Consider the following 55337-nt stretch of genomic DNA (forward strand, 5'->3'; position numbering starts at 1 on the left):
GAGCACGACGGCGCCCAGGGCACCCTCGAACAGGCCGTCCCAAAGAAACCAGAAGCGCTCCTGGCCGGGCGTGCCGAACAGATAGAGCACCAGTTGGTCGTTCAGGCTGATCCGGCCGAAGTCCATCGCCACGGTGGTCTCGGTCTTGCGCTCCACCCCGGCGATGTCGTCCACGCCGACCCCGGCCTGGGTCATGGTCTCCTCGGTGGTCAGCGGCCGGATCTCGCTCACCGAGCCGACCATCGTCGTCTTGCCGACGCCGAACCCCCCGACGATCACCACCTTGACCGCCGCGCTCACCGAGGACGGCAGGGTGTCCTCGCTGCGCGGTCCGACGAGCGCTCCAGAGCCGGCGAGCGATTCACAGCCGGCGAACGCTTCAGAGCCGGCGAACGCTTCAGAGCTTCTGTAGTCCATGCATCACCGCTTGGAGGAGTTCGGGGTCGGGCAGCGCGGCGACGGGGACCGGCGCCCGGGTTTCCACCTGCTCGTCCCTGAGCAGATCCGTGAGCAGCAGGGTGACCGACGAGACGGGCAGGGCCAGATACGCGGAGATCTCGGCGACGGACAGCGGGAACTGACACATCCGCAGGACGGACGCGCACTCGGGGCGCATCCCCGGCTCCGGCTCGGCCCGCGCCACGACCAAGGTGACCAGTTCGACGTCCGACCGCCCGGACCGGTGCGGGCGGTCGTCGGCGAAGGAGTACAGCCGGTCGGGGACACCGTCGGCACGGCGCCCCCGAGGTTCGCTCATGCGCTCCGCCCGTCGACGCGTGGTGGGCTGCTGAGGTGTCCGCCGACCCGGGCCACCAGGTCTCGCATGCACTGGCCCATGAGCCCGGCGTCCACGGTGTCGTCGGCCAGCACCGCCAGATACGCCCCGGCGCCCGCCGCCATCAGATAGAAGAATCCGCAGTCGACCTCAATGGCGACCAGTTTCATCCGCCCGTCGCCCTCGGGGAGTTCGGCGGCGATCGCCCCCGAGAGGCTTTGCAGCCCCGCACAGGCGGCGGCCAGCCGTTCGGCGGTTTCCTCGTCGGCGCCCATCTTTGCCATGCACAGACCGTCCGAGGAGAGGAGCACCACGTAGTGGGTCTGCGGAACGCTCTTCGCCAGGTCCCGGAGCATCCAGTCCATGTTGTACCGCGGTTGCGTCACTTGCCTATTCACCCTTATCCGACTCATGCGAGATGTTCGACGATTGATCACCGTGCGGCGGACGGCCGGATTCGGTGTTGTCGGCCGCACCGGAAATGCCCTTGAAGAACGGGCCCAGCCACAATCCCGGCTCCACGGGCGGCTTTTCCTGCACCGGGGGAGCCGGGCGCGCGGGCTCGGCGCCGTTCCCGACCCGGACTGACCGGGTGACGTGGGGCATCCGACGGCGGCGCTGTGGCAGTCCGGCCGTGTTCTGCGGCGGCACTCCGCCCGCGTTCTGCGGCGGCATCCCGACCGCGTTGTGCGGCATGGTGGGCGGCGCCGCGACGCGGCCGAAGTCGGGCGGAGTGCCGGTGCGCGCCGACGTCGGGCTGGGCGTCCAGCCGGCGGGCGGGTTGGGCTTCGCCCGGGTCACGGGCTTGGGCGGGGGCAGCTTGGCGGCGCGGGCGATCAGGCCACCGGGCGCGGGGGTGGTGCAGATGATGCTCTGCGGTACGACCAGGACCGCGCGGACGCCGCCATACGCGGAGGGGCGCAGCGAGAACTGGAAGCGGTGCTTGTGGGCGAGTCTGCCGACTACCGAGAGCCCCAGGCGCGGCGTCTCGCCCAGATCGTTGAGGTCGAGTCCGGTCGAGGCCTGGGCCAGCGTCAGCTCGATGCGCTTGCGGGCTTCGTCCGTCAGGCCCACCCCGGCGTCCTCGATTTCGACGGCGACCCCGGACTGGACCTCGACCGCGGTCAGATGCACCCGGGTCTTCGGCGGTGAGTAGCGGGTGGCGTTGTCCAGCAGTTCGGCCATGGCGTGGATCAGCGGCTCGACGCCCGGGCCGACGATGCCGACGTCCGCCACCGAGTGCAGTTCGACCCGCGGGTACTCCAGGATCCGCGAGATGGCGCCGCGGCAGACGTTGTACAGCGGGATCGGGTCCCGCCACTGACGCCCCGCGTGGGAGTCGCCGAGTACGGAGATGCTGTCGGCCAACCTGCCGATCAGCGCGTTTCCATGATCGAGGTGGAGGAGATCGTGGTACATCTCGTAGTCGGCGCCGTGCTTGTCCTCCATCTCCCGCACGTCGTATGCCTGCTGGTGGGTGATGGCCTGGACGCGGCGGGCGATGTTGACGAAGGCCCGCTGTGCGGCGTCCCTCAAGTCCTCCTCGAACCGTACGGTCTGCAGCATCTCCCACAGGACCGCCCGGTGCGCGGACTCGAAGTCCGGGTCGAGGCAGGGCGCGTGGTCGATGTCCTTCATCACGTCGACGGGCTCCGCGCCGCGCCGCAGCCGGTCCACGGCCGCGGGGAGCACTTCCTTGGCCAGCCGTCTGGTCTCCACCTCCTGGTCGACCAGGCGCTGTCGCAGCACGGCCTCGCGCTCGGCGGCCTTCAGCCGCAGGGCCGCGATGGCGCGCCCGCGGCGCACCGCCTCCGCCGCCGCCACGGCCACCGCCAGCGTCGCCGCCAGGCCGCACCAGGCGACCGCCGCCCGCGCCCCGGTGGGGACCCAGGCCACGGCCAGTGCGGCGGCAAGGGCCGTCGCGGCGGGAGAGATCAGCCATACGAGCGCGGAGGCGGGCCGTCGGCCTCCGGGTGACGAGCCGGCAAAAACCATGGGCGTCCTTAAGAAAGGCGGAGACAACAGAGGAGAGAACGACGCGGGAAACCGCGGGCGAAGAGCTCGCTATGAGCCAAGGAGCATAGCGCTTTCGCCAGATGCCGAGACGAATATGCGTTTTTCTCGAAAATGCACTGAAGTATGAATTGAAATAGCTCAAGACTCGATCACGTTCTTTCATTTTCATTGCTTCATCGAACTCTTTCTGACCGGCGGCCGTTGCGCCCAGAGCGGATCAGCGCAGGGCGAACGGGCTGGGCAGGGCCGCCGGAGAGCTCGTAGCGTCCGCGTATGAGCAACGGAACCGCATTCGTGATCGGGGCGACGGGACAGATCGGTCGGGCGGCGGTGCGCGCGCTCGCCGCCGACGGCTGGCAGGTGCGGGCGGCCTCGCGGCACGGCGCCCGCGACGAGCGATGGCCCGAGGACGTACGGACCGTGACCGTGGACCGGGAGGACGACGCCGCGCTGGCCGCGGCCCTCGGAGACGGCTGCGATGTGCTGCTCGACTGTGTGGCCTACGGAGCGCGCCACGCCGGGCAGTTGCTCGGCCTCGCGGACCGGATCGGCTCGGCGGTGGTGATCTCCAGCTGCGCCGTCTACCGGGACGAGCGGGGCCGTAGCTTCGAAACCCAGGACGAGCCGGACGGCTTCCCGGAGTTTCCCGTGCCGATCCCCGAGTCGCACCCGACCGTCCCGCCGGGCGAGGACACCTACAGCACGGCCAAGGTCGCGCTGGAGCAAGAGCTGCTGGGCGCCGGGGACCGGCTGCCGGCCACGCTGCTGCGCGCCGGGGCGATCCACGGCCCGTACAGCCCCCTGCCCCGCGAGGCGTACTTCATCAAGCGGGTGCTCGACGGGCGGCCGGTGCGGATCCTCGCCCACGGGGGCGCGAGCCGGTTCCACCCGGTGCATGTGGACAACCTCGCCGAGCTGATCCGCCTGGCCGCCCGCAGGCCCGGGTCCCGGGCGCTCAACGCGGGCGACCCCCAGGCGCCGACGGTCGCCGAGATCGCGGCCGCGGTGGACGCGGCGATGGGGGCCACCAGCGAGCTGATCACGATCGACGGCGAGCCGCCGCGCCCGGGCCTGGGACAGACCCCCTGGAGCACGCCCCGGCCAGTGGTGCTGGACATGTCGGCGGCGGAGCGCGAGCTGGGCTATCGGGCGGCGACCGGGTATGTCGAATCGCTGCCGGAGACGGTGGAGTGGACGGCCCGTCAGCTGGCGGACGGCCGGGACTGGACCCTGGCGTTCCCGCTCATGGCCATCGCCTACGCGCCGCCGCGCGATCTCTTCGACTACGCCACGGAAGATGCGTGGCTGGCCGAGAGCGGGCGGGGCGGGCGGTAATTCCGTCGCGTCGCGATCACCGCGGCCGGTAGCCTCGGGCGCCCGATGGACAAAGATGACGCGGAGGTACGTGGATGAGCGGGCGGTTGCGCGCGATCGCCCGTGAGACGGAGCGGATCGTCGCCGAGGGCGGCTACACGGCACCGAGCGGACACGAAGTCCGGCTCGCCGAGCACATCGACCGTGCGATCGAGGGCACGCGTCTCTACGAGCCGGTGCACACGGTGGCGAGCCGGCGCGGCTCGGCCCTCGCCGAGGAGATCGCCCGCGTAGCCGACGAGGCGCTGGGACACGGTGAACAGCCGGACCGCGACACGCGGTTCGAGGTGACCGGGGAGAGCAGCCTGGAGGCCGCACGGAGGCTCGTAGCCGGGGTCGACGGCCCGGTCGCGGTGCTGAACTTCGCCTCCGCCCGCAACCCCGGCGGCGGCTATCTGAACGGCGCCCAGGCGCAGGAGGAGGCGCTGTGCCGGGCCTCGGCGCTGTACGCGTGCCTGCGCACCGCACCGGACTTCTACGCGGCGCACCGGGCCGACCCGAGCCCCTTCTACAGCGATCGGGTCATCCACTCCCCCGGTGTCCCGGTCTTCCGCGACGACCGGGGCGCGTTGCTCGACGCCTGGTACGCGGTCGGCTTCCTGACCTCGGCCGCGCCGAACGCCGGGGTCATCGCGCAACGGGGCATGGACACCTCGCGCCTCCCCGAGGCGCTGGCCTCGCGCGCCGAGCGGGTGCTGGAGGTGGCCGTCGCGCACGGATACCGCCATCTGGTGCTCGGCGCCTGGGGGTGCGGGGTGTTCCGGAACGACCCGGCGGCGGTGGCCGAGGCGTTCCGCGCCCATCTGGTGGCCCCCGGGCGCTTCGCCGGGCGGTTCGAGCGCGTCGTCTTCGCCGTGCTCGACCGCCGTACGGACTCGCCGACACGCGCCGCGTTCGACACGGCATTCGCGGCCTGACGGCGCCGGGCCCCGCCCCGCGGGTGCGTACGCACCCACAGAACGGGGCCCGGCCCCAGCTCGCTCCGGCTACTTGGCGGCGGCCGGGACGGGCGTGGCGTGCGGACCGCACGTCACGTCCGCGGCGTCCACCGTGCCGTTCAGCAGATAGGCGTCCACCCGGTCGTTGATGCAGGAGTTGACCAGGCCGGTGACCCCGTGCGAACCCGCGTCCTTCTCGGTGATCAGGCGCGAGCCCTTCAGTCGCTTGTGCAGCTCGACCGCGCCGTCGTAAGGGGTGGCGGCGTCGCGTGTGCTCTGCACGATGAGCGTCTTGGGCAGACCCTTGTCCGCGCCGACCTCGATCGGGTTCTGCTGCGGGGCGTCCCAGGTGGCACACGGCAGGTTCATCCAGGCGTTCGCCCAGGTCATGAACGGGTAGTCCGTGTGCAGCCGGGTGTTGTCCCGGTCCCAGGTGCGCCAGCTGGTCGGCCACTTGGCGTCCGCGCACTCCACCGCCGTGTAGACGGCGTTGCCGTTCTCCGAGGCGATGTTGCCCGCGGTGTCGGACAGATCCGGGCCCGCCGCCTCGACCAGCTGCTTCTCGTCACCGGCGAGATAGGCGCTCCACACCGCGGCGACCGGGGCCCACGAGGAGTCGTAGTACGGCGCGCTCTGGAAGAAGCCCACCAGCTCGGCCGGGCCGACGACGCCGCCGATCGGGTGCTTCTTGGCGGCCGCGCGCAGCGTCTCCCACTGCTTCTGGACCTTCTCCGGCGTGTCGCCGATGTGGTAGGTCGCGTCGTTCTTGGCGACCCACGCCGTCCAGTCCTTCCAGCGCGTCTCGAAGGCGACGTCCTGGTCCAGGTTGGCCTGGTACCAGATCTTCTCCCGCGACGGGTTGACCACACTGTCGACGATCATGCGGCGCACATGCGTCGGGAAGAGCGTCGCGTACACGCCGCCGATGTAGGTGCCGTAGGACACGCCGAGGTAGTTGAGCTTCTTCTCGCCGAGCGCCGCCCGGATGACGTCGATGTCACGAGCCGTGTTGGGCGTCGTCATGTACGGCAGCATCCAGCCGCTGCGCTCCGCGCAGCCCTGCGCGTACTCCTTGGCGAGCTTGCGCTGTGCGCGCTTGTCCGCCTCGCTGTCCGGCACCGGGTCCGCCTTCGGCGCCTTGACGTACTCCTGCGGGTCGACGCAGGAGATGGCGGCGGAGTGGCCGACCCCGCGCGGGTCGAAGCCGACGAAGTCGTACGCCTTCGAGGTCTTCGTCCACAGCGGGTTCTTGGTGGTGACCCGGCGCGGGAACTTCAAACCGGAGCCGCCGGGCCCGCCCGGGTTGTAGATCAGCGCACCCTGGCGCTCGGTGGCGCTCCCGGTGTTGCCGATCCGGTCCACGGCGAGCTTGATGGTGCGGCCGTACGGCTTGGCGTAGTCGAGCGGGACCGTCACATAGCCGCACTGTATGGGCTTCTCCAGAGCCCAGTCGGCCGGGCAGTCCTGCCAGTCGATGCCCGTCGCGGCGGCCCTGGCCGCGGCGATCCGCACGCCGCGCGCCTCCGCCGCTCCCCCCGGCGTACGCGCCTTTGCGCTGGCCATGGGCGTGGCCAGGGCGCCCGCTATCAGCGCCCCGGTGAGCACACCGCCGGCCGCACCGAGCATTGCTGTACGTCTCACCTGGTCTCCTTTTCAGGGCGAAAGACCGCCCACACGATCGGGTAAGGTATATGTCGTGCGTTGCAAGAGCCAAGCGCGCACGACGCGTTGAGCGAGAACCAAGCCAGCGCAACCCTACGCTCTCGGGCGACCGGGCAGGTTCCGTCCCGGCTGGTGTTGAGGGAGTAAGACCTTTCAGGTCGTTGACCTGCGGGGCTTTCTGAGCCAGGAATCCCCCTGCTTCAGCTGGGGGAGGGTTCAAAGAGTGTCAGGAGGATCCTCGCCTTGACATGCCGCCGTCGGCGGCGGGCTCTTCGGCGGCCCCGTGCCACCCGCCCGCCCCGGCGCCGGTTACCTGGTCCAACAGCCTCCGCAGCCGCAGCGCGTCCGGTGCCACCGCGGTGACCAGGGCGGCGGGGCCCGCGAGCGGGGTGAGCACCGCCGTCTCGCCGAGCTGCCGGACGGATACCGGCCGCTCCTCGAAGGCCGGGGCGACGAGGAGGAGTTGACCGGCGGCCCGATGCCCGGCGAGGACCGCTCCGCCGTCCCAGCCGAGCGTGCCCGGCCCGTAGCCGAGCTCCTGGTCCAGCAGGGCCCGCCCGGCCCGGTACACCGCCAGACGGGTCGTCAGCCGCCCCGGCGGCTCTCCGGCCCGGCCGAGGACCTGCTCCTCGCGGAGCAGCAGACGGGCGGTCGGGGCGAGCTCGACGCGGCAGGTCATCCGCAGGTCGCTGCCGCGCGCCGAGATGACCGGCTCGGGTCGCCAGCACAGCGTCGCGCCGTCGCCGACGGTGAGCCGTACGTCGTAGTGGGCGGGCTCGCCCGACCGCCCGGGCAGCGCGATGGTCGCCGCCGCCGACCCGACGGACAGCCGCGCCCCCGGCCCCACCACCACGTCGAGGCCGATCCGATCCCCGCCGAGCGGCGCGCTCATCGCCCCCACCACAGTCACCCGCGCCTCCGCCCCCACCCCTCGTGTCCGCCGCAACGCGAGCGGCCCGTCGCCGGCGAGCACGGGCAACGCGGTCCCGCCCCGCCCGTCCGCCTCCGCGACGATCCGGGCGGCGGCCCGGACGCCGCTCACGCGTGGGCCGCCGTCCAGGCGGCCAGCCGGTCGCGTACCCAGTCGACGACCGGCTTGACGCCGTTCTCGGTGACCAGCGAGGTGAAGGCGACGGGCAGATCGCCGCGCTGAGCGCGCGCGTCGTGGGCCATGCGGTCCAGGTCGGAACCCACGTACGGCGCGAGGTCGGTCTTGTTGACGACCAGGAGGTCGGCTGTGGTCACGCCGGGCCCTCCCTTGCGCGGGATGTCGTCGCCGCCCGCGACGTCGATGACGAAGATCTGGGCGTCGACCAGCCCCTTGGAGAAGGTCGCGGTGAGGTTGTCGCCGCCGGACTCGACGAAGACGAGGTCGAGGCCGCCCTGCGGGCCGACGGCGTCCTCAAGGTCCTCGATCGCCTCGAGGTTGGCGGAGATGTCGTCGCGGATCGCGGTGTGCGGGCAGGCGCCGGTCTCCACGGCCGTGATGCGCGTGGCCGGCAGGACGGCGTTGCGCAGCAGGAATTCGGCGTCCTCGCGGGTGTAGATGTCGTTGGTGACCACGGCGATCGACAGCTCGTCGCGCAGCGCGCGGCACAGCGCGGCGACGGTCGCGGTCTTCCCGGACCCGACCGGGCCGCCGAGGCCGATCCGCAGGGCGCGGCGGGTGCCGTCGGGGCGGCGCGGGTCGGCGGCGCTGCTGTAGGTGTGGCGCTGCGGGTAGATGTCGGTGTCCGCGTGGTCGAGATGCATGACGGCTCCGGGGGGCTGAGGCTGCTACGAGGCGAAGAGGCGTACGGGCCAGGCCGCATGCGCTTCGGCGGTGATGTCGAGCAGCGGCGCGGAGGCGGCGGGCAGCGCGTCCGGACCCTCGTCGAGGGCCCGTCGGGCCGCCTCGGCGGCCCGCGCCGCGACCTGGTCCAGCTCGGGGACGAGGCGGGCGAGCACGGCGGTGGCGTCAAAGGGGTTCAGGCTCAGCAGCCGTACGACGGCGGTCGCGGGCCCGCTGACCGACTCGTACGCGGCGATATGCGCGGCGTCCGTCGGGCTCGCTCCGGCGGCGCGTACGGCGAGGCCGAGGACGACGGGCTGGTGGGCGCCGCGCGGGCGGGCCGCGGCGAGGGCATCGAGCTCCGGTCCTGGCCAGGCGGCCCGTGCGGCGCGCATCATCTGCCGGCCGAGCCGCCGCGCGGTGGCGCGCAGGGCGGGGGCCGGGGTACGGGCGTCGGCGGCCTCGTCGAGGAGGAGCGGGTCGAGCCCGGCGGCGGCCGCGGCGGCGAGCCCCGCCGCGGTCAGCCCGGCGGTGTGCAGCCGGCCCCGGCAGAACTCCTCCAGCGACCCCGCGTCCCGGATCCGGCCCGCCTTGACGGCGGCCTCGGCGCCTCCGGAATGCGCATGGCCTCCGGCCGGGAACCGGCCGTCGGCGAGGACGAGCAGGGCCGCCCGGGCGGCGGCCGCGGACATGGGCACGGTCATGGTCGCCACGTCCGCTCAGAAGAGGAAGTAGCGCTGCGCCATGGGCAGTTCCGCGGCGGGGGCCGGTTCGACCGGCTCCCCGTCGATGGTCACCGTGAAGGTGTCGGGGTCGACCTCGACATGCGGGCGGGCGTCGTTCTCCCGCATATCGGCCTTGGTGACGCCGCGTGTGCTGCGGATCGGGGCGAACCGCTTGCCGAGGCGGAGCCGGTCCACCAGGCCGTCGTCGAGCGCGGTCCGGGTGACGAAGTTGAGCGAGTTCGCGGCGGGGGCGCGGCCGATCGCGCCGAACATGGGGCGCGGCAGGACCGGCTGCGGCGTGGGGATGGACGCGTTGGCGTCGCCCATCTGCGCGTACGCGATCTGCCCGCCCTTGATGACCAGCTGCGGCTTGACGCCGAAGAACGCCGGGTCCCACAGCACCAGATCGGCGAGCTTCCCGGTCTCCACGGAGCCGATCTCATGGTCCAGGCCCTGGGCGACGGCCGGATTGATGGTGTATTTGGCGACATAGCGACGCGCCCGGTGGTTGTCGGCGCGGCCGTCGCCAGGCAGGGCGCCGCGCCGGCGCTTCATGACATGCGCGGTCTGCCAGGTGCGCAGCACGACCTCGCCGACCCGCCCCATGGCCTGGGAGTCGGAGGAGATGATCGAGATGGCGCCGAGGTCGTGCAGGATGTCCTCGGCCGCGATCGTGCTGGGCCGGATGCGGGACTCGGCGAAGGCGAGGTCTTCGGGGACGGCCGGGTTGAGGTGGTGGCAGACCATCAGCATGTCGAGGTGTTCCTCGACGGTGTTGACGGTGTGCGGGCGGGTCGGGTTGGTGGAGCTGGGCAGCACGTTCGGCTGGGACACCACGGTGATGATGTCCGGCGCGTGCCCACCGCCCGCGCCCTCGGTGTGGTACGCGTGGATGGAACGCCCGGCGATGGCGGCGAGCGTGTCGCCGACGAAGCCCGCCTCGTTGAGGGTGTCCGTATGGATGGCGAGTTGGGCGCCGCTCTCCTCGCACACCCCCAGACACGCGTCGATGGCGGCGGGGGTGGCGCCCCAGTCCTCATGGATCTTGAACCCGAGGGCGCCGCCCCGCAGCTGGGAGTACATCGCCTCGCGCGAGACGGTGTTGCCCTTGCCGAGCAGCCCGATATTGACCGGGTAGCCCTCCAGCGCCTCGAACATCCGGGCCAGATGCCAGGGGCCCGGCGTGATGGTGGTCGCCTTGGTGCCCTCGGCGGGGCCGGTGCCGCCGCCGACCAGGGTGGTGATGCCCGCCGCCAGCGCCTCGTCGGCGATGGTCGGGGAGATGAAGTGGACGTGAGCGTCGATGGCCCCGGCGGTGAGGATCTTGCCGTTGCCCGCGATGACCTCCGTCTCCGGCCCGATGACGAGGTCGGGGTGGACGCCGTCCATGGTGTCCGGGTTCCCCGCCTTGCCGATGCCGGTGATCCGGCCGTCGCGCAGCCCGACATCGGCCTTGACGACGCCCCAGTGGTCCAGGATCACGGCGCCGGTGATCACGGTGTCGGGGGTCCCCTCGGCGCGCGTGGCACGCGACTGCCCCATGGACTCGCGGATCACCTTGCCACCGCCGAACACCGCTTCGTCCCCGGCCCGGCCGGGGCCGCCGGCGCGGTCCTCCTCGATCTCGATGAGGAGGTCGGTGTCGGCGAGCCGTATACGATCCCCGGCGGTCGGCCCGAAGAGATCCGCGTACACGGGGCGGCTGAGTTCAGTCATGCTGCGTCCCATCGTTCGCCCCGCCGCGGCAGCGGCTCATGTCACCGTCGCCCGCGAGGCGGCGGTGCGGCTCGTATTCTCGTCGCGGCCCGGCGGCCTCGCGTGCTCCCCCAGCTATCGCTGGGAGGTGCCCCCTGCTCACAAGGACCCTCCTGTCTCGCCACGCAGCCCGGGTACGACGCGCTCGCCCGCTATCGGGACCAGCTCGACCTCGACGGGGATGCCCGGCTCGAAGCGCACGGCGGTCCCCGCGGCGATGTGCAGGCGTTTGCCGTGGGCGGCGGCGCGGTCGAAGTCGAGGCCGGGGTTCGCCTCGGCGAAGTGGTAGTGGGAGCCGACCTGAACGGGCCGGTCGGCCGCGTTGAGCACGGTGAGGCGGGTGACGGGGCGGCCTTCGTTGAGGCGTACCGGCTCGTCCGCGTGCAGGATCTCTCCGGGAATCATGGGAGGCGCCCTCCGTCAGGCGATGGGCTGGTGGACGGTGACGAGCTTGGTGCCGTCGGGGAAGGTGGCCTCGACCTGGACGTCGTGGATCATCTCCGGAACGCCCTCCATGACCTCCTCGCGGGTCAGCACCTCGCGGCCGGAGGACATGAGCTCGGCGACCGTACGGCCGTCGCGGGCGCCCTCCAGGATGTGCGCGGTGATCAGCGCGACAGCCTCCGGGTGGTTGAGGATCACCCCGCGGGCCCGCCGCTTTTCGGCCACGTCGGCGGCCACATGGATGAGCAACCGTTCCTGCTCGTGCGGGGTCAACTGCACGCCTACCACCTCACGCTTGTCCCGTCGGGCGGGGTCGAATTGCCCGCTCACCTGCGGCCCGGTTCCCAGGGCGGCTCGCACCCGGTTTCGGAAGGCTAGTTCCGCGGCGTTTCCACGGCGTTAACTGCGGCGGTTGTGGTGGACGGGGGCGAGTCGGGCGGGGCGCACCGCTCGCCCGGCCCCGGGCAGCCGGGGCCACGTCAGCTGGGGGCCTCAGCCGGGGCCGCCCGACCGCCCCGCCTCAGCCGCGCCCGCGCCGCCGGTCCCCGACGTCCGGGCCGCGGTGCTCCGCGGCGATGCCGAACCGCCGCCGTTCGCCGGGAGCGGACGCCGCCGGGCGGACGGTCGAGACCGTGCTGATCACCTGTTCCTCCTCGGCGCCCGCCCGGCCTGCCTCATCCGACTCCATCTCCTCAAGTCGTCGCAGGTCATCGGCCGAGACCAGGGCCACGAGCGGCTTTCCGTGCCGCGTCACGACCACCCGCTCGCCGCCGTACACAACGCGGTTGATCAGCTCGGCGAGCTCTGCTCGGGCTTGCGTCACCGGAATCTCGTAGGCCATGCTCCCCATCATAACGAGATGTACGTCCTGTACATTTTTTACGGACGCCCGACTACCACCTGACACCGAGAGGTGACGCGATGGAACGCCCGACGGCGCGCTACGTCCTGCCCGAGTTCACCGAGCGCACGAGCAACGGGGTCCGCACCATGGACCCGTACTCCAAGCTCCTGTCCGAGCGCATCGTCTTCCTCGGCACCCAGGTCGACGACACCTCGGCCAACGACGTGATCGCGCAGCTCGTCCACCTCGAACACGCCGGCCCCGACCAGGACATCTCGCTGTACATCAACTCGCCCGGCGGCTCGTTCTCCGCCATGACGGCGATCTACGACACGATGCACTTCGTCACATGCGACGTGGAGACGATCTGTCTGGGCCAGGCCGCCTCCGCTGCCGCCGTACTGCTGGCCGCCGGCACCCCGGGCAAACGCTTCGCGCTGCCGGGCGCGCGGGTCCTCATCCACCAGCCGTCGTTCAGCGAACCCGTCCAGGGCACGACCTCCGACCTGGAACTCCAGGCCAAGGAGATGCTGCGCACCCGCGCCCTCCTGGAAGAGCTGCTGGTACGGCACACCGGGCAGACCGCCGAACGGATCCGCTCCGACATCGAGCGCGACAAGATCTTCAACGCCGAGGACGCGGTGGCATACGGACTCGTGGACCGACTCACCCAGAGCCGCAAGCACCCGCGGCCACTGCGCGACGCGAGGTGAGCGACCGTGCTACCACCTGAACTGCCCCCGCTGCCCGCGCTCACCCGCGCGGAGGGCGCGCTGGTGGACGGCTATCTGGACGTGGTCGATCTGCTCGCCCGAATCAACCCGTCCCGCGGCAGCGACACCTACGCGGGCCTGCGAGCCGCGCAGGCCCTGGTGGGGAAGGCCACCGCCCTCCGGGACGCGCTGGCCCTGATGCACGAGCGCGGCGAGAGCCGCCTCCACACCAGGACGCTGGAGCGCGCCCTCCGCGTACTGGACGGAGACCGCCGCACCGAACGCGTGACGCTGCCCCCGACGCCCACGCACTGACGCGGGGGAAGCGGCGCCGTTCACCCGGACGGCCCAACCCGGCCCCGGCGCCCCCGTCGGACCGGTTGCGGTGCCCCAGCGGTGCTCTTCGCTTCCCTGCCGGCCTCCCCGCCTCCGCCCTCAGCCTCGCATCCATGCCGGGCTGGGGGCACCATCCCAGGGACGACAGGACCCGCCGCGTCGGGCGCCTGGCCGGTCTGGCCGGGCAGGGGCCCGGCAGACGAAGGGGGTGCGCGATGAATGCGCACATACGAGTCCCTACAGCCGTATCCCGGGCCGGCGCCGTCTCGGCCCTGACCGTCGCCGCGGTCGGTGGCCCCGTAGCGGGGCCGGGGATTCCGCAGCAGGCCGAGGCGGCCTCCGCCGCCGCGAAGGCGCTGCAGGTCGCCGCGTCGAAGAAGGGAGCCCCGTACACATACGGGGCCGCCGGCCCCAACCGCTTCGACTGCTCGGGCCTGACCCAGTACGCGTACAAGCGGGCCGGAAAGCGGCTGCCGCGCACGGCCGCCGCGCAGTACAACCGCACCCGCCATATCAAGGCCGCCTCCCGCCACGGCGGCGACCTGGTGTTCTTCCATTCCGGGAGCAGCGTCTACCACGTGGGCCTGTACGCGGGGCGCGGCCGGATCTGGCATGCGCCCAAGCCGGGGACCGTGGTGCGGCTGGAGCGCATCTGGACCAAGAAGGTCTGGTACGGCAAGGTGCGCTGACCGACACAGAGGCCCCGCTGTCAGTAGCGGACCGACTGTCAGTGGGCGCCGGTACGTTGGCGGGGTCGGGGAAGTCCGTCCATCGTCGCGAGGGATCACATGTCCTATCTGAACCCGGTTCACAACATCACCTTCGACGCCCACGACCCGTACGCCCTGGCGCAGTTCTGGTCCGCCCTGACCGGTTACGCGCTCAAGGGCTCCGCGCCGGATGACGACGAGGTGCTGATCACTTCGAACCAGACCGGCGTCCCGGGCCTGCTGTTTCTCCGGGTGCCCGACGCCAAGCAGGGCAAGAACCGCGTCCACCTCGACATCCAGCCGCCCTCGGGCACGCGGGACGCCGAGGTGGAGCGGATGGTCTCGCTGGGCGCGTCGGTCATCGACGACCGGCGCACGGAGGACGGGCTCGGCTGGGTGGTGATGGCGGACCCGGAGGGAAATGAGTTCTGCGTCGAGCGCAGCGCGGTCGAGCGTGGCTTGGTGGAGCCGATGTGATGTCCGATGTCTTCGACACCGGTGCCAACGCGCGTAGCGTGGCCCGGTGTCGGCAGCAGGAGGGGGCTTGTGGTGACCGAGCAGTTCCAGGCGGACCGGACCTACGACCATGTGTATCTGGTCTTCATCGACACGGCCGGATATTCGACGATCGTCCTGTCGAACCCGAGAGACCGCGCCGCCCACGCCTTCGACCTGCTGCGCGAGCGGATGCGCACACGGCTCGCGCAGCTGGCGGCGGAGCGCCGCTGTGCCCGCAGCGGGGTGTGGAGCTGGCGGGGCGACGGCGGGTTCTTCGCCGTCCATGACGACAGCGAGAGCGTGGCCCGCGATGTCGCGCTGGAGGCGGCCAGGACCTTCCTCACCCTGGATCTGGTCCATCTGCGGGACGAGTTCGCGCGGGCGGGCGTGGGCGGCGAGCTGCACCTGCGGATGGCCGTGCACAAGGGGACGATCCAGCACACCGGCGAGGGGCGGACCGGCACCATCCACTCCCCCGACATCAATCTGGCCGCGCATCTGGAGAAGGCGACCCCTCAGGACTGCCTGGCGATCTCCGAGGACGTGTACCGCACCGCGGGCCCGTACGCGGAGCAGTTCACACCCGTGGGGAGCCATGAGGGCAAGCGCGTCTATCTGATGGCCGGGGACGGCGGCCCGCAGCAGGCGGCCAAGGCGTGGCTGGCGAGCCGCGGGCTGGACGGGGGCACCGCGGTGCACGCGTATCCCGAGCGGCCGAGCTCCGAGGAGAAGGCACGGCTGCTCGACGCGGCGTCCGAGGAAGTCCTCGACATGGGCACGGCGCTGCGCACCTCCTCCGGCCGGCTGGTCACCACCGAGCGCCCGGCCCGCTATCGCGACGCGGTGCTCGGCCTGCTGCGCCGGGGCGGGATCTACAGCTGCTTTCTGCTGGACCCGTCCTCGGACGCCGCGGCCACGCTGGCGCGGCAGTACCAGGAGGACATGACGAGGAAGATCAAGGATTCGCTGGAGCGGTTCGGCCGGTTCAAGGAGCGCTATGGCGCCGAGGCCGAGGGGCTGCGGGTGTACCAGACGGACGAGTTCCCCGGGTTCTCCGCGCTGGCCGTCGACGTGCGGCGGCCCGACGGGCTGATCCTCTACTCCTCGTATCTCATGGGCACCAGCCCGTACGGCGTGATCGAGCGCGGCGATATGCCGCACTATCTGATCAGCCCGACGGCCGGGCCGGTGTTCGGGCGCATACGGGAGCTGGCCGAGGCCCGCGGCACTACGGGGCACGTCAAGCGCGTCCTGTGAGCGCGGCGTGTGCATCGCGCTGTGAGGCCGCCTACGTCACCGTCAGACCGCGTACGTCGGGCCTTCGCGGTGACCCGAACGGGCCGCCGCTCAGCTCACGTCAGCCCACGTCAGCCCACGGGAACGGTCCAGGGCAGCGCGATCCAGACCGTCTTCCCGCCCTCCGGCGTCGGGATGACGGACACCTCGCCGCCCGACTCCGCGGCCAGCGACCGGATGATCAGCAGGCCCCGGCCGTTGTCCTGATGGGTGGCGGGCGGCAGGCGTTTGGGCCATCTGGGGTGGCTGTCGGTGACGCCGATGCTCAGCCGCTCTTCGCGTTCCAGCCGCAGATCCACGGTGAAGGTGGGCGATTGACCCATCGTGTGCTGGACGGCGTTGGTGGCGAGTTCGGAGACGACGAGCCGTACGATGCCGACGGTCTCCGCGTCCGTCGGCAGACCCCATTCGGCCAGCACGCTCGTCACATATCTTCGCGCCGCGGTCACCGAGACCGGCGCGCTCGGCAGAGTGACGGATGCTTCGTGGTGGTCAGCCATGGCGACCCTGTCCCTTCCAGCCGGGGCGCGGCTGCGGACGCGTGCGAGTGGTAATGCCAAGCCAGTGAAGTCGTGGGCAGCCCCGGCGGCTCTAGCGTCAGAGTGCCATCGATGGACCGCACAACGGGTGCGATCCACCGAGTTATGCATATATCTGTCGCTCGAAACGGTGAACTCTGCTACGGAAGACCGGATTTGAGCGGCACACTGGCGACCGGGAATTCGAGAGAATGCCGAAAGGGGATGTCATGCGGTACGGCCCTGCGGTACGCCGCCGCAAGCTCGGTGCGGAACTCCGCCGTCTGCGCGATCTCGCCGGACTCACCAGCGGCGAGGCCGCGCGCCGGGTGGGTTGGCACCAGTCGAAGGTAAGTCGGCTGGAGACCGGGCGCAGTGGAGCGAGACCGTCCGATGTGGTGCGGCTGCTGGATGTGTACGAGGTCGCGGACCCGGAGTTGCGCGCCCTGCTGGAAGCGTTGTGCGGTGGGGGCGCATCGGATCCCGAGGGGTCGCGGCGCGGCTGGTGGTACGCCTACCGCGATCTGCTGCCGCCCGCCTACCGGGATTTCATCAGCCTGGAGTCGGAGGCCTCGGCCGCGTCCACGCTGGAGACCACGGTGGTGCCGGGTCTGCTGCAGACCCCGGATTACGCGCGGGCGGTGACCCGCGCGGCGCTGCCGGATCTGCCCCGGCCGCAGGTGGACACGCTGGTGGAGGTGCGGATCGCGCGTCAGTCGGTGCTGCGCGGGGCGCGCCCGCTGCGGCTGCACGCGGTGCTCGACGAGGCGGCGCTGCGGCGCGAGGTCGGCGGGCCCGGGGTGATGGCGGCCCAGCTGCGGCATCTCGCGGAGGTCGCGGCGTTGCCTCAAGTGCGGCTGCAGGTACTGCCGTTCTCCGCCGGAATGCCCATTGGCATCACTGGTCCTTTCATTATTTTTTCCTTTTCGCACATTACTGATCTCGATGTTGTTGTTCTCGACCACTTGACGAGTAGCCTCTACTTGGAGCGGAAAGAAGACCTCCGGGCGTACAGCGCCGCGTTCGACACGCTGCGGACCAACGCCCTGACCGTCAAGGAATCGTTGACCTTCATCACCAAAATCGGGGGCGGCGCCTGAGGGGGCACCATGTCCACAATGTCCTGGTCCCTACCCTGCGATTCGGCATTGCGCGATGCGCAATGGCGGCGCAGCAGCTACAGCACCGGAATGAACAACTGCGTGGAGACGGCTTCGCTCCCGCCCGGCCTGCTGGCCGTGCGGGATTCGAAGAACACGTCCGGCCCCGCGCTGCTGTTCGTCCCGGACGTCTGGCTCACGTTCGTCGACGCGCTCCGCGGCGGCGCGCTCGACACCGGCGCGGCCACGCGCCAACGCGAGAGCTGAGCTGAGCTGTCAGGCGGTCGGCGCGGTCCGTACGATCGTGTCGGCCGCCTCCTCGATTTGCTGATCGGTCAGATCCGCCCGGGCCGTCAGCCGTAGCCGGGAAATCCCGTCCGTGACAGACGGCGGGCGGAAGCAGCCGACGGCCAGCCCGGCCGCGCGGCAGTCCGCGGCCCATTGCACCGCCTGCTCGGGCGACGGAGCCCGCACCGACACCACCGACGCATCGGGCCGCACCGCGCTCAGCCCGGCGGCGGTGAGCCGTTCGTACAGCCCGGTGGCCAATGCGCGGGCGCGGGCGGCGCGCTCCGGCTCGCGGCGCAGCAGACGCAGACTCGCCAGGGCCGCGCCCACGGCGGCCGGGTTGAGGCCGGTGTCGAAGATGAACGTGCGGGCGGAGTTGACCAGGTGTTCGATCACCCGGGCCGGTCCCAGAACGGCCCCGCCCTGGCTGCCCAGCGCCTTGGAGAGCGTGACGGTCACGACCACGTCGGGCGCGCCCGCGAGGCCCGCCCCCTGCGGCGCACCGCGCCCGCCGTCGCCGAGCACCCCGAAGCCATGCGCGTCATCGATGACCAGGGCCGCGCCGTGCGCGCGGCAGGCGGCGGCGAGGGCGGGCAGCGGGGCGGCGTTCCCGTCGACGGAGAAGACGGAGTCGGTGACGACGAGCGCGCGGCGGCGCGGGCGCGTCGCGCCGCGGGGCGGCTGCGCCGCCGCCTCCGCCGTCAGAGCCAGAGAGGCGGCTTCGAGGGCCTTGCGCACCGCCTCGGGGTCGGCGTGCGGGACGACGGCGACCTCGGCCCTGGACAGCCGACAGCCGTCGATGAGCGAGGCGTGATTGACCGCGTCGGACAGGACCAGGGCGTCACGACCGCTCAGCGCGGTGACGGCGGCGAGGTTCGCCGCGTAGCCGGACGAGAACACCAAGGCCGCCTCGAAGCCGCAGAAGGCGGCGAGCTCCGCCTCCAGCGTGGAGTGCAGCTCCGTATGCCCCGTGACCAGCCGGGACCCGGTCGAGCCCGCGCCCCAGCGGGCCGCCGCCGCGCCGGCCGCGGCCGTCACCTCCGGGTGCCTGGCCAGGCCCAGGTAGTCGTTGCCCGCGAGGTCGAGCAGCGGGGAGTCGGCGGGGCGGGGTTTGAGCGTGCGGACGAGTCCGGCGCGGCTCCGCCGTTCGCTCTCCTCGTCGATCCACTCGAACGGGTCGTCGTGGCGATCCTGGGGCATACGCCGTCCCTGCCTTCCGTCCACTGCGATCGCCACGCGGCAGAGCCGCAGATCGATACGGCCGGCTCCGCCGCGTGGCAACCGGGCACCAACTGTCGGGTCCCGATAGAACGTATCGGCGTCCATGCATGGGCAGGGTGTGGCAATACACACACCCGGAACGAGTGGTGTTGTGTGATCCCTCCTTTGCCCCGGACCCGGGCGCAGGGCAGGATCGGCCCATGGAGCTGCTGAAGACGCTGGTGGACAAGGGGCTGCGGCGTGAGCTGCCGACCCGAGAAGAGGCCCTCGCCGTGCTGGCGACCGCCGACGACGATGTGCTCGACGTGGTGGCCGCGGCGGGCAAGGTGCGCCGCGCCTGGTTCGGGCGGCGGGTGAAGCTCAACTATCTGGTCAACCTCAAGTCCGGGCTGTGCCCCGAGGACTGCTCGTACTGCTCACAGCGGCTCGGCTCGCGCGCCGACATCCTCAAGTACACCTGGCTGAAGCCCGAGGAGGCCGCGGCCGCCGCGGGCGCGGGGGTTTCCGGCGGCGCCAAGCGGGTCTGTCTGGTCGCCAGCGGGCGCGGCCCGACGGACCGGGACGTGGAGCGGGTCTCCCGGACCATCGAGGCGATCAAGGAACAGAACGAAGGCGTCGAGGTGTGCGCCTGCCTCGGCCTGCTCTCCGACGGGCAGGCGGCGCGGCTTCGGGAGGCGGGCGCCGACGCGTACAACCACAATCTCAACACCTCGGAAGCCACATACGGGGACATCACCACCACCCACACCTACGCCGACCGGGTGACGACCGTCCAGCAGGCCCAGGCGGCGGGCATGTCCGCCTGCTCCGGGCTGATCGCGGGCATGGGCGAGACGGACGAGGACCTGGTCGACGTGGTCTTCTCGCTCCGCGAGCTGGACCCCGACTCGGTCCCGGTCAACTTCCTCATCCCCATCGAGGGCACCCCGCTCGCCGAGGAGTGGCAACTCACCCCGCAGCGCTGTCTGCGGATCCTGGCGATGGTGCGGTTCGTCTGCCCGGACGTCGAGGTACGGCTCGCGGGCGGACGGGAGATCCATCTGCGCTCACTGCAGCCGCTGGCCCTGCACCTGGCGAACTCGATCTTCCTGGGCGACTATCTGACCACCGAGGGCCAGGCCGGCAAGGACGACCTCGCGATGATCGCCGACGCCGGCTTCGAGGTGGAGGGCACGGACACGACGACGCTGCCCACGCACCGGGCCGACGCGCTGGCGGCGGCACAGGCGGGCTGCGGTTCGCACGGCGGTGCTGAGCACGGCGGTGCTGAGGGGGAGACAACAGGCGCGGGCTGCGGCTCGGCGGGCGGGGGCTGCGCGCCGTGCGGCGAGGCGGCGCCCGCGGCGGGGGTGGCTGAGGGAGCTGGAGCCGAGCCCGTACCGGCCGCCGCACCCGCCGCCGTACCCGCCGGCGCGCCGGCCGCAGGCGCCCGCACCGATCTGGTCGCCGTGCGCCGCCGTGGCGTGGGCACGGACCTGCCGCCCAATGCCTGAGCCGCAGCTGACGCCCGGCAAACCGCTGACGCCCGGTGAGCTGCTGGCCCTGGACCGGCGGCATGTCTGGCATCCGTACGGACCGATGCCCGGCCGCCAGGACCCGCTGATCGTGGAGTCGGCCGCCGGGGTCAGGCTGCGCCTGGCCGAACCGGCCGAGGGCCAGCGGGAGTTGGTCGACGGGATGTCGTCGTGGTGGTCCGCGATCCACGGCTACAACCACCCGGTGCTCAACGACGCGGCGCGCGGCCAGCTGGACCGGATGAGCCATGTGATGTTCGGCGGGCTCACCCACGAGCCCGCCGTACGGCTGGCCGCCCGCCTCGTGGAGATCACCCCCGAGCCGCTTGAACACGTCTTCCTCGCCGACTCCGGCTCGGTCTCGGTCGAGGTCGCGGTCAAGATGTGCCTGCAGTACTGGCGCTCGCTCGGCCGCCCCGACAAGCGGCGGCTGCTCACCTGGCGCGGCGGCTACCACGGCGACACCTGGCAGCCGATGGCGGTGTGCGACCCGGACGGCGGTATGCACCACCTGTGGTCGGGCCTGCTGCCCCGTCAGCTCTTCGCCGACGCGCCCCCGCCCGGTTTCGACGCCCCGCCGGACCTCGCGTACGAGGCACATCTGCGCGACCTGGTCGCCCGCCACGCCCATGAGCTGGCCGCGGTGATCGTCGAACCGGTGGTGCAGGGCGCGGGCGGGATGCGGTTCCACTCCCCCGGCCTGCTGCGGGTGTTGCGCGAGGCCTGTGACGAGCACGACGTGCTGCTGGTCTTCGACGAGATCGCCACCGGCTTCGGCCGCACGGGCGAACTCTTCGCGGCCGGACACGCGGGCGTCAGCCCCGATGTGATGTGCCTGGGCAAGGCGCTCACCGGCGGGTACATGACGCTCGCCGCCACGCTGTGCACACCGCGCGTGGCGGACGGCATCTCGCGCGGCGAGCTCCCGGTGCTCGCCCACGGCCCGACGTTCATGGGCAACCCCCTGGCGACCGCCGTCGCGCTCGCCTCGATCGACCTGCTGCTCGGCCACGACTGGCGGCAGGAGATCAAGCGTATCGAGGCCGGGCTGCGGGACGGCCTGGCCGCCACGGCCGAACTGCCCGGCGTCCGCGACGTCCGGGTCCTCGGCGCCATCGGCGTCGTCCAGCTCGACCACGCGCTCGACGGGGCGGGCATGGCGGCGGCGACCCGCGCGGCGGTACGGGAGGGCGTATGGCTGCGGCCGTTCCGCGACCTGCTGTACACGATGCCGCCGTACATCACGAGCGACGACGATGTGGCCCGCATCTGCACGGCCCTGCACGCGGCGGCCCGCGCGGGTTGACCCGGCACAGTCGCCGCGACAGTCCGCTCACGCACGACACCGAAAGGCGCGACCACATGCCCGTACTCGTCATCACCGGCACCGGCACCGAAATCGGCAAGACCATCACCACCGCGGCCGTCGCCGCCACCGCGCTGGCCGCCGGCCGGTCCGTGGCGGTGCTCAAGCCGGCGCAGACGGGGGTTCGGGCGGACGAGCCGGGGGACGCGGCGGAGGTGGCTCGGCTGGCGGGGGCGGTCACGCGGCTGGAACTCGCGCGCTACCCGGACCCGTTGGCCCCGGTCACCGCGGCCCGCCGGGCGGGACGCCCTCCGGTGCGCCCGTACGAGGTGGCCGAGGCGGCGGGGAAGCTGGCCGCCGAGCACGATCTGGTGCTGGTGGAGGGCGCGGGCGGGCTGCTGGTGCGGTTCGACGAGGAGGGCGGCACGCTCGCGGACGCGGCCCGGCTGCTGGGCGCGCCCGTGCTGGTCGTTGTGCACGCGGCCCTGGGGACGCTCAACACGACGACACTGACGGCGGAGGCGCTGCGCGCCAGGGGCCTTGACTGCCCGGGCGTCGTGATCGGCAGCTGGCCCAAGGCCCCGGATCTCGCGGACCGCTGCAACCTCGCGGATCTGCCGGAGGCGGCGGGCGCCCCCCTGCTGGGCGCCCTCCCCCAAGGCGCGGCGGCCCTCCAGCCCGCCGACTTCCGCGCCGCTGCCCGTGGCTGGCTGGCGCCCGAGCTCGACGGGACCTGGAGCGCGGAGCGGTTCACAACCGCGCAAGGCTGACCGTACGGCGGGGCGCACGCGACGATGGGGCGCACGCGGTGATCGCGTGCGCCCCATCGGCTCACCCCACACCCGCCCCCGCGACCTCACTCCGCGGCGCGGTAGGCCGCCGTCAACTTCCGCAGCGCCCCCACCACATCCCCGCCGACCAGCAGATGGTCCGCCTCGGCGAAGGGTTTCGCCACCGCCGGGGTGATCTTCTGCCCGACCCGGTCCTGGACCAGGAGCCGCGCGGCCGTGACAATCGCACGCCCCTCCCTCGCATCCGCCCGCCCCGCCTCCCTCGCGGCCTTCGCCTCACCGGGCGCGCGGGCCGAGGTCGTCAGCCCCCACCCGTACGGGTATTGCGGGTCGTACGCCGCGTCGCCCACGTTGATCGGCAGCTGCGCCTCGGACTTGGGCCAGGTCACCGGCAGCTGCCCGGTGAAGGCCCGCTTGCCGTAGAGGACGTCGGCGACGCCGTCGCCCTCCGTGCCGGGCAGCCAGGACGCGACGAGGGCGTCGATGTCCCCCAGCCGGTCGCCGATGAGCTGCGGACGCCCGGAGACGATCAGCACCGCGCACTCCATGGCGCCGCACACCCGGTCAACCGCGGCCTGGTCGGCATCGGACAGCCGCAGGTCATGGCCGTTGCCGACGTCTCCCGCCCCCTCGGCGTACGGGGTCTCGCCGACGACCACGACCCCGGCGTCGTATCCGTCCGTCGGGGCGGAGGCGTCCTTGGAGTAGGTGATGGCCGAGTCCGCGGCCGCCTTCCGCATGCCTTGCAGGATCGTGGTGCCCTCGGTGTGCCGGCCGGAGGAGCCCTGCCAGGTGATGGTCCAGCCGCCGGTCTGGTTGCCGAGGTCGTCGGCGTTGGACCCGGCGACGTACACCTTCTGGGAGGGCTTCAGGGGCAGCACCCCGCCGGCGTTCTTCAGCAGCACCTGCGACTTCGCGACCGCCTCGCGGGCGACGGCCCGATGCTCTGCCGAGCCGATCCGGTCGAGATTGGAGGTGTCGGCATTGTCCCCATTGTTCACGTACGGCTTCTCGAAGAGGCCGAGCCGGAACTTGGCCGTCAGGATGCGGGAGACCGCGTCGTCGATCCGGGCCCGGCTGATCCGGCCGGCCTTCACCTCGTCGACGAGCGTGGTGTGGAAGTTCTTGTACGCCGTGGGCACCATGATCATGTCCACCCCGGCGTTCACGGAGGTACGGACGTCGCTCGGGTAGTCGCCGGGGATCTGGTCGATGGCCTGCCAGTCGCTGATGACGAAGCCCTCGAAGCCCATCCGGTCCTTCAGCACGCCGTTGATCATCGCCCCGTCGGCGTGCGTCTTGAGCGGCGCCCGACCGTCGCCGAGGATGTCGAGCGAGGAGAACGAGGGCATGACCGTGCCCACCCCGCGGTCCACGGCCTCCCGGAACGGCGCGAGGTGGACCATCTCCAGCTCCTCGCGGGTGACCTTGGTGACGCCCTGGTCGATGGGGTAGCCGCCGGTGGTCGAGGAGCCGTACTCCGTACCGCCGTCCCCCACGAAGTGCTTGGCGGTGGTCAGCACCTTGTCGCGGCGGTCGAGATCCTTGCCGCTGGGCGCGCCCTGCATGCCCTTGATGACCGTCTCCATGGCCGTGACCAGCGCCGGGTCCTCGCCGAAGGACTCGTACGCCCGCCCCCACCGCTCGTCTCGCGATACGCATACGCAGGGCGCGAAGTCCCAGGGGACGCCGGTGGCGCGCACCTCGGAGGCGGTCACCGCGCCGGTCTTCTCGGCCAGCCGGGGGTCGCGGGTGGCGCCGAGGCCGATGTTGTGCGGCATGATCGTCGTCCCGACGACATTGTTGTGGCCGTGGACCGCGTCCACGCCGTAGACCAGCGGGATCTGGAAGCGGGTGGCCTGGGCGCGCAGTTGGAAGGCGTCCACCATCCGCGCCCAGGCGGCGGGCGTGTTGGGGGTGGGCGCCGACCCACCGCCGGACAGCAGGGAACCGAGGTTGTAGTCGGCGATGTCGCCCGGCGCGGTGAGCGCGTTGCGCTCGGCCTGGGTCATCTGCCCGGCCTTCTCCTCGAGCGACATCCGGGACAGCAGGTCCTTCACGCGCCGCCGCACGGGGAGTTCGGGGTCGAGGTACGGCAGTCCGTGCGCGTCGATCACGACCCGTGACGTCTCGGCCGGGGCCTTGGCGCCGGAGACGGTGAGATGGAGCGGAACGGTCTCGGCCGGTTCGGCGCCGCCGCCTCTCGCGGTGACGACCTCGACGGTGCGAGAGGCGCCGGAGGCGGTGCCGGCCGGGAAGGTCACGCTGCCCTCGACAGGTCGGTAGTCCTCGCCGGAGGTGGCGGTGCCGCCGTCCCCCTCGGTGGTGTAGTCGACGGTGACGGGTTCGTCGAGCGGCCCGGAGCCGGTGGTGGCGACGGAGATCTCGACCTTGGCGGTCGTGCCCTCCTTGACCGGGTGGACGGCCGCGTCCGTGATCACCTGTGCCTTGCGCGAACCGTCGGCCGCGACCGCGGCCCCTCCCATGAGGGGCAGTAAGGCGGCGCCGACCGCCCCGGCGATGAACGACGTTGCTGTGGATCCGAATCTTCCGTGCTGTCTTCGCAGTCCTCGCTGTGCTCCGTTACGTGGCATCGCGGCTCCTTCGGCTGGATGCACAGATCCTGGGCCGATGTGCCGCCCCGATCGCGGCGGCACGCCGCTCACGCGCTCCAGCTGCGCAGCTCGGCGGCGATGGTGTGGACGTCGGCGGTGCCGTCCTTGACCAGGCGGGCCAGGTCGCGGACGCGCTCGGGGGTGGTGGCGATCTTCAGCCCGCTGGCGATGAGATACGCGTACGCGACGGCCGACGCGAACAGCGCGTTCGACCGCTCCAGGGCGGGCACCAGCAGAAGCAGCTGCAGCAGGGCAGCGGCCCTGGTCTGCGGGTCGGTGTAGATGGGGGTGCCGAATATCTCGGCTTCATGTCTGCTGACGGCGGCGACCAGCGCGCCGTAGTCGGTGACCTGCGAGTCTCCGGGGGTGCTGCGCTCGGCGACCATCAGCAGCCAGGCGAGGTCGATCCGCACATTCAAGAGCGCGCCTCGCCCTCCTTGCCGAACTCCTCGTCGAATACGGTCCGGTACTGCTTCATGAAGTCGGCGGCCGCCTCCACGAAGGTATGGCCCACCTCTCCGGCGTCCTTGCGGACGAGCTCTTCGATGTAGCGGTTCATGCTCATGCCCCGCTGCAGCGCGCGCTCCCGCGCCACCTCCGCGGTGGCCTCGTCGACCCGGACGTTCAGCTGTGTCTTCGCCACGGCCTCACGCTAGCGCCTATCCGCTAGCACCCACAAGCCGGATCTCGTATCGCGGGACCGGCGCCAATTCGATCGACGCCGCGCCCCGGGCGGTGATGGGATCGCGCCATGAACGATCTCGTCATACGCGCCGCGGCGCCCGCGGACCTCGACACCGTACTGACCTTCTGGAAGGAGGCGGCCGAGGGCACCAGCATCAGCGACGACCGGGACGGCGTGGCCCGCCTGCTCGACCGCGACCCCGAGTCGCTGCTGCTGGCCGAGCGGGGCGGCGAGCTCGCCGGGACCGTGATCGCGGGCTTCGACGGCTGGCGCTGCCATCTCTACCGGCTCGCCGTGCACCCCGGCCACAGGCGCCAGGGCGTGGGGACCGCCCTCCTCCAGGCGGCCGAGGAGCGGTTCGCCGCGCTCGGCGGGCGGCGCGGCGACGCGATGGTGCTGGACCGCAACGACCTGGCCCACCACGCGTGGCGAGCGGCGGGCTACGCCCCGCAGCCGGAGTGGAGCCGCTGGGTCAAGCCGCTGGGCCCCGGCCCCTCCCGCTAGCCGACATCGGGTCTCCGTCGGCCGACAACGCGTAGATCCTCTCCCACCGACGACGCGTCCCGCCGGCCGACATCGCGCACTCCTCCCGTCCCTGCTGGACCATGGGACAGGGGTTGTGAGCTGCTACCGGTTGACAGCGCTTGAGCGCGTTTTGGTGTGCATGAGTAACGACTCGGTCCGCGATTGAGTTCAGGACGTGTCGGCCTGAGGGGTGGTTGGTAGGTGATCAGCGGTTCGGTACCCGGCTTGCGGCGGGTCGGCCGACGCCTGGAGCGGTCCGCGACCAGTGAAGCGATCGCACGATGGGCCTCGGCGCCCTGGCCGAGCCGCATCGCAGACCGCGTCGTGAACCACTGGCCGGTCGCATCATCCCGGAGGGAAGCTGTGCCCCATGACGACAACCTTGATCACCGGGGCCAACAAAGGCCTCGGCCACGAGACCGCCCGCCGCCTGACCGCCGCGGGCCATACCGTCTACCTGGGAGCGCGCAACATCGAGCGGGGCTCGGCCGCCGCGGCCGAGCTCGGCGCCCGGTTCGTGCAACTCGATGTCACCGACGATGCGTCGGTTGCCGCCGCGGTGGCCACCATTGAGGCCGACGGCGACCTGGACGTCTTGGTCAACAACGCCGGAATCGAGGTGCGTTCACCGGGAGGCGACATCATCGGCGCCGCGGAGCTGACCGCCGACGTGATGCGGGAGGTGTTCGAGACCAACGTCTTCGGCCTGGTCCGGGTGACCCACGCCTTCCTGCCACTGCTGGAACGCTCCGCCGCCCCGGTCGTGGTCAATGTCAGCAGCAGCCTGGCCTCGCTGGCCCAGGCCGGCAAGGGGTACCCGGGGGTTGCCTACCCGACTTCCAAGACCGCGGTCAACATGCTCACCGTGCAGTTCGCCAAGGCGTTCCCACGGATGCGGATCAACGCCGTGGAGCCCGGCTACACCGCGACGGACCTGAACGGGCACGAGGGCACGCAGACCGTCGAGCAGGGCGCCGAGATCATCGTTCGGATGGCTCAACTGGGGCCGGACGGCCCGACCGGCGGCTACTTCGACGCGGCGGGCCCTCTGCCCTGGTAGGCGACGAGGTTTACGACGCGGTCCGCGATGCTGCTGGACCAGGGCCGTGACGTGACAACGGCCGCACAGGTTCTTCGAATGTGACCAAGAAGTGGGCCCGTGCGGCCTTGACCCATCCAGCCTTCTGCGTACGACCTGGTCTTCACCGACCGCCTGCTCGTCACCCTGGTCCACCTTCGCGCCGGGCTTCCGCACTCCGCACTCGCCGCGCTGTACGGTACCGCCCGCTCCACACTGCCGGGCCATCGCCGAGATCCGCCCGCTGCTGGCGGCACGCGGTTTCGCCGTCCCCGACCGCCCCAGCGTCCGGCTGCGCACTCTGGCCGACGTGTTCGCCTAAGCCGAGGCCAAGGGGATCCGGCTGCGGATCGACGGCGCCGATACCCAGGTCCGCCGCCCCAAGGCCGACCGGCCCGGACGGCGGGCCTTCGTCTCCGGAGAGAAGAAGCAGAACACCATCAAGACCACCACCATCAGCGACGGTCAGGGACGCCTGCTGCGGTCGGGCGCGGACCGCCCGGGCCGGATGCATGACCAGACCGCGATGCGCACCGAGGGCATCGCCGAGCAACTCAGGCTCCGCCCTAAGGCGACAGCCGAGGTCGACGAGGGTTGCCGGGGCCCGGCGAACGCGTTTCCCGACCAGGTCAGCGCCCCACCGAAGAAGCCGAAGGACGACGCGCCGCTCGACGAGCACCGAACTGGTGCTCGCCCGACAGGCGGCCTGCTGATCACCTACCAACCGACCCGTCAGGCCAACACGCCCTGACCTCAATCGCGAACCGAGTCGTAAGCGCACCCACGACGGTGCCCCGAGTCTTGGGGGGAATGGGAGTTCTTGTATCGAATGCGTGACCTGCGTGGGAGGTGTTCGCTGGGTGTGGTGACAGGTTCTTCGCTACCGGGCGGAGGCGGGGGATGGGCGGGCTGCGCGAGAACGCCGGTCATCTGGCCGCTGGCGCCTGGACGTCCACGGCAACCCTGTCGGCGAGCCCCGCAGGTTCGACTACGACCTCACGGGCATCGCACCGCACCGGGACGCGCAGGTGCGGCATGCCCTCGTCCGCCTCCTGCACCGGGCCCAACGCCACCGCTTGGCCATCGCGATCGAGGACCTGGACTTCCAGGCGGAGAAGACCCGGGAGAAGCACAGGCGGCGCAAGCGCTTCCGCCGCTTGGTCTCCGGCATGCCCGTGAGCAGGCTGCGTGGCAGACTGATCTCCATGGCCACCGAACTCGGCATCACCCTCGTGGCCGTCGATCCCGCCTGCACCAGCCGCTGGGGCGCCCAGCACTGGCAACGGCCCCTGACCACCAAGACCCGCAAGACCACCCGCCACGACGCCGCCGCCGTGGCGATCGGACGACGCGCCCTGGGATGCCCGATCCGGCGACGGACGACACCACCCCCACAGCACCGGAGCGATGCTGTGGGGCATCGGACCGTCCAGGCCGTATCGGGTGTCCTGGGGCGTGAGGAAACCCGACCCCGCATTCCCGGGCCACGGACACGATCCGCCGGCGCCGGATGCGGAGCGAAAGCGGGGGACCAGTGTGCCCACAACCGTTCGGGGCACACGGCTGAGCACGAGTTCTGGCACCAGGACTCACTCCCGCTCAGCCCCTAGGAACGGTGAACCGATGACCGAAGTGCTCCTCCTGGCCGTGGCGCTCCTGCTGGCACTGGCCTGCGGCGGGTTCGTCGCGGCGGAGTTCTCCCTGACCACCGTCGAGCGCAGCGAGCTCGAGCGGGCGGTCGAGCGCGGGGAGCGGGGCGCGGCCAGTGCGCTGAAGGCCGTACGCAGCCTGACCTTCCAGCTCTCCGGCGCCCAGCTCGGCATCACCGTCACCAACCTGGTGGTCGGCATGCTCGCCGAGCCGTCCGTCGCCGTGCTGCTGGCGGGCCCGCTCAGGGCGATGGGCGTGCCGGACTCCGCCGTCCGCTCGGTCGCGCTGGCGGTGGGGACGGCGCTGTCGACGATAGTGCTGATGGTGGTCGGTGAGCTGGTCCCGAAGAACTGGGCCATCTCGCGCCCGCTGCCCGTCGCCCGGGCCGTCGCCACCCCGCAGCGCGCCTTCAGCTCCGCCTTCCGCCCGTTCATCGCCCATCTCAACAACACCGCCAACCGCACGGTGCGCCGGATGGGCCTGGAGCCCGCCGAGGAGCTGGCCTCGGCGCGCAGCCCGCAGGAGCTGGTCGCGCTGGCCCGGCACTCCGCCCGGGAGGGCGCCCTGGAGGCGGACACCGCCGAACTGTTCGTACGGACCCTGAACCTGCGAGAGCTGACCGCGGAGAACGTGATGACCCCACGGGTGCAGGTCATCGCCCTGGACGTACGGGCCACCACCGAGGACATCGCCAACGCCACCCGCGCCACGGGCCTGTCCCGCTTCCCCGTCTACCGCGGCAGCCTGGACACGGTCGTCGGCACCGCCCACATCAAGGACGTGCTCGCCATCCCGGCCGAGCAGCGGCTCCGCCACCCGGTGTCGGAGCTGATGCGCGAGCCGCTGCTCGTCCCCGCGTCGCTCACCGTGGACCGGGTGCTCGACCGGCTCTCTGGGGAGCGCAGCATGGCCGTGGTCATCGACGAGTACGGGGGCACGGCCGGGGTCGTCACCCTGGAGGACATCGTCGAGGAGGTGGTCGGCGAGGTCCGCGACGAGCACGATCCGCACGAGAAACCCGACCTGGCCCCGGTCGGCGCGGGCGCGGAGGGCCGGATGCTGTACGACGCGGACGGCGCGGCCCGTGTCGACCAGCTGGCGGCGGTGGGGATGCGGGTGCCGCACGGCCCGTACGAGACGCTGGCCGGGCTGGTGGCCACCGAGCTCGGCCGGATCCCGGTGCGGGGCGATGCCCTGGAGGTGGCGGGCTGGGGCATCGAGGTGGTCGACGACTCCGGCCACCGGGCCGCGCGGGTACGGCTGCGGGCACCGCTGCCGTACGCCGGGGAGGCGGGAGAGGCCAGGCACGGCGGGGACGGTGAGGGGGCGGCCTGATGACTCTGCTCCAGCTGCTGGTCGGCCTGCTGACGCTGGTCGTCAACGCCTTCTTCGTCGGCGCCGAATTCGCCCTCATCTCGGTGCGGCGCAGCCAGATAGAGCCGCGCGCCGAGCAGGGTGACCGGCGGGCCCACGCCGTGCTGTGGGGCCTGGAGCATGTCTCCGCGCTGCTCGCCGCGGCTCAGCTGGGCATCACGCTGTGCACGCTGGTGCTGGGCGCCGTCGCGGAACCGGCCATCGCGCATCTGCTGGAGCCGGTCTTCCACGCGGTGCGGCTGCCCCTCGGACTGGTCCACCCGGTCGCGTTCGTGATCGCGCTGACCGCGGCGACGTATCTGCACATGCTGTTCGGCGAGATGGTGCCCAAGAACGTGGCGCTGGCCGAGCCGGTGCGCACAGCGCTGCTGCTGGGCCCGCCGCTGGTCACCCTGGCGCGCGGCCTGCGCCCGGTGATCTTCGCTGTCAACGCCTTCGCGAACGCCCTGCTGAAGCTGTTGCGGGTGGAGCCCAAGGGCGAGGTTTCGGCGACCTTCTCCGACGATGAACTGGCCCGGGTGGTCGTGGACTCCGGCGCGGCCGGGCTGCTGGACGACCGGGCCACCGAGCGACTGCGGGACGCCCTCGAACTGAGCCGCCGCCGGGTGCGCGATGTCGTACTGCCCCTGGAACAGGTGGTCTCCGCCCGGCTCGGGGTGACGCCCGAGGAGCTGGAGCGGATGGCGGCGACGTCCGGGTTCTCACGCTTCCCGGTGGTCGACGACTCCGGGCGCATCCTGGGCTATCTGCACGTCAAGGACGCGCTGGACGCGCGCCCGCGCGACCTGCCGTTCCGCCTCGATCAGCTGCGTTCGATCGCCCGGGTGCGGCCGCAGACGGCGCTGGACGACGTGCTGACCGCGATGCGCGACAGCCGCACGCACCTCGCCGCCGTCGTCGGACCCGACGGGCTCCTGGAGGGCCTGGTCACCATGGAGGACGTACTGCGCGAGCTGGTCGCCTGACGCGACGCACGCGCACACTCGGCAGGGGGCACCTCCCAGCGGTAGCTGGGGGAGAACCGAGCCCTGAAAAAAGGGGGGTCACTCGTCCCGCCGTGATTCGTGCGCGATGATGCACGCCTGCCAGTGGGCCAGCGCCTCGGCCTTGCCCCCGCCCCCTTCCTCCGCCACGGCCAGCAGCGCGTCGGCGGCCATCGCTGCCAGCCGGACGGCCACTCTGCACACGTCCCGCCGCTCCAGCGGGTCCAGCAGGGCGACGGCCCCCTCTCCGTCGTCGGCGAGCGCGGCGGCCACGATGGCCATGGTCGTACGGTCGCATTCAAAGGCATCCACGCCGACCAGACTGCCCCGATGCGCCCCATCCGGAACCCGGCGCGGGCCAACCGAGGGATCCGCCGGGCGCGCGGGGCGCGCGCGGGCCGGGTTTCGCGTGCGCCTTAGGCGGGCCGGGTGGCGGACGGGTCATAGCGGAAAATCGTGTACTCGATCCGCCCGATGACCTTCGTCCTGCTGGTCCGCCGGTAGAGCTCGGGCGGCCGGAAGATGTTGTCGTCGTAGATGTCGGCGCCCGGCTCCAGGTTCCAGCTGGCGGTCGTGCCGTTGCGCGCCCCGCCCTCGAAGTAGATGTTGGTCATCATCCCCATGCGGCTCATCATGCGCGCGCCCGCCGCCGCGCGCAGCCCGCGGGAGCCTACGGGATTCCGCGGGATAGGATCACCCGCGCCATGCGGATGAACACCACCTACACCAGCTTTGTCGCCATCGGCGACTCCTTCACCGAGGGCATGTCCGACGGGCTGTCGGACGGCTCCTACCGAGGCTGGGCCGATCTGCTCGCGGCGCGCCTCGCGGCCCGCACCCCCGGTTTCCGTTACGCGAACCTCGCCGTGCGCGGCAAGCTCATCGGGCAGATCGTCGACGAGCAGACGGACCCGGCGGCGGCCATGGGCGCGGACCTGGTGACGCTGGTCGGCGGGCTGAACGACGTGCTGCGGCCCACATGCGATGTGGAGCGGGTCTGCGGGCTGCTGGAGGAGGCCGCGGGGCGGCTGGCGCCCAGCTGCAAGCAGCTGGTGCTGATGCGCAGCCCGGGGCGGCGCGGGCCGGTGCTGGTGCGGTTCCTGCCGCGGATGGAGCGGCTGTTCTCCTTCATCGACGAGCTGGCGGCGCGGCACGGCGCGATCGTCGTGGACCTCTTCGCCTCCGAGGCGCTGGGCGATCCGCGGATGTGGGCGGACGACCGGCTGCACCTGAACACCGAGGGGCACCGCCGGGTGGCCGAGGCGGTCTGGCAGGCGCTGGGACACGAGCCGGAGGCCGACTGGAACGCGCCGCTGCCGCCCGCCGTACAGCCCGGCTGGGTGGCTCGGCGCGCCTCGGACGCGCGCTTCGCCCGCGAACACCTCGGCCCGTGGATCGGCCGACGGCTGACGGGCCGCTCCTCGGGCGACGGGCGCCCGCCGAAGCGGGCCGAGCTGCTGCCGTACGAGGGCTGAGCCGCAGATTGACCGGAGCTGGGCCGCCGCCGTACGAAGGCCGGGCCGCCGTACGAAGGTTGGGCCGCTCCTGCACGCAAGCCGAGGGGCCGCCGTACGAGCGCTGGGCCAGCGGCGTCCGGGCGTGACCAGGCGTGACCACGGCCACGGCGCTGGCCTGCGTATACGCCCAGTAGACTGTCTCCCCGTGACTGGTAAGCCGCGCATCCCGAACGTCCTGGCCGGCCGCTACGCCTCGGCGGAGCTGGCCGTCCTGTGGTCCCCCGAGTACAAGGTGACGCTGGAGCGGCGGCTGTGGCTCGCCGTGCTGCGTGCCCAGAAGGACCTCGGGATCGAGGTGCCGGACGCCGCCCTCGCCGACTACGAGCGGGTGCTGGAGACCGTCGACCTCGCCTCGATCGCCGAGCGCGAGAAGGTCACCCGGCACGATGTGAAGGCGCGGATCGAGGAGTTCAACGCGCTCGCCGGGCATGAGCACGTCCACAAGGGCATGACCTCCCGCGATCTGACCGAGAACGTGGAGCAGCTGCAGATCCGGCTCTCCCTGGAGCTGGTCCGGGACCGTACGGTCGCGACGCTGGCCCGGCTGGGGAAGCTGGCCGCCGAACACGCCGAGCTGGTCATGGCCGGGCGCTCGCACAACGTGGCGGCGCAGGCCACGACCCTCGGCAAGCGCTTCGCGACCGCGGCCGACGAGCTGCTGGTGGCCTACGGGCGGCTGGAGGAGCTGCTGGCCCGCTACCCGCTGCGCGGCATCAAGGGCCCGGTCGGCACCGCGCAGGACATGCTGGACCTGCTGGGCGGCGACACGGCCAAGCTGGCCGAGCTGGAGCGGCGGATCGCCGGGCACCTGGGCTTCGGGCAGGTCTTCACCTCCGTCGGCCAGGTCTACCCGCGCTCGCTTGACTACGAGGTGGTCACCGCGCTGGTGCAGCTGGCCGCGGGCCCGTCCTCGCTCGCCAAGACGATCCGGCTGATGGCCGGGCACGAGCTGGTGACCGAGGGCTTCAAGCCCGGCCAGGTCGGCTCCTCCGCCATGCCGCACAAGATGAACACCCGCTCGTGCGAGCGCGTCAACGGCCTCGCGGTGATCCTGCGCGGCTACGCCTCGATGACCGGCGAGCTGGCGGGCGACCAGTGGAACGAGGGCGATGTGTCCTGCTCGGTGGTGCGCCGCGTCGCGCTGCCGGACGCCTTCTTCGCCTTCGACGGGCTGCTGGAGACCTTCCTGACGGTGCTCGACGAGTTCGGCGCCTTCCCCGCCGTCGTCGCCCGCGAACTGGACCGCTACCTCCCCTTCCTCGCGACGACGAAGGTGCTGATGGGCGCGGTGCGGGCCGGGGTGGGCCGCGAGGTGGCGCACGAGGCCATCAAGGAGAACGCGGTCGCCTCGGCGCTCGCGATGCGCGAGCAGGGCGCCGAGCGCAACGAACTGCTCGACAAGCTCGCCGCCGACGAGCGGATCCCGCTGGACCGCGGCCAGCTGGACGCGCTGATGGCCGACAAGCTGTCCTTCACGGGCGCGGCCGCCGACCAGGTCGCCGCCGTGGTCGCCCGGATCGAGGAAATCGCCAAGCGCCACCCGGAGGCGGCGGCGTACACGCCCGGGGCGATCCTCTGACCCGGCCGGACACCCCGCGATGACCCCCGCCGAACTGGAAGCCGCCCGCGACCGCCTCGTACCCGACGTGGCCGCGGACGGCCTCCGCGTGCTCTTCTGCGGTATCAATCCGGGGTTGATGACCGCCGCGACCGGCCACCACTTCGCCCGTCCGGGCAACCGCTTCTGGCCCGTCCTGTACGCCTCGGGCTTCACCCCGCGCCGGCTCCAGCCGTCCGAGCAGCAGGAGCTGCTGGGGTACGGCCTGGGGATCACCAATGTGGTCGCCCGCGCCAGCGCGCGGGCCGACGAGCTGAGCGACGAGGAGTACCGCGAGGGCGGGCGGATCCTGGCGGAGAAGGTCGCCCGGCTGCGCCCGCGGTGGCTCGCCGTCGCCGGGGTGACCGCGTATCGGGTCGCCTTCGGCGACAAGCGGGCCAAGATCGGCCCGCAGGAGCGCACCATCGGCACCACCCGGATCTGGGCCCTGCCCAACCCCAGCGGGCTCAACGCCCACTGGACCCTGACCACGATGGCCGAGGAGTACGGCCGGCTGCGCACCGCCGCGTACGCCGACGGTGGCGGCTGACGGCTCATGGCCGACCGTCGGCGACGACCGTCGGCTGATGACTGACAGCTGACAGCAGGCGGCTCAGCGCACGCTGTCCTCCCCTATCGCCGCGACCAGCTGCAGGGGCAGTTCACGGTCCCCCTGTCCTATCCCGAGCCCTATCCAGCGCCCGTCGGTCCGCCAGCCGTACACCCGCCCCACATAGCCGCACAGCGACCGCAGCGGCTCCGGCACCGGCTCGCCCATGGCGTCACGCTCCAAGTGGTCGGCCAGGTCGAGGACTTCGGGCTCGCCCCAGCGTAAGGACAACACCTGGACCAGCACCTGCAGCTCCGCCTCGAACTCCTCCTCGACCTCGATCAGGCGCTCCAGATCCGCGTCCCAGAAGTCCTCGCTGACGCGGAGGTCGGCGACATGGAAGCCGGGGCCGCTCGCCACGGCCCCGACGACGCCGCGCCGGCCGGGGAAGTCCCGGGCGCGCAGCAGGTCGATGGTCGCCAGATGGTCCGCCGTGCTCGTCATGACTTCATTAAACAAGCGAGGTCTGACAAGCGAGGTCTGACAAGCGGGGCCCGACAGCCAAGGGGCGACAGTCGGGCGGGGCCGGGCAATTGGCCGCCCGTCAGGTGTCCCGGCGCTCGACCGCCAGCCGGCCGCAGAACACCGCGGCCGCCGTGTACAGCGCCAGCACCCCGAGCCCCGTCCATGCGCCCAACGGACCTTCGGGCGCGGTGTGCAGGACCTGCTGACCGGCCTGGTCGGGGAGGAACCTGGTGGCAGATGTGGCGCCGAACACCGGGGACAGGAAGGTGACGATGGGCACGACCAGCGCCAAGCTGCCCACCGAACTGCGCAGCACGGCGGCGACGCCCGAGGCCAGCACCGTCAGCAGGGCGAGATAGATCCCGCAGCCGACCGCCGCGCGCAGCGCCCCCGGGGCGTCCAGGCCCACGCCCTCGTCACCGAGCAGCGCCTGGCTGACGAGCAGCGACGCGAATCCGGTGACCAGGCCGACGGCCAGGGCGCACAGGCCCACGACAGTCAGCTTGCACCCGTAGTAGAGGCCGCGCCGGGGGACGGCGGCGAGCCAGACGCGGATGCCTCCGCCGGTGTACTCGTTCGCCACCGCGAGCACGCCGAAGCTCACGGCGGCGATCTGTCCGAAGGCCAGGCCGAAGAAGGAGGAGAAGACCGGATCGAAGTCGCTCTGCTTGCCGTCTTCGGTCGCGCTCACCAGCGCCGAGATGCCGGTGGTGGCCACCAGACCGCCGAGGAGGGCGATCAAGAGGGATCGCAGGGTGCGGATCTTCATCCACTCGGAGTGCAGCACCGCTTTGACTGACATTGACTCTCAGACCTCCTGCTTCACTGTGTTTGCCGTGTTTGCTGCCTTGGCCTCGGACGCGGCCGCGGGCGCAGCCGCCGTGTACTCCGCCTCGTCCGCGGTGAGCCGCAGATACGCCTGCTCCAAGGACGCCTTGTCGTCGGCCAGTTCGAGGAGCGGGATGCCGTGGCGGGCGGCGAGCGTGCCGACCTCCTCCGGTGTGGCCCCGTCGACCGTCCAGTGGTCCGGGCCGTCCGGTTCCGCGGTCAGCCCCGCGCGGGTCAGCTCCGAACGCAGCCGCTCCGGCTCGGTGGTGCGCACCCGTACCCGCGGTCGGCTGTGCTCCTTGATGAACGCGTCCATGGACATATCGGCGAGCAGCCTGCCCCGCCCGAGCACGACGAGGTGATCGGCGGTCAGCGCGGTCTCGGCCATGAGATGGCTGGAGACCAGGACGGTGCGGCCCTCTCCGGCCAGCCGCTTCATGAGCGTACGGATCCAGATGATGCCCTCGGGGTCGAGCCCGTTGGCCGGTTCGTCGAGCATCAGCACCGGCGGGTCGCCCAGCAGCGCCGCCGCGATGCCGAGCCGCTGCCGCATGCCGAGCGAGAATGTGCGTACGCGCCGCTTCGCGGCCGAGGCCAGCCCCGACTCCTCCAGCACGGCGTCGACCCGGCTCACGGGGACGCGGTTGCTGAGCGCCAGGCAGAGCAGGTGGTCCCGGGCGGTGCGGGCGCCGTGGGCGGCGCCCGCGTCCAGTAGCGCGCCGACGTGGCGCAGCGGCTCGTCGTACGCACGGTACGGGCGGCCGCCGACGGTGGCGGTGCCGGAGTCGGGCCGGTCCAGGCCGAGCACGATCCGCATGGTGGTGGACTTGCCGGCGCCGTTGGGGCCGAGGAAGCCGGTGACGCGGCCGGGCTCCACCCGGAAGGTCAGTCCGTCCGCGGCGCGCACCGCCCCGTAGTCCTTGGTCAGTTCGTGTACGTCGATCGACGTCGCGGTGATCATGGTCTCCACGGTCCCGTGCCTGCTCGGCCGTGGCTTCCCCCGCGAGCGGGGTCGTGCTCCCCCGTGCGGGGGAGGGCGCGGATGTGGGGCGCAGGGCACGATGGTCGACGTGTCGACATCGCCCACCGCCCTCACCGCCCTCGCCACCCTCACCGCCCGTGTCCCGCGCGCCGCACGGACCGTCCTCGCCCCGCTGACCCGGGCGGTCACCTATACGCGCTGGCTGCATCTGCTGATGGGGGCCGTGGTGGCGGCGGTGTGCGGTCTGGTCTACCCCGGGCTCTTCGACCTCCGCCCCGCAGACATGCTGTGGCTGCCCGTGCTGCCGGTGCTGCCACTGGTCGCCGTCGCGATGGTGCCGGCCACCCGGCTGGCCGAGGGGTTGCAGGCACGCCTGCTGCTGACCCCCGGAGAACATGCGCGCCACCAGCAGGGCCACCTCGCCCCGAGGATCGCCGCCGCGCCGTCCGCGTCCTGGGGCGACCGGGGGCGTACCGCGCTGTGGCTGGTCCTGCGGCTGGAGGCCGGCTGTATGACGGCACTGCTGAGCCTCCAACTGCCCGGTCTGACGGCGGCGCTGGTCGACGCGGCGTCGCAGGGCACGCCCGCACCGGTCATGGGCGTACGGATCGACGGCCACCACTGGTGGTACGCGCTGCTCGCCCCGCTCCCCCTGGCCGCCCTGATGGCCCTGGTCGTGGCCGCCGGGAGGCTGATGACGGTGGCCGCGACCCGCCTGCTGGGCCCGTCGGCCGCGGAGCGGCTGGCCGCGCTGGAGGAGCGTACGGAGCGGCTGCTGGAACACAACCGGCTCGCCCGCGAGTTGCACGACTCCATCGGCCACGCGCTCACCGTCGCCGTGGTGCAGGCGGGCGCGGCGCGGGCGGCGGGCTCGGCGGAGTTCACGGACCGCGCCCTGGCCGCGATCGAGGAGACCGGGCGGCATGCGCTGGAGGACCTGGAGCGGGTGCTGCGGCTGCTGCGCGAGGACACCGCGCGGGGCCCGGCCGACCGCCCGGGCCTGGGCGACGCCGAGCGCCTGCTGGAGTCGGCGCGGGCGGCGGGCTCGACGCTCGACGCGAAGGTGTCCGGCCCGCTGGAGGGGCTGCCAGGACCGGTGTCCCGCGAGGGCTACCGCATCCTCCAGGAGGCGCTGACGAATGTGTTGCGGCACGCGGGCCCGGTGCCGGTGGCCGTACGGGTCGACGTCGCCGCGGACACGGGGTTGCTGCGACTGGACGTACGCAACCCCCTGCCGGGCCCGGGCCAGGGCCGCCCGGGCGAGACGCCCGTCGGCACGGGACTCGGCACGGGTCTGGGCAGCGGTCTGCGTGGCATCCGCGAGCGGGCGGCGCTGCTGGGCGGCGAGGCGGAGGCGGGCCCGTACGAGGGCGAATGGCGCCTGAGCGTAACCCTCCCGGCGGACCGGAGCCGCGCGCACACCACGACCATGGCCTGAGGGGAAGCGCCCGGCAGCATGAGCGTGTCTTGGTGCGCTGCGCGGGCTGGACTGAGGAGCCGCGCAGCGACGGAGGAGCGAGCAGTGACGAGGGAAGCCCGCGCGTAGGAGCGCGCCAAGACTGAGCGGGAAGGAGGGGACCGCACACCAACAAACGCGCATTAAGGTGATCTGGTGTCGATCAGCGTCCTCCTCGTCGACGACGAGCAGCTGGTGCGCGCCGGGTTGCGCGCGATCCTGGAGTCCCAGCCGGACATCCGGGTCATCGGCGAGGCCGCCGACGGGGCCTCGGTGGTGCCGCTGGTGCGGCAACTGCGGCCGGACGTGGTCGCGATGGACGTCCGGATGCCACTGCTCGACGGCATCGAGGCGACCCGCGCCGTGCTGCGATCGGTCCCCGACCCGCCCCGGATCCTGGTCGTGACGACCTTCGAGAACGACGAGTACGTCTACGAGGCGCTGCGCGCCGGGGCGGACGGCTTCCTCCTCAAACGCGCCCGCCCCGCCGAGATCGTGCACGCGGTGCGCCTGGCCGCGGAGGGCGAGTCGCTGCTGTTCCCGGCGGCCGTACGGTCCTTCGCCGCGGCCCGCGGCGGCAACGAGCGCGCCCGCGAGGCGATGGAACGGGCGGCGCTCACCGAACGCGAGGCGGAGGTGTTGCGGCTGATGGCCCGCGGCCTGTCGAACTCCGAGATCGCCGGCCACCTGGTCATCGGCGCCGAGACGGTCAAAACACACGTGAGCGCGGTGCTCGCGAAACTGGGTGCGCGGGACCGCACCCAGGCGGTGATCGCGGCGTACGAGTCGGGGTTCGTGGTGCCCGGCTGACGGAGCTCTCGCCGCGCACCCGTCCAGCGGTTACGATCCGGCAGACACGCACAGTAGGGAGGCCCACGTGGGGCGGCTCACCGGCGGGGATCCGTCCTTGCTGCGGCGCATCAACTCCGCCGTCGTCCTGCACGCGCTGCGCGCGGCGACCGTCTCCTCCGACGTCCAGAACCCCGGCGACGGCACGGACCCCGACGGCGGGGCCGATCGCGGAGCCGACCGCGCCGACGACCGTGGGACCGACCGCGGGACCGACCGTGGCGCCGACCGCGGGGTCGACCGGGCCGCACCCGGCTGCGCCACCCTCACCGATCTGACCCGGGTGACCGGCCTGTCCCGCCCCACCGTCGAGGGCGTGGTCGAGGGGCTGACCGCCGACGGCCTGGTGGTGGAGGTGCCCGCGGAGGAGGGCGGTGTCCGCCGCCAGGGGCGCCCCGCCCGGCGTTTCCGCTTCCGGGCCGAGGCCGGCCATCTGCTCGGTGTCGAGATAGGCGCCCACCGCGTCGGCGCCCTGCTGACGGACCTCGACGGCCGTCCGCTCGGCTCCACGGTGCGGGAAGTGTCCGAGAAGGCGTCGGCCGACGAGCGTCTGGACCGGGTCCGTACCGCCGTCGCCGACCTGCTGCGCCGGGCCGGCGTGGCGCGCTACTCGCTGCGGGCGGTGGGTGTCGGCAGCCCGGGCATCGTGGATGCCGACGGCACCGTCCACCTGTGTACGGCCCTCCCCGGCTGGACCGGTCTGCGCCTCGGGGAGCGGCTGCGGCGCTCCTTCCGCTGCCCGGTGCTCGTCGAGAACGACGCCAACACCGCAGCCGTGGCCGAACACTGGAAGGGCGCGGCCGTCGGCTCCGACGATGTCGTCTACGTCGTGGCGGGCCTGAGCCCCGGCGCCGGCTCGCTGATCGGCGGCCGGCTCCACCGCGGCTTCGGCGGCGCCGCCGGCGAGATCGGTGCCCTCCATCTGCTGGGCCGCGAGGCCACCCCGGAAGAGATGCTCTCCACGACCGGCGAACCGCTCAACCCTCTCGACGAGGACCAGGTCGCCCGTGTCTTCGCCCTCGCCCGCGCCGGGGACACCCGCGCCCGCGCGGCCGTCGACCGCTTCATCCGCCGCCTCGTCCACGATGTGGCGGCCCTCGTCCAGGCCCTCGACCCCGAGGTCGTCGTGGTCGGCGGCTGGGCCTCAGGACTCGACGGTATCCTCGACCCCCTGCGCGACGAACTCGCCCGCTACTGCCTCCGCCCGCCCCAGGTCGCCCAGTCCCTGCTCGGCGAGGCGGCCGTGGTGACCGGCGCGCTCCGGCTGGCCCTCGACCATGTGGAAGAGGAGCTTTTCGCCGTGGAGTCCACGGTCACCACCCGCCGCGGGGGGCGCTGAGTCTCATCGGCGTACGGTGGTGGCGGTGTCGGATTCCCGAGGAGGAGCGATTTCCCGAGGAGGGGCGATGGGCGGGACCTGGGCGGGGGTGCGGGAGCGGGTGCTCGCGCTGCGGAAGGCGCCGCGGTGGTGGGCGGTGTTCGGCGCAGATTTCCCCGACCACGGCCACAACTTCGAGCTGCTGCCCGTCCTCACCGAGGAGCAGTTGCGCGCGGTGGAGCGGCGGCTGGGGAGCGAACTGCCCGAGGAGTACCGCACGTTCCTCCTGGAGGTGGGCGCCGGCGGCGCGGGCCCCTACTACGGACTGTTCCCGATGAAACCCCCCGGCCCCGACACCCCGCCCGCCACCGGCCACTGCGCGCTGCCGTTCCGCCCCGAGCTCTCGGCCGAGCTCGACGAGCACATGTACGCGGAGCCCCGGAGGGCCGACTACCCGGACGACGACACCTTCGCCGCCATCTACGCCGCCTGGGACGCCCGCCACGACGAACTGCTCGACGCCGTGACCGAGGGCACCCTGTGCATCAGCTCCCAAGGCTGCGCGTACTACTCGCTCCTCGTGGTCACCGGGCCCCTCAGCGGCACCATATGGGACGACATACGGGCCCTCGGCGAGGGCGTCGCCCCGGCCGAGCTGCGCGGCAGAACGGGGCACGTCTCGTTCGCGGAGTGGTACCTGGACTGGCTCGACCACGCGGAGCGCCGCGCCTGGGACGAGACCACCGAGCCCCCGCCACGCCTCAAGTTCGCCTCCGACCAGAGCTGACTCGAGCGGCCTTGCGCCGCGTGCGCCACAGAGCTAACCTACAACCAAATGGTTGTAGATGAATCGACCGACGCGACCGTGGACCGCCTGTTCCACGCGCTGGCCGACGCCACCCGGCGCAACATCCTCCACCGCTGTGTGCGGGGCGAGCTGTCGGTGTCGCGGCTGGCCGAGGACTACCCCATGAGCTTCGCCGCGGTGCAGAAGCATGTGGCGGTACTGGAACGGGCCGGGCTGGTCACCAAGCAGCGCCGCGGACGGGAGCAGCTGGTGCGGACCGACCCGGAGGCCATAGTCCGCGCGCGGCAGGTGCTCGACGAGCTCGAGACGGCCTGGCGCGGGCGAGTGAATCGGATGTCCAGCCTGCTCGCGGAGGACTCCGACCCCCAAGAGAACAACCCGACGGAAGGACGAGACCGATGAGTGTCACCAGCCTGGACAAGGACTTCGACAGTCTGACCCTCACCCTGATCGCCGACTTCACCGCACCGGTCGAACGGGTGTGGCGGCTGTGGGCCGACCCGCGGCAGCTGGAGCGCTGGTGGGGTCCGCCGACCTACCCCGCGACCATGGAGCAGCACGATCTGACCCCGGGCGGAGAGGTCGCCTACTTCATGACCGGCCCGGAAGGCGACAAGCACCACGGCTGGTGGCGTATCACCTCGGTCAACCCGCCGACGTCCCTGGAGTTCACCGACGGCTTCGCCAACCCGGACGGGACACCGGCCGCGGACATGCCCACCACCACCGTACGGGTGCTGCTGACCGAGCACGACGGCGGCACCCGGATGGAACTGCGCTCGGCCTACGACTCCCGGGAGCAGATGGAGCGGATGCTGGAGATGGGCATGGCCGAGGGGCTGCAGCAGGCGGTCGGCCAGATGGACGCCCTGCTCGTCGACTGACCCGGCCCGGTCCGGTCTCGCCGTGGCCCACACTGAAGAGGGCAGTGGCCCACACTGAAGAGGGGGGACCACGATGACACGCGATCCCGACGCCGATCCCGACGCCGATCCCGCCGCGGCGGCCCCGGGCCTGCCTTCGGCCACCGGCAGCCGGAGGATGGCCTGGGCGGCGATGCCACGCGAGCTGACCGTGCGGATCGAGCGGCTGCTCGGCAGCCCGGTGGCCACCGCCGTCAGCCAGCCGGGCGGGTTTTCCGAGGGGCTGGCCGCCCGGGTGCGCCTGGCGAACGGCGGACGCGCGTTCATCAAGGCAGCGAGCTCGTCGACGGCGCCGGCCGTGGCGGACTTCCACCGCCGGGAGATCGCGGTCTCCCGGCGGCTTCCCCCAGAGGCGTCGGCGCCACGGCTGCTGGATGCCCACGACGACGGCACCTGGGTGGTGCTGGTCTTCGAGGAGATCCAGGGACACCTACCCGCTCAGCCGTGGCGACCGGACGAGTTGGACCGGGTGATCGCGGCAGTCGCCGATATGGCGACGGCTCTGACGCCGTCACCCGTCGAGCCGGCGATCCTGAGCAAACCGCGCCTCGGCGGGTGGCCGGCGCTGGCGGAAGACGCCGCTGCCCGGGCCAAGGTTGAGGAGCTGTCACCGTGGGCGGCCCGCCACTTCGATGAACTCGCCGCCCTGGAAGCGAACGCCTCGCTGGACGGCGACACGCTTCTGCACGGAGACCTGTACCCGTTCAACGTCATGCTGACCGCGGACCGGGTGTTCGTCGTCGACTGGCCGCACGCCTGGGTCGGGCCCCGTCACTGCGATCTCATCACGCTGCTGTCCAGCGCATCCCTCAGTGGCGTGGATCCCCAGCCGATCGCCGAGAGCCACCCGCTGATACGCGCACTCGACCGCGTCCACGTCGACTCGGTGCTGGCGGCGCACGCCGGTTTTCTGCTGCGCTCCGCCGCCTCGGCCGGACCGGGCACCGATCGCAACATCGTGGCCATGATGACCGCCTTGGGCCTCGCCTCGCTGCGCTGGCTGGGACGGCGGCTTTGAGGCGGTGCTCAACGGCCCGGCCGGTGGCAGGATTTATTCATGACCGACACCTGGGAAGTGACCTGCCGTTCCCCCTGGAAGCGCCCCCTGTGGTTCTTCGTCGGGCTCGGGGCGGCCGGGGCGGGCCTGGCCGTGGTGCGCTTGGTGTTCTGGGGCGGGCGCTGGGATGTGGTGTGGTCAGCGGGCGGGCTGGTGCTCGCGCTGGTGGGCGTTGCGTCGCTGCGCGGTGTCACCGCCCGGGTGAGCGCTGACGCGCACGGCCTGCACACGCGGACACTGCTGCGCCGCCGGAGCGTGCCGTGGGCTGACGTCGCCGACCTGCGCGTACGTCTGAAGTACGCGAACACGCCCCGGGTCCAGGAGACCCGGGGCGTCAGCCTGGTGCTGCGCGACGGGCGTAAGCGGCTGCTGCCTCTGCCGCGGAGCTGGTCGCCCCAGGACCCGGACTTCGACGCGAAGCTGGACGCGCTCCGCGCACTGCACCGCCGCTACGGAGCGCCGGAGTCGAGCCACGTGCCCGTCGTCTCGTACCGCACCGCCGGGCGTGGCTGGGTCGGGTCGCTGAGCCTGTGTGCGCTGCTGGTGGCGGGCGGGTGCGTGGCCGCGTGGTTTGTGCCGGGGATGGTGTCGGACGAGCGGGCGTGGCGGTCGGCCACTCCGTGCACCGCCCGGACACCCGCCACCGAGCGCGACACGTGCGTGTCCACCCTGTCGGCCGTGATCGCGCGGACCGACGTCAACGGGCTCAAGCAGCCCAGTTGGCTGTACTTCACGGAGAGTCGGCCACTGGAGCGGCTTGAGGTCTCGAGCGATGCCGCCGAGGATTTCAAAGCTGGCGACAGAGTCGAGCTGACCGTGTGGCGCGGCCAGGTGAGGGAGGTCGCCGGAGAGGGGCATATGTGGCGCGAACACATCCCCGGCGCCGGGGAAGTGGCCGTCTTGGCGGCCGTGTTCGTCCTCGCCGCGGGCTACCCCGGCGCCCAGGTGCTGCTGCGGCTGCGCGGGCGCCGGTTGCCGGACGACGAAGTCCTGCCGTCGGCCTTTCCGTTCGCAGCCGCGCTCGCCGGTACGGCCCTGTGGTTGCTGCCGCTGTGCTATCTCCACCCCACGACCCTGTTCGCCTCCCCCGGCTCGATCACCTGGGCGGCCACGGGCTCGCTGGTCACGGTGGGCCTGTTCACCTGGGCCTGGCGCGCCACCCGGGTCCGTACGCCCACCGAGCCCCAGGCCACCGATGGTCCCGCCGAGCCGGAGACGGAGGCGTTCCTCGCCGCCCGCTTCCTGGAGCACACCGACTACAACCCGCACGGCTTCGGCACCCACATCGTCCTCGGCGGCGGCCCGCCCGCGGTGACACCCCACCCCGGCCCGGGCCGGTTCGCGGCGAAGCGGATACCGGTGGAACGGCTCAGCGTCGCGAACGTACGGCGCGCCCGGGGCAGCGATGGCGACACCGTCCCCCGCAGCTGGCACATCGCCGAACTCGACGACGCGGGCGAGCCGGTGCGCCTCGCGGCCGCCCCCGACGACTTGGTCCGTATCATCCGCGAGCTGGACCCCGCGAAAGCCCGGTAGCGGTCAGCCCGGTAGCGGTCAGCTCGCCAGGAGTTCCACGGCCGGACCATCGCCGAAGGTGAGGCGGCAGGTGTCGGCGCGGTAGGTGGCGACGGCCACGGCGACCGTGTGGCCGGCCGCGGTGTAGCGGGTGGTGACCACGAGGACGGGGGCGCCGGGCAGCCGGTCCAGTTGCTTGGCGTCGTCGGCGCGGGCGGAGCCCAGTTCGACGGACTGCTCGCGGCCTTCGAGCGCGACACGGCGCAGTTCGCGCAGGACCGCGCGGGCGCGCGGGGCGCCGGGCGGGGTGTCGATGGCGGTGAGGCCGGCGACGGAGTCGGACGGGACGTAAAGGAGCTCGGCGGCGATCGGCTGGCCGTGGCCGACACGGGTCCGGCGCACGGTGTGCACCAGGGTGCCGGGCGGTACGTCGAGGAGCCGGGCGACCGCGGCGGGCGGCTCCGCCTCCGTGCTGTCGACGGGCTGCCAGGCCGCGTCGTCGGCGTCGTCAGCGTCCTCCCAGCTGTGGGCCCGGTCGCCGACCGCGACGCCCATACGGGGCGGGGCGACGGTCGTGCCGACGCCCCGGCGGCGCTGCAGCCTGCCCTCCAGCTCTAGCTGTTCGAGGGCCTGCCTGAGGGTGGCGCGGGCCACGCCGAAGCGGGCCGCGAGCTCACGCTCGTTGGGCAGGATCTCACCGATCGCGAACTCCGAGTCGAGCGCTTCGCTGAGCACGGTCTTCAGGTGCCAGTACTTGGGCTCCGGCACCGTTTCGAGCTGCGTGGTCCCCACCCTGTCCTCCGCAACAGATCTGCGTGCTGATACGTGTGTTTCTTTATTAAAGGTTGTTGCAGTATCTAGTGCGACGATAAGGCGGCGCCCTGCCTTGGTCAAGACCAATCGACGGGCCGCCTAGGATGCGGCCATGACCTCAGACTCCTATCTCTCCGAGCTGTTCTCCCTGAACGGCCAGGTCGCCGTGGTGACCGGCGGCAGTTCAGGCATCGGCCGCGCCATCGCCGGGGCCCTGGCGCGCGCGGGCGCGAGCCTCGTCGTCGTGGCGCGCAGGGAGGCGGAGTTGACCGCCACGGTCGAGGAACTGACGGAGGATGGCTGCCGTGCGGCCTGGGTGAGCGCCGATCTGAGCACGCGTGACGGAGTGCGCGCGGCGGCCGAGGCGGCGGTCGCGGCGTTCGGGGAGCCCGACATCCTCGTCAACAGCGCCGGGATCAACCTGCGGCCCCCGATGAGCGAGCTCGGCGAGGACGTATGGGACACCACGATGGCGGTGAACCTGGAGGCGCCCTATCTGCTGGGGCAGCGGTTCGGCCCGAAGATGGCCGAACGGGGCTTCGGGCGGATCATCCACATCACCTCCCAGCAGGCGCACCGGGCGTTCGTACAGAGCGGCGCGTACGGCGTCTCCAAGGGGGCGCTGGAGTCGCTGGCCCGGTCACAGGCCGAGGCGTGGTCGCCGTACGGCGTCACCTGTAACACGCTGGTGCCGGGGTTCGTGATGACGCCGCTCAACACACGGCTGTCCGCCGACCCCCAGCAGGTGGCGGCGCTGGCCGCGCGCACGATGGTCGGGCGCAACGGCCTGGCCGAGGACTTCGCGGGCGCGGCGGTGTTCCTGGCGAGCCGCGCCTCGGCCTATGTCACCGGGCAGGCGCTCTTCGTCGACGGCGGGCTGTCCGTTCACTGACCGTTCCTAGTGCCGCATCAGCCAAGGTTTGCCCCGCTCGCCGCCCTGGCACGCACGCTCGCTGCGTTGGCCGAAAACCCGAGCTACCGCTGGGAGGTACCCCCTGGTCGCCCGCGTTCGCTCCGCTGCCGGGCGGCACGGATCTTGTCCGTGGTCCGGGGATGCGGGGGCGGGGTCCCTCACGCCGCCGGGTCTCCGCTCGGGCCTGGACAGTCCGATGCCCCGCACGATCACTCTGGTCGTGCGGGGGCGGTGCCGTCCGTCGCCGGATCGGGTGCCCGAGGGCGCGTCGCCCGATCGCGATGCTTGCCGCATCGTGCCGGGAAACCTTGCGGTTGCTGCTGGTCAGGGGCTGCTGCCAGTGCTGGGCGCCCCATCGGGAGGTATAAGCCGGGTCGACCGCGACGATCGCGACGCCCTGCTCTGCGGCCATCGCCACCAGCCGCGCCTTCAGCCGGGCGGTGGGGAACCGGGAGATGAGCCGACGGAAGCGCTTGTTGCGCCCGTGCTTCTCCCGGCACCGGCCATCGGTGAAGTGCAGGTCCTCGATGGCGATCGCCACCGCGCCGGTAGCGCGGGTGTGGTGCAGCAGCCTCGTGAGGGCGTGCCGGATCTGGGCATCCCGATGTGGGGCGGACCCGCTCAGGTCGTAGAAGAAGCGCCGGGGTTCGCCGACCGGATTGCCGTGCACATCCAGCCACCAGGCGGCCAGGTGATCGTCGTTCATTTCGACGGCGACCACGCCCTGGGCGAGCGCCGCCTGAAGCGGCAGTACAGGGCGGCCGCGCGCTGCCACGAGGCGGTCACATACCAGCGGCCGCGCGCCGGATCGTGGTGGATGCGGTAGGCCACCGCCCGGTTGTTCATGATCCGGTCGCGCCACTCCTCGCCCCGGTGCTGGAACGAGACGGTCGCCTCCAGCAGGTACCGGCCGTGTGGGGCGTTGGCCAGGTGGGCGAGGGCGGCGGGGAGTTTGAGAGAGAGCTGCCCGGTGTCGGTGACGCGGATGGTCTCGTTGCCGAAGCGTTTGCCGGACTCCCCGTCCGCGGCCAGGAACATCCGCGCCGCCCGCCACCGCTCCCGCCAACCCTGCGGGCTCAGCCCGGCCTCGCCGAGGTGGTGGCGCAGGCGCGCGAGCTGCTTGCCGCCGCGCACCACGTGCACGCGGCCCACAGCCCAGTCCGCCTCCACGCCCGCCAGCCGTTTCCGCAGGGCATGCAGGCGGCGGGACTTGGCATGCCACTCGGATCGCGAACGGTACCCGCGTGCCGGCCTCGCCTGCTTGTCCGCCTTCGCGCCCAGCGGACGCGCCAGCCGGGCCTCGATCCGTGCGATCTGCTCCCGCAGCCACGCCATCTCGGCCATCTGCCCGCGCCGGGCCAGCGCCCACTGATCATGCGTGGCTTTGGTGATGCTGCCCGCCCACCTGGCCGACGAGACCCCGGTCAGCTTCCGCTTTCGCACCGCCCACGTCTGACTGCCATGTTCCAGGCCCTGCCGGGAACGCACCGCAAGATCACCTGCGGCAAGTCCACCGAGGAATACCCCCCACCTTGGTCAGCACCGCCGCATCCGCCTCCGACACCCGCAACCGGGCCCGAACCGCCACCCCCGCCGGGCCGGGCACCACGAACGGCGCTGCCACCCCCCGCAGACCACCCACCCCGTCACCCCCGCCCGGTGCCGCACCATCTCGTCACCCCACCCAACGAACTCCAACCGCAAAGGTCACGCATTCGACAGGCAAACCCCCGTTCCCAACGGCCGGAACCCGTTCGTACGTCTCGGCCGCAGAACCAGCACTCACTCATGCTCGCGAAGGCGCAGTCATGCGCGGTCAAGCGGCAGCAATTTCGAACCCCCGTCACCGGGCCGCAACTCCGTCAGGTGTGTCAGCTTGTCGGGGTTGCGCATGATGTAAACGGCCTGGATCCGGCCGTCGGCCACATCGAGGGCGACGGCCGTGTCGGGCCGGCCGGCCGAGAACAGGATCATCGCGGGGCCACCGTTGAGCTCGGTGAAGATCAGCTGCGGGTCCGGGACGGCGATGTCCTGGCCCACCGCCGTGAGGAAGCGGGCGATCTTGTCCGCCGTCTCCATGATCCGCAGCGGCGCCTTGGACTTGCCGTCGGTGTCGCCGATCAGGCGGACATCGGGCGCCAGCAGGGCGAGCAGCCCCTCGAGGTCGCCGCCCTGCGCGGCGGCCAGGAAACGCTCCGTCAGATCGCGGCGCTGCCGCTGGTCCACCTCGAACCGCGGCTTGCGCTCGTCCACATGGCGCCGCGCCCGCCCGGCCAGCTGCCGCACCGCCGCCTCCGTACGGTCCAGGGCGGTGGCGATCTCCCGGTACGGAAAGCCGAAGGCCTCGCGCAGCACGAACACCGCGCGCTCCAGCGGGGAAAGCGACTCCAGCACCACGAGCACGGCCAGCGAGACGGACTCGACGAGCACCGCACGCTCGGCGGCGTCCGGGACGGTGTGGCCGAAGTCGGTGGCGATCGGCTCGGGCAGCCACGGGCCGACGTACGACTCGTGGCGGGCCTGCGCCTGCCGCAGCCGGTCGATGGCGAGCCGGGTGGTGATCCGTACGAGATAGCCACGGGGTTCGCGCACCGCCTCGCGGTCGGCCCCGGACCAGCGCAGCCACGCCTCCTGGACGACGTCCTCGGCGTCCGTCACCCGGCCCAGCATGCGGTAGGCCACTCCGGTCAGCAGCGAGCGGTGATCTTCAAAGACGTCCGTCGCGGCCCCGGCCGCGGTGTCAGAAGTGGCCACGCGGCCATCATCCCATCCCTGCCGGGGCCTGACCCGCACCGGGTCTACCCAGGGGTAACACCTGCTGACATCCTGTCTCGTAACGTCACCGCGTGAGTACGCGAGCACGCCTGTCGCCACGCGAGTGCGCCTGTCGCCCGGAACCGACGAGGAGCCGCCCTATGGCCGCCACCATCACCTTCCCCATCGACACGCCCACCGGGCGGCAGCCCGCGCGCGTCGTCTACGAGCGGCGCGGCACCGGTCGGCCCCTGGTGCTGCTGCACGGCATCGGACACCACTGGCAGGCATGGGAGCCGGTGCTGGACATCCTCGCCGTCGAGCGCGAGGTGACGGCCGTGGACCTGCCCGGCTTCGGGGAGTCCGCCGCGCTGCCGGACGGCGTCGGGTACGGCCTGGAGGACACGGTGCCCGTGCTCGCCGCGCTGTTCGAAGCGCTTGACCTCGACCGTCCGGACGTCGCCGGGAACTCCCTCGGCGGGCTGCTCGCCCTCGAACTCGGCCGCCGCAAGCTCGTACGGTCCGTCACCGCACTCAGCCCGGCGCGGTTCTGGAGCGAGGCCGAACGCCGCTACGCCTCCGGGGTGCTGACGGCCATGCGGGTGGGCGCCCGGGCGATACCGCTGCCGCTGCTCGGTCGGCTGGCGCGGACGGCGGCCGGGCGGGCGGCGCTGACCGGCACCATCTACGCCCGGCCCGGGCGGCGTTCAGCGCAGGCGGTGGTCGCCGAGGCGCGGGCCATGCGCGAGGCGGCCGGGTTCGAGGCCACCCTCGCGTCCGGGCGCGGCGCCACGTTCGCGGACGACGTCCCCGAGGTGCCCGTCACCATCGGCTGGGGCACCCGCGACCGGGTACTGCTGCCCCGTCAGGGCGTCCGGGCCAAGCGCGCGATCCCCGCGGCCCGGCTGGTCCGCCTCCCCGGCTGCGGCCACGTCCCCATGAACGACGACCCGGCCCTCGTCGCCCGCGTGATCCTGGACGGGAGCCGCTGACCCCACCATGTTCGAGCCCAGGGCCACGCCCAGGGCGACCAGGAGGCTGCCGGCCGCCTGCGCCGGGCCGTAGCCGCCCGAGCCGACGAGCGGTGCGGTCGCGGCGGCGGAGACCGGGATCAGGCCGGAGAACAGGGTGGCCCGCTCGGCGCCGATCCGCTGGACGCCTACGTACCAGCACACAAAGCCGACGACGGTCACCACGGCCGCCTGCCACAGCAGCGCCACCGCCTCGCCGCCGTCCGGCGCCCTCAGCCACCCCCCGCCGTCGAGCACCAGGCCGAGCAGCGCGGACTCCACGGCGGCGAGGCCGCAGGCCACGGCGGACAGCAGCCGGGGGCCGAGCGGCCGCAGGACGGGGACGGCGAGCACGGCGAACCCCACCTCCCCCGCCAGCGCCCCCACCGACCACAGCAGCCCGGCCGTGTCCGTACGCCCCCACCCCTGCACGGTGAACGCGCCCGCGGCCACCGACAGCGCCCCCGCGACCACCACCGGGGCCGGGCGCCGCCCGTCGAGCGCGGGCGCGATCACGGCGACGACCACGGGCGCGCAGCCCACGAACACCCCCGGCACCGCGGGCTCCGCGCTGCGCTCCGCCGCGAGCACGGCCAGGTTGAACCCCACCATGCCCACGGCCGCCAGCGCCGCCAACCGCCCCCACTGCCGCCCACTCAGCCCCCGCAACGGCCCCACCACCGCCTGCCCGCCACGCCCGGCGAGCGGCAACAGCAGAACGCAGGCCAGGCCATAGCGCAGCGCCTGGCCTCCCGCGTGCGGGTAGTGGCCGAGCACGCTGTTGGCGGTGAACGAGGCCCCGACCAGACAACACGCCACCCCCGCGAGCACCGCCCCCAGCAAGCTGTGCCGCGAAACGCGCCGCCGGCTGTCGCTACGGCGGACGCGCCGCTCCGTGCCGCCGCCGGCTGCCGGCCGGGCGCCGCCGCCCGACGCCCGCCCAGTCGCGACGGCCCCGGCGCTCAGCGCCGCGGGACACCCGCCACCGCCGAGCCCCGGCGTGTCGCGGGCCGCGGCGGCAGTCTCCCCGGGGGCGCATGCGGGGCCGCCCGCCGGGTCGGGGCCGGTGGCCGAGTCGGCTCGGCGCGCCGGGCCAACCACCTTGCCGTGGCCGGCCGGTTGAGCCCGGCCTACGTCACCGGCCAAGCGCACCCGACCGGCGCTGCCAGGGGCGCCATCCGCGCCGACGCCGCCTTCGGCGGCACCAGCGATGACGTCGGAGGTGGCGCGACCGGCAGTGGCTCGACCGACCTGGGCGTCCGGGCCACCGGCAGTGGCCGTTTCCGTATCGCGGCCAGGCGCGGTGGCGGCAGCCGTGGGCTCGGGGGTGGCGGCCGAGGGGGGCGTGTCCCCCGGGGGATCGCTTTGTTTCATGGCGCCGACGCTAGGCAGCCGATCGGTACCCTTTAAGGTCCAATCCGATGGCTGATTCACGGACCACTTCCTGGACCGCCGCCTGGGAGCTGCTGCTCCCCACCGCGGCCGCGCCGCCACGGCGGCGCGGGCGGGTGCTGCAGTCCGCGCTGCGCGAGGCGGTGCGCTCCGGGCGGATCGCCGCCGGGACGCGGTTGCCGTCCAGCCGGGAGTTGGCGGCCGACCTGGGGGTCTCGCGTGGGCTGGTGACCGACGCGTACGAGCAGTTGACGGCCGAGGGGTACCTCAGCAGCAGCCGGGGCTCGGGCACCTGGGTGAGCGGGGCGGCGCAGGCCGCGACGGTACGGGAGCACAGGCAGCCCGTCGCCGACGACGCGCCCGGGACCGGGTTTCTGCCCGGCAGCCCCGATCTGGCGCTGTTCCCGCGCGCCGCGTGGTCGGCGGCGCATCGGCGGGTGCTGGCGCGGCTGCCGCACAGCGGGCTCGGGTATCCGGATCCGCGCGGGCTGCCGGAGTTGCGGGCCGCCGTGGCGGGGCTGCTCACCCGCCGCCGTGGGGTGGTGGCGGATCCGGAGTGCGTGGTGATCTGCTCGGGCGTCGCGCAGGCCATGACGCTGCTGGGGTTCACGCTGGCCGGTCTTGGCCACCGGGCCGTGGCGGTGGAGGACCCCGGCAGCCCGGAGCACACCGCGCTGCTCTCGGCGACGGGCCTGACGGCCCTCCCCGTGCCACTGGACACGGAGGGCGTGTCCCCCGCCGCGCTGGCCGCGTCGGGCGCGCGGGCCGCCCAGCTCACCCCCTGCCACCAGTTCCCCTCGGGCATCGCGTATTCGGCGCGCCGCCGCCTGGAGTTGCTGGAGTGGGCGCGCGCCGTCGACGGGCTACTGGTCGAGGACGACTACGACGGCGACTTCCGCTACGACCGGGCGCCGGTCGGCGCGCTGCAGGGCCTCGACCCGGCCCGGGTCGCCTATGCCGGTTCGGTCAGCAAGTCGCTCGCCCCGGGGCTGCGGCTGGGCTGGCTGGTGATACCCGAACAGCTGGTGGACCTGGTCGTGGAGCGCAAGCGGACCATGGATCTCGGAAATCCGACGCTCGATCAGGCGCTACTGGCCGACTTCATCGAACGCGGCGACTACGACCGGCAGTTGCGGCGCTGTCAGCGCGCCTACCGGGAGCGGCGCGACGCGCTGGTCGCGGCGCTGGCCGAACACTTTCCGGGCACGGAGGTGACCGGCATCGCCGCCGGGCTGCATGTCATCGCCCGGCTGCCGCGCCGGTACGGGCCCCAGGCGCCCTTCCTGGAGCGCGCGGCGCGGGCTGGGGTGGCACTGCGCCCGCTCGCCGACTTCACGCACCGGCCCGGCCGTACCCCCGATCCCGCGCCCGCCGACCGCACCGCCTCCGGTGCCACGCCCGCCGACCGCACCGCCTCCGGTGCCACGCCCGCCGCCCGCGACGACGGCCTCGCTCCCGCCCGCGACGACGGACACGTACGTCTGGTGATGGGCTACGCCCATCTCTCCCCCGCCCGGATCGCCCAGGCCGTGGCCTTGATCGCCGATGGCGGGGCCCCGGGCCTTCCCGCCACCCCTCGGTGAGTTGTTCACTGTCCGTTCGAATGCGAGGCACCTGGCACCGATAGCAACGGGATCGCACACCGCACGGCGGTTCCATGAGCAACGGGAGGTTCGGCATGGCGCGGGAATCCGATAGAGGGGTTGGACGGCGGCAGGTACTGCGGGGGTCGGCGGCTGCGTCCGCCGGGCTGGCGCTCCCGGCGCTGGCGTCTTCGCCGGCGTGGGCGTCGGCCGCTGGGGCGTCGGCCGCGCCCGCGCAGGCGCTGTCCGGGCGGCCGAGCGCCCAGTGGGGCGTCCAGGTGGGCGACGTCACGACGTCCTCGGGCCTGGTGTGGGTACGGTCCGACCGCCCGGCCCGGATGGTCGTCGAGACGTCCGCGACCGAGTCGTTCGCGAAGGCGCGCCGCTGGCGGGGCCCGGTGCTGGGCGCCGGCAGCGACTTCACCGGCACCACCGCGCTGCACGGGCTGCCGCCGGGCACTCAGGTGCACTACCGGGTGCTGCTCGCCGACCCGGACGACCCGCGCCGCACCGGCGAGCCGGTGTACGGGACGTTCCGCACCGCGCCGGCCCGCCGCCAGGGGCTGCGGTTCGTATGGTCGGGCGACCTGGCGGGGCAGGGCTGGGGCATCAACCCGGACCTCGGCGGCTACCGGATCTACGAGGAGATGCGCCGGCTGGACCCGGACTTCTTCCTGTGCAGCGGTGACAACATCTACGCGGACGGCCCGCTGACGCAGAGCGTGACGCTGCCCGACGGCCGCACCTGGCGGAACATCACCACGGAGGAGAAGTCCAAGGTCGCCGAGACGCTGGCGGAGTACCGGGGCAACTTCCGGTACAACCTGCTCGATGCCAATCTTCGCGCCTTCAACGCCCAGGTGCTGACCATCGTCCAGTGGGACGACCACGAGGTGCTGAACAACTGGTACCCGGGCGAGATCCTCACCGACGGCCGCTACACCGAGAAGAACGTGAACGTGCTGGCGGCGCGCTCGCGGCAGGCCTTCAGCGAGTACTTCCCCATCTCCACGATGCGGCAGGACCCCGAGGGCCGGGTGTACCGGGTGCTGCGGCACGGCCCGCTGCTCGATGTGTTCGTGCTGGACTGCCGTACGTACCGCAACGCCAACTCCCCCGGCCGGCAGCCCGAGGACACCCAGGGCATCCTCGGCGCCGAGCAGCTGGCCTGGCTCAAGCGGGAGCTGTCGGCGTCGCGCGCGGTGTGGAAGGTGATCGCGTGTGACATGCCGCTGGGTCTCGTGGTCCCGGACGGGGCGACGGACTTCGAGGCCATCTCGCAGGGCGACCCGGGGGCGCCGCTGGGCCGCGAGCTCCAGATCGCGGAGCTGCTGCGGCACATCAAGCACCGGAAGATCACCGGCACGGTGTGGCTGACGGCGGACGTCCACTACACCAGCGCCCAGCACTACGACCCGTCGCGGGCGGCCTTCAAGGACTTC

At 72.4% G+C, this 55337-nt stretch carries 56 protein-coding genes and 3 pseudogenes (2 of these 59 cut by a window edge); 33 read left to right on the forward strand and 26 right to left on the reverse strand.

All coding sequences use genetic code 11. The features are described from left to right. The 4 genes in view from ACH4U7_RS43405 to ACH4U7_RS43420 are tightly spaced (at most 25 nt apart) and all read right to left on the reverse strand, a layout consistent with a single transcriptional unit that may run on beyond the window. Positions 1-417, reverse strand: the 5' portion of a protein-coding gene (locus tag ACH4U7_RS43405) for a GTP-binding protein (RefSeq protein ID WP_398533287.1). Its footprint begins 261 nt before the window's first position; the window shows 417 of its 678 coding nt (coding positions 1-417); it begins with the start codon at positions 415-417; its stop codon lies beyond the left edge, outside the window. Further along, positions 398-757: a DUF742 domain-containing protein gene (locus ACH4U7_RS43410; protein ID WP_398533288.1), complete on the reverse strand. Its 360-nt coding sequence runs from the start codon at positions 755-757 to the stop codon at positions 398-400. Before ACH4U7_RS43410 ends, ACH4U7_RS43405 begins: the two co-directional genes overlap by 20 nt. Then, a complete protein-coding gene (locus ACH4U7_RS43415) occupies positions 754-1140 on the reverse strand; it encodes a roadblock/LC7 domain-containing protein (RefSeq protein ID WP_398533413.1) in 387 nt (128 codons plus the stop codon). Before ACH4U7_RS43415 ends, ACH4U7_RS43410 begins: the two co-directional genes overlap by 4 nt. A 25-nt stretch (positions 1141-1165) precedes the next feature. Further along, positions 1166-2770: an ATP-binding protein gene (locus ACH4U7_RS43420; protein ID WP_398533289.1), complete on the reverse strand. Its 1605-nt coding sequence runs from the start codon at positions 2768-2770 to the stop codon at positions 1166-1168. 294 nt (positions 2771-3064) lie between these two features. Between ACH4U7_RS43420 and ACH4U7_RS43425 the strand changes: the two genes are divergently transcribed. Beyond that, positions 3065-4126: an NAD-dependent epimerase/dehydratase family protein gene (locus ACH4U7_RS43425; RefSeq protein ID WP_398533290.1), complete on the forward strand. Its 1062-nt coding sequence runs from the start codon at positions 3065-3067 to the stop codon at positions 4124-4126. 74 nt (positions 4127-4200) lie between these two features. Next, positions 4201-5082 carry a TIGR02452 family protein gene (locus ACH4U7_RS43430; protein WP_398533291.1) on the forward strand — a complete coding sequence of 294 codons (882 nt, stop codon included), beginning with the start codon at positions 4201-4203 and terminating at the stop codon, positions 5080-5082. 69 nt (positions 5083-5151) lie between these two features. Here the strand turns inward: ACH4U7_RS43430 and ACH4U7_RS43435 are convergent, their stop codons facing one another. From ACH4U7_RS43435 to ACH4U7_RS43470, 8 genes are all read right to left on the reverse strand, one after another. After that, a complete protein-coding gene (locus ACH4U7_RS43435; protein WP_398533414.1) occupies positions 5152-6729 on the reverse strand; it encodes an alpha/beta hydrolase in 1578 nt (525 codons plus the stop codon). Positions 6730-6991: 262 nt separating this feature from the next. After that, the gene (locus ACH4U7_RS43440; RefSeq protein WP_398533292.1) at positions 6992-7807 is read right to left on the reverse strand and encodes an urease accessory protein UreD; all 816 of its coding nucleotides are present in this window, start codon (positions 7805-7807) and stop codon (positions 6992-6994) included. Beyond that, entirely contained in the window at positions 7804-8517 is a 714-nt protein-coding gene (ureG, locus tag ACH4U7_RS43445; protein WP_398533293.1) for an urease accessory protein UreG, read from the reverse strand. The genes ACH4U7_RS43440 and ureG overlap by 4 nt, the downstream gene beginning before the upstream one ends. Positions 8518-8541: 24 nt before the next feature. After that, positions 8542-9240, reverse strand: coding sequence for an urease accessory protein UreF (locus ACH4U7_RS43450; protein WP_398533294.1), 699 nt, complete (start codon positions 9238-9240; stop codon positions 8542-8544). Positions 9241-9255: 15 nt separating this feature from the next. After that, positions 9256-10977, reverse strand: coding sequence for an urease subunit alpha (locus ACH4U7_RS43455; RefSeq protein ID WP_398533295.1), 1722 nt, complete (start codon positions 10975-10977; stop codon positions 9256-9258). 138 nt (positions 10978-11115) lie between these two features. Then, positions 11116-11421: an urease subunit beta gene (locus tag ACH4U7_RS43460; RefSeq protein ID WP_385616214.1), complete on the reverse strand. Its 306-nt coding sequence runs from the start codon at positions 11419-11421 to the stop codon at positions 11116-11118. Between the two features lie 15 nt (positions 11422-11436). After that, positions 11437-11739 carry an urease subunit gamma gene (locus ACH4U7_RS43465; protein ID WP_089511712.1) on the reverse strand — a complete coding sequence of 101 codons (303 nt, stop codon included), beginning with the start codon at positions 11737-11739 and terminating at the stop codon, positions 11437-11439. Between the two features lie 241 nt (positions 11740-11980). Further along, entirely contained in the window at positions 11981-12301 is a 321-nt protein-coding gene (locus ACH4U7_RS43470) for a type II toxin-antitoxin system Phd/YefM family antitoxin (protein ID WP_398533296.1), read from the reverse strand. A gap of 80 nt (positions 12302-12381) precedes the next feature. Between ACH4U7_RS43470 and ACH4U7_RS43475 the strand changes: the two genes are divergently transcribed. From ACH4U7_RS43475 to ACH4U7_RS43495, 5 genes are all read left to right on the forward strand, one after another. Beyond that, a complete protein-coding gene (locus ACH4U7_RS43475) occupies positions 12382-13017 on the forward strand; it encodes an ATP-dependent Clp protease proteolytic subunit (RefSeq protein ID WP_398533297.1) in 636 nt (211 codons plus the stop codon). Positions 13018-13023: 6 nt separating this feature from the next. After that, positions 13024-13332, forward strand: coding sequence for a hypothetical protein (locus ACH4U7_RS43480; RefSeq protein ID WP_398533298.1), 309 nt, complete (start codon positions 13024-13026; stop codon positions 13330-13332). Between the two features lie 236 nt (positions 13333-13568). After that, the gene (locus ACH4U7_RS43485; protein WP_398533299.1) at positions 13569-14042 is read left to right on the forward strand and encodes a C40 family peptidase; all 474 of its coding nucleotides are present in this window, start codon (positions 13569-13571) and stop codon (positions 14040-14042) included. Between the two features lie 99 nt (positions 14043-14141). Next, positions 14142-14540, forward strand: a complete 399-nt coding sequence (locus ACH4U7_RS43490; protein ID WP_398533300.1) for a VOC family protein — start codon at positions 14142-14144, stop codon at positions 14538-14540. Between the two features lie 72 nt (positions 14541-14612). Further along, positions 14613-15818 carry a hypothetical protein gene (locus ACH4U7_RS43495; RefSeq protein ID WP_398533301.1) on the forward strand — a complete coding sequence of 402 codons (1206 nt, stop codon included), beginning with the start codon at positions 14613-14615 and terminating at the stop codon, positions 15816-15818. A 110-nt stretch (positions 15819-15928) separates the two neighbouring features. Here the strand turns inward: ACH4U7_RS43495 and ACH4U7_RS43500 are convergent, their stop codons facing one another. Further along, a complete protein-coding gene (locus tag ACH4U7_RS43500) occupies positions 15929-16357 on the reverse strand; it encodes an ATP-binding protein (protein ID WP_089511719.1) in 429 nt (142 codons plus the stop codon). A gap of 248 nt (positions 16358-16605) precedes the next feature. Between ACH4U7_RS43500 and ACH4U7_RS43505 the strand changes: the two genes are divergently transcribed. Both ACH4U7_RS43505 and ACH4U7_RS43510 read left to right on the forward strand, forming a co-directional pair. Beyond that, complete coding sequence (locus ACH4U7_RS43505) at positions 16606-17475, forward strand: helix-turn-helix domain-containing protein (RefSeq protein ID WP_398533302.1); 870 nt, start codon at positions 16606-16608, stop codon at positions 17473-17475. A gap of 48 nt (positions 17476-17523) precedes the next feature. Further along, positions 17524-17742, forward strand: coding sequence for a DUF397 domain-containing protein (locus ACH4U7_RS43510; RefSeq protein ID WP_398533303.1), 219 nt, complete (start codon positions 17524-17526; stop codon positions 17740-17742). Positions 17743-17751: 9 nt separating this feature from the next. Here the strand turns inward: ACH4U7_RS43510 and ACH4U7_RS43515 are convergent, their stop codons facing one another. After that, on the reverse strand, positions 17752-18963 hold the full coding sequence (locus tag ACH4U7_RS43515) for an 8-amino-7-oxononanoate synthase (protein WP_398533304.1): 1212 nt from the start codon (positions 18961-18963) through the stop codon (positions 17752-17754). 221 nt (positions 18964-19184) lie between these two features. On the opposite strand from ACH4U7_RS43515, the gene bioB reads away from it, so the two are divergent. The 3 genes from bioB to bioD are packed head-to-tail and all read left to right on the forward strand — an operon-like array spanning position 19185 to position 22574. Further along, complete coding sequence (gene bioB / locus ACH4U7_RS43520) at positions 19185-20477, forward strand: biotin synthase BioB (RefSeq protein ID WP_398533305.1); 1293 nt, start codon at positions 19185-19187, stop codon at positions 20475-20477. Continuing rightward, positions 20470-21804 (forward strand): adenosylmethionine--8-amino-7-oxononanoate transaminase, encoded by a 1335-nt coding sequence (locus ACH4U7_RS43525; protein ID WP_398533306.1) that lies wholly within the window; start codon positions 20470-20472, stop codon positions 21802-21804. The genes bioB and ACH4U7_RS43525 overlap by 8 nt, the downstream gene beginning before the upstream one ends. A gap of 56 nt (positions 21805-21860) precedes the next feature. Next, a complete protein-coding gene (gene bioD, locus ACH4U7_RS43530; RefSeq protein ID WP_398533307.1) occupies positions 21861-22574 on the forward strand; it encodes a dethiobiotin synthase in 714 nt (237 codons plus the stop codon). 86 nt (positions 22575-22660) lie between these two features. Here bioD and ACH4U7_RS43535 read toward each other — a convergent pair whose 3' ends face one another. The 3 genes from ACH4U7_RS43535 to ACH4U7_RS43545 form a co-directional block, all read right to left on the reverse strand. Continuing rightward, entirely contained in the window at positions 22661-25081 is a 2421-nt protein-coding gene (locus ACH4U7_RS43535) for a glycoside hydrolase family 3 N-terminal domain-containing protein (protein WP_398533308.1), read from the reverse strand. 176 nt (positions 25082-25257) lie between these two features. After that, positions 25258-25629 carry a fic family toxin-antitoxin system, toxin component gene (locus ACH4U7_RS43540; protein WP_398533309.1) on the reverse strand — a complete coding sequence of 124 codons (372 nt, stop codon included), beginning with the start codon at positions 25627-25629 and terminating at the stop codon, positions 25258-25260. Beyond that, on the reverse strand, positions 25626-25853 hold the full coding sequence (locus tag ACH4U7_RS43545) for an antitoxin (protein ID WP_089511726.1): 228 nt from the start codon (positions 25851-25853) through the stop codon (positions 25626-25628). Before ACH4U7_RS43545 ends, ACH4U7_RS43540 begins: the two co-directional genes overlap by 4 nt. A gap of 108 nt (positions 25854-25961) precedes the next feature. Between ACH4U7_RS43545 and ACH4U7_RS43550 the strand changes: the two genes are divergently transcribed. The 6 genes and pseudogenes from ACH4U7_RS43550 to ACH4U7_RS43575 all read left to right on the forward strand — a co-directional run bounded on the left by ACH4U7_RS43550 (position 25962) and on the right by ACH4U7_RS43575 (position 31487). Beyond that, positions 25962-26399, forward strand: coding sequence for a GNAT family N-acetyltransferase (locus tag ACH4U7_RS43550; RefSeq protein WP_398533310.1), 438 nt, complete (start codon positions 25962-25964; stop codon positions 26397-26399). Positions 26400-26790: 391 nt separating this feature from the next. Continuing rightward, positions 26791-27480: an SDR family NAD(P)-dependent oxidoreductase gene (locus ACH4U7_RS43555; RefSeq protein WP_398533311.1), complete on the forward strand. Its 690-nt coding sequence runs from the start codon at positions 26791-26793 to the stop codon at positions 27478-27480. Positions 27481-27847: 367 nt separating this feature from the next. Then, on the forward strand, positions 27848-28249 hold the full coding sequence (locus ACH4U7_RS43560) for a transposase family protein (protein ID WP_398533415.1): 402 nt from the start codon (positions 27848-27850) through the stop codon (positions 28247-28249). 161 nt (positions 28250-28410) lie between these two features. Next, positions 28411-29108: pseudogene (locus ACH4U7_RS43565) on the forward strand (IS200/IS605 family accessory protein TnpB-related protein); the annotation flags it as partial. 13 nt (positions 29109-29121) lie between these two features. Next, positions 29122-30483: a hemolysin family protein gene (locus tag ACH4U7_RS43570; RefSeq protein WP_398533312.1), complete on the forward strand. Its 1362-nt coding sequence runs from the start codon at positions 29122-29124 to the stop codon at positions 30481-30483. Beyond that, entirely contained in the window at positions 30483-31487 is a 1005-nt protein-coding gene (locus ACH4U7_RS43575; protein WP_398533313.1) for a hemolysin family protein, read from the forward strand. Before ACH4U7_RS43570 ends, ACH4U7_RS43575 begins: the two co-directional genes overlap by 1 nt. Positions 31488-31565: 78 nt before the next feature. Here the strand turns inward: ACH4U7_RS43575 and ACH4U7_RS43580 are convergent, their stop codons facing one another. Then, positions 31566-31787, reverse strand: a complete 222-nt coding sequence (locus ACH4U7_RS43580) for a hypothetical protein (RefSeq protein WP_014181418.1) — start codon at positions 31785-31787, stop codon at positions 31566-31568. Positions 31788-31921: 134 nt separating this feature from the next. After that, positions 31922-32128 (reverse strand): hypothetical protein, encoded by a 207-nt coding sequence (locus tag ACH4U7_RS43585; RefSeq protein WP_014181417.1) that lies wholly within the window; start codon positions 32126-32128, stop codon positions 31922-31924. 81 nt (positions 32129-32209) lie between these two features. Between ACH4U7_RS43585 and ACH4U7_RS43590 the strand changes: the two genes are divergently transcribed. The 3 genes from ACH4U7_RS43590 (at position 32210) to mug (ending at position 35169) form a co-directional block, all read left to right on the forward strand. Then, positions 32210-32980 (forward strand): SGNH/GDSL hydrolase family protein, encoded by a 771-nt coding sequence (locus tag ACH4U7_RS43590; protein WP_398533314.1) that lies wholly within the window; start codon positions 32210-32212, stop codon positions 32978-32980. A 187-nt stretch (positions 32981-33167) separates the two neighbouring features. Then, positions 33168-34601 (forward strand): adenylosuccinate lyase, encoded by a 1434-nt coding sequence (purB, locus tag ACH4U7_RS43595; protein ID WP_398533315.1) that lies wholly within the window; start codon positions 33168-33170, stop codon positions 34599-34601. Between the two features lie 19 nt (positions 34602-34620). Beyond that, positions 34621-35169 (forward strand): G/U mismatch-specific DNA glycosylase, encoded by a 549-nt coding sequence (gene mug / locus ACH4U7_RS43600; protein WP_398533316.1) that lies wholly within the window; start codon positions 34621-34623, stop codon positions 35167-35169. Positions 35170-35232: 63 nt separating this feature from the next. Here mug and ACH4U7_RS43605 read toward each other — a convergent pair whose 3' ends face one another. From ACH4U7_RS43605 to ACH4U7_RS43615, 3 genes are all read right to left on the reverse strand, one after another. Beyond that, on the reverse strand, positions 35233-35673 hold the full coding sequence (locus tag ACH4U7_RS43605; protein ID WP_398533317.1) for a hypothetical protein: 441 nt from the start codon (positions 35671-35673) through the stop codon (positions 35233-35235). A 100-nt stretch (positions 35674-35773) separates the two neighbouring features. Then, positions 35774-36496 (reverse strand): ABC transporter permease subunit, encoded by a 723-nt coding sequence (locus tag ACH4U7_RS43610; RefSeq protein WP_398533318.1) that lies wholly within the window; start codon positions 36494-36496, stop codon positions 35774-35776. 6 nt (positions 36497-36502) lie between these two features. Next, positions 36503-37483 carry an ABC transporter ATP-binding protein gene (locus ACH4U7_RS43615; RefSeq protein WP_398533319.1) on the reverse strand — a complete coding sequence of 327 codons (981 nt, stop codon included), beginning with the start codon at positions 37481-37483 and terminating at the stop codon, positions 36503-36505. Positions 37484-37583: 100 nt separating this feature from the next. Here ACH4U7_RS43615 and ACH4U7_RS43620 point away from each other — a divergent pair, with 100 nt between their 5' ends. The 8 genes from ACH4U7_RS43620 (at position 37584) to ACH4U7_RS43655 (ending at position 45451) form a co-directional block, all read left to right on the forward strand. Continuing rightward, positions 37584-38942, forward strand: a complete 1359-nt coding sequence (locus tag ACH4U7_RS43620; protein WP_398533320.1) for a sensor histidine kinase — start codon at positions 37584-37586, stop codon at positions 38940-38942. Between the two features lie 174 nt (positions 38943-39116). Continuing rightward, positions 39117-39770, forward strand: coding sequence for a response regulator (locus ACH4U7_RS43625; protein WP_385616273.1), 654 nt, complete (start codon positions 39117-39119; stop codon positions 39768-39770). 67 nt (positions 39771-39837) lie between these two features. Then, on the forward strand, positions 39838-41148 hold the full coding sequence (locus ACH4U7_RS43630) for an ROK family protein (protein ID WP_398533321.1): 1311 nt from the start codon (positions 39838-39840) through the stop codon (positions 41146-41148). A gap of 67 nt (positions 41149-41215) precedes the next feature. Next, positions 41216-41914 carry an SMI1/KNR4 family protein gene (locus tag ACH4U7_RS43635; RefSeq protein ID WP_398533322.1) on the forward strand — a complete coding sequence of 233 codons (699 nt, stop codon included), beginning with the start codon at positions 41216-41218 and terminating at the stop codon, positions 41912-41914. Between the two features lie 48 nt (positions 41915-41962). Further along, positions 41963-42337, forward strand: a complete 375-nt coding sequence (locus ACH4U7_RS43640; RefSeq protein ID WP_398533323.1) for an ArsR/SmtB family transcription factor — start codon at positions 41963-41965, stop codon at positions 42335-42337. Then, positions 42334-42819 carry an SRPBCC domain-containing protein gene (locus ACH4U7_RS43645; RefSeq protein ID WP_398533324.1) on the forward strand — a complete coding sequence of 162 codons (486 nt, stop codon included), beginning with the start codon at positions 42334-42336 and terminating at the stop codon, positions 42817-42819. The genes ACH4U7_RS43640 and ACH4U7_RS43645 overlap by 4 nt, the downstream gene beginning before the upstream one ends. 73 nt (positions 42820-42892) lie before the next feature. Beyond that, positions 42893-43876 carry an aminoglycoside phosphotransferase family protein gene (locus ACH4U7_RS43650; RefSeq protein ID WP_398533325.1) on the forward strand — a complete coding sequence of 328 codons (984 nt, stop codon included), beginning with the start codon at positions 42893-42895 and terminating at the stop codon, positions 43874-43876. 39 nt (positions 43877-43915) lie between these two features. Beyond that, a complete protein-coding gene (locus ACH4U7_RS43655) occupies positions 43916-45451 on the forward strand; it encodes a PH domain-containing protein (RefSeq protein ID WP_398533326.1) in 1536 nt (511 codons plus the stop codon). 18 nt (positions 45452-45469) lie between these two features. Here the strand turns inward: ACH4U7_RS43655 and ACH4U7_RS43660 are convergent, their stop codons facing one another. Further along, the gene (locus ACH4U7_RS43660; RefSeq protein ID WP_398533327.1) at positions 45470-46222 is read right to left on the reverse strand and encodes a GntR family transcriptional regulator; all 753 of its coding nucleotides are present in this window, start codon (positions 46220-46222) and stop codon (positions 45470-45472) included. 133 nt (positions 46223-46355) lie between these two features. On the opposite strand from ACH4U7_RS43660, the gene ACH4U7_RS43665 reads away from it, so the two are divergent. After that, on the forward strand, positions 46356-47135 hold the full coding sequence (locus ACH4U7_RS43665; protein ID WP_398533328.1) for an SDR family NAD(P)-dependent oxidoreductase: 780 nt from the start codon (positions 46356-46358) through the stop codon (positions 47133-47135). Between the two features lie 6 nt (positions 47136-47141). Here ACH4U7_RS43665 and ACH4U7_RS43670 read toward each other — a convergent pair. Beyond that, positions 47142-48798: pseudogene (locus ACH4U7_RS43670) on the reverse strand (IS200/IS605 family accessory protein TnpB-related protein). A 164-nt stretch (positions 48799-48962) separates the two neighbouring features. Then, the gene (locus tag ACH4U7_RS43675; protein ID WP_398533329.1) at positions 48963-49910 is read right to left on the reverse strand and encodes an RNA polymerase sigma-70 factor; all 948 of its coding nucleotides are present in this window, start codon (positions 49908-49910) and stop codon (positions 48963-48965) included. A 161-nt stretch (positions 49911-50071) separates the two neighbouring features. Here ACH4U7_RS43675 and ACH4U7_RS43680 point away from each other — a divergent pair, with 161 nt between their 5' ends. After that, the gene (locus ACH4U7_RS43680) at positions 50072-50902 is read left to right on the forward strand and encodes an alpha/beta fold hydrolase (protein WP_398533330.1); all 831 of its coding nucleotides are present in this window, start codon (positions 50072-50074) and stop codon (positions 50900-50902) included. Between the two features lie 30 nt (positions 50903-50932). Here the strand turns inward: ACH4U7_RS43680 and ACH4U7_RS43685 are convergent. Next, a pseudogene (locus tag ACH4U7_RS43685) lies at positions 50933-52294 on the reverse strand (DMT family transporter); the annotation flags it as partial. 47 nt (positions 52295-52341) lie between these two features. Between ACH4U7_RS43685 and ACH4U7_RS43690 the strand changes: the two are divergent. Further along, the gene (locus tag ACH4U7_RS43690) at positions 52342-53895 is read left to right on the forward strand and encodes a PLP-dependent aminotransferase family protein (protein ID WP_398533331.1); all 1554 of its coding nucleotides are present in this window, start codon (positions 52342-52344) and stop codon (positions 53893-53895) included. A 95-nt stretch (positions 53896-53990) separates the two neighbouring features. Continuing rightward, positions 53991-55337, forward strand: partial view of an alkaline phosphatase D family protein gene (locus ACH4U7_RS43695; protein WP_398533416.1) — the 5' portion only. 258 nt of this gene lie beyond the right edge of the window; the window shows 1347 of its 1605 coding nt (coding positions 1-1347); its start codon is at positions 53991-53993; its stop codon lies off the right edge, out of view.

Source organism: Streptomyces sp. NPDC020845, from assembly GCF_044334165.1.
In the GTDB taxonomy this organism is placed as follows: Bacteria; Actinomycetota; Actinomycetes; order Streptomycetales; family Streptomycetaceae; genus Streptomyces.

Coding starts and splice junctions, on each gene's coding strand:
- ACH4U7_RS43650 (WP_398533325.1), top strand. CDS start 42,893: ATGACACGCGATCCCGACGCCGATCCCGACGCCGATCCCGCCGCGGCG.
- ACH4U7_RS43555 (WP_398533311.1), top strand. CDS start 26,791: ATGACGACAACCTTGATCACCGGGGCCAACAAAGGCCTCGGCCACGAG.
- ACH4U7_RS43645 (WP_398533324.1), top strand. CDS start 42,334: ATGAGTGTCACCAGCCTGGACAAGGACTTCGACAGTCTGACCCTCACC.
- ACH4U7_RS43450 (WP_398533294.1), bottom strand. CDS start 9,240: ATGACCGTGCCCATGTCCGCGGCCGCCGCCCGGGCGGCCCTGCTCGTC.
- ACH4U7_RS43505 (WP_398533302.1), top strand. CDS start 16,606: ATGCGGTACGGCCCTGCGGTACGCCGCCGCAAGCTCGGTGCGGAACTC.
- ACH4U7_RS43430 (WP_398533291.1), top strand. CDS start 4,201: ATGAGCGGGCGGTTGCGCGCGATCGCCCGTGAGACGGAGCGGATCGTC.
- ACH4U7_RS43570 (WP_398533312.1), top strand. CDS start 29,122: ATGACCGAAGTGCTCCTCCTGGCCGTGGCGCTCCTGCTGGCACTGGCC.
- ACH4U7_RS43455 (WP_398533295.1), bottom strand. CDS start 10,977: ATGACTGAACTCAGCCGCCCCGTGTACGCGGATCTCTTCGGGCCGACC.
- ACH4U7_RS43470 (WP_398533296.1), bottom strand. CDS start 12,301: ATGGCCTACGAGATTCCGGTGACGCAAGCCCGAGCAGAGCTCGCCGAG.
- ACH4U7_RS43680 (WP_398533330.1), top strand. CDS start 50,072: ATGGCCGCCACCATCACCTTCCCCATCGACACGCCCACCGGGCGGCAG.
- ACH4U7_RS43580 (WP_014181418.1), bottom strand. CDS start 31,787: ATGGCCATCGTGGCCGCCGCGCTCGCCGACGACGGAGAGGGGGCCGTC.
- ACH4U7_RS43585 (WP_014181417.1), bottom strand. CDS start 32,128: ATGGGGATGATGACCAACATCTACTTCGAGGGCGGGGCGCGCAACGGC.
- ACH4U7_RS43635 (WP_398533322.1), top strand. CDS start 41,216: ATGGGCGGGACCTGGGCGGGGGTGCGGGAGCGGGTGCTCGCGCTGCGG.
- ACH4U7_RS43605 (WP_398533317.1), bottom strand. CDS start 35,673: ATGACGAGCACGGCGGACCATCTGGCGACCATCGACCTGCTGCGCGCC.
- ACH4U7_RS43525 (WP_398533306.1), top strand. CDS start 20,470: ATGCCTGAGCCGCAGCTGACGCCCGGCAAACCGCTGACGCCCGGTGAG.
- bioD (WP_398533307.1), top strand. CDS start 21,861: ATGCCCGTACTCGTCATCACCGGCACCGGCACCGAAATCGGCAAGACC.
- ureG (WP_398533293.1), bottom strand. CDS start 8,517: ATGCATCTCGACCACGCGGACACCGACATCTACCCGCAGCGCCACACC.
- ACH4U7_RS43590 (WP_398533314.1), top strand. CDS start 32,210: ATGCGGATGAACACCACCTACACCAGCTTTGTCGCCATCGGCGACTCC.
- mug (WP_398533316.1), top strand. CDS start 34,621: ATGACCCCCGCCGAACTGGAAGCCGCCCGCGACCGCCTCGTACCCGAC.
- ACH4U7_RS43490 (WP_398533300.1), top strand. CDS start 14,142: ATGTCCTATCTGAACCCGGTTCACAACATCACCTTCGACGCCCACGAC.
- ACH4U7_RS43615 (WP_398533319.1), bottom strand. CDS start 37,483: ATGATCACCGCGACGTCGATCGACGTACACGAACTGACCAAGGACTAC.
- ACH4U7_RS43550 (WP_398533310.1), top strand. CDS start 25,962: ATGAACGATCTCGTCATACGCGCCGCGGCGCCCGCGGACCTCGACACC.
- ACH4U7_RS43475 (WP_398533297.1), top strand. CDS start 12,382: ATGGAACGCCCGACGGCGCGCTACGTCCTGCCCGAGTTCACCGAGCGC.
- ACH4U7_RS43420 (WP_398533289.1), bottom strand. CDS start 2,770: ATGGTTTTTGCCGGCTCGTCACCCGGAGGCCGACGGCCCGCCTCCGCG.
- ACH4U7_RS43610 (WP_398533318.1), bottom strand. CDS start 36,496: ATGTCAGTCAAAGCGGTGCTGCACTCCGAGTGGATGAAGATCCGCACC.
- ACH4U7_RS43485 (WP_398533299.1), top strand. CDS start 13,569: ATGAATGCGCACATACGAGTCCCTACAGCCGTATCCCGGGCCGGCGCC.
- ACH4U7_RS43575 (WP_398533313.1), top strand. CDS start 30,483: ATGACTCTGCTCCAGCTGCTGGTCGGCCTGCTGACGCTGGTCGTCAAC.
- ACH4U7_RS43500 (WP_089511719.1), bottom strand. CDS start 16,357: ATGGCTGACCACCACGAAGCATCCGTCACTCTGCCGAGCGCGCCGGTC.
- ACH4U7_RS43640 (WP_398533323.1), top strand. CDS start 41,963: ATGGTTGTAGATGAATCGACCGACGCGACCGTGGACCGCCTGTTCCAC.
- ACH4U7_RS43435 (WP_398533414.1), bottom strand. CDS start 6,729: ATGCTCGGTGCGGCCGGCGGTGTGCTCACCGGGGCGCTGATAGCGGGC.
- ACH4U7_RS43515 (WP_398533304.1), bottom strand. CDS start 18,963: ATGCCCCAGGATCGCCACGACGACCCGTTCGAGTGGATCGACGAGGAG.
- bioB (WP_398533305.1), top strand. CDS start 19,185: ATGGAGCTGCTGAAGACGCTGGTGGACAAGGGGCTGCGGCGTGAGCTG.
- ACH4U7_RS43655 (WP_398533326.1), top strand. CDS start 43,916: ATGACCGACACCTGGGAAGTGACCTGCCGTTCCCCCTGGAAGCGCCCC.
- ACH4U7_RS43415 (WP_398533413.1), bottom strand. CDS start 1,140: ATGGACTGGATGCTCCGGGACCTGGCGAAGAGCGTTCCGCAGACCCAC.
- ACH4U7_RS43460 (WP_385616214.1), bottom strand. CDS start 11,421: ATGATTCCCGGAGAGATCCTGCACGCGGACGAGCCGGTACGCCTCAAC.
- ACH4U7_RS43410 (WP_398533288.1), bottom strand. CDS start 757: ATGAGCGAACCTCGGGGGCGCCGTGCCGACGGTGTCCCCGACCGGCTG.
- ACH4U7_RS43620 (WP_398533320.1), top strand. CDS start 37,584: ATGGTCGACGTGTCGACATCGCCCACCGCCCTCACCGCCCTCGCCACC.
- ACH4U7_RS43665 (WP_398533328.1), top strand. CDS start 46,356: ATGACCTCAGACTCCTATCTCTCCGAGCTGTTCTCCCTGAACGGCCAG.
- ACH4U7_RS43535 (WP_398533308.1), bottom strand. CDS start 25,081: ATGGGAGGGGCCGCGGTCGCGGCCGACGGTTCGCGCAAGGCACAGGTG.
- ACH4U7_RS43425 (WP_398533290.1), top strand. CDS start 3,065: ATGAGCAACGGAACCGCATTCGTGATCGGGGCGACGGGACAGATCGGT.
- ACH4U7_RS43690 (WP_398533331.1), top strand. CDS start 52,342: ATGGCTGATTCACGGACCACTTCCTGGACCGCCGCCTGGGAGCTGCTG.